The sequence below is a fragment of the Streptomyces thermospinosisporus genome (genome assembly GCF_039526425.1).
Lineage (GTDB): Bacteria > Actinomycetota > Actinomycetes > Streptomycetales > Streptomycetaceae > Streptomyces > Streptomyces thermocarboxydovorans.
Map to the genome: position 1 here is coordinate 85,611 of NZ_BAAAIZ010000004.1, position 41,575 is coordinate 127,185.

Genomic DNA, 41,575 nt, shown 5'->3' on the forward strand with positions numbered 1-41,575 from the left:
CCGGCCGCCGGTTTCGTTCGAAGCAGGCGCAGCCGTGTCTCAGCGGGTCCCGCGCTCCGCCTTGCGCTGCTTGAGCCGGGCCGCCTCCTTGCGAACCTCCGCCTGAGTGGCGCGCTCCCGCTCCAGCCACTCGGGACGCTCCTGCTTCAGCGCCTCGATCTGCTCGGTGGTCAGCGGCTCGGTGATCCCCCCGCGCGCCAGCCCCGAGATGGACACCCCCAGCTTCGCCGCGACCACGGGACGCGGGTGCGGGCCGTTGCGCCGCAGGTCCCGCAGCCACTCGGGCGGGTCGGCCTGCAGCGCGTTCAGCTCGTCCCGCGAGACCATGCCCTCACGGAACTCGGCGGGGGTGGCCTCGAGGTACACACCCAGCTTCTTCGCCGCGGTCGCGGGCTTCATCGTCTGGGTGCTCTGGTGCGACGTCATGGGGTCCAGCGTATCGAGCGTGTGCCCGAGTGCCGGCCACGGCCGGTAACCTGGCCTGGTGACAGGCTCGGAAGTGTCCCCCTCGTTCCGGCTCGTGTACGTCCCCGGCGTGATGCCCGACAAATGGGTGCGCATCTGGAACGAGCGGCTGCCCGGAGTCCCGCTCACCCTCACCCAGGTGCCGCCCGGTGAGGCGGTCGAGCGGCTGCGGGACCGGGACGCGGACGCCGGCCTGGTCCGGATGCCCGTCGACCGGACGGTGTTCAGCGCGATCCCCCTCTACACCGAGCAGACGGTCGTCGTCGTCCCCAGGGACCATCTGGTGACGGCCGTCGACGAGGTGTCCCCGGAGGATTTGGCCGACGACATCGTGCTGCACCCGCTCGACGACGTTCTCGACTGGGACACTCTGCCCGGCAGGCCCGCCCTGGAGCGGCCCGCCACCACCGCCGACGCCGTGGAGCTGGTCGCCGCCGGGATCGGTGTGCTCGTGGTGCCGCTGTCGCTGGCCCGGCTGCACCACCGCAAGGACCTCACCCACCGGCCCCTGACGGACGCCCCCGCGTCCAGCGTGGCGCTGGCCTGGCGGGAGGACGCGCACACCGACCAGGTGGAGGACTTCATCGGCATCGTCCGCGGCCGGACCGTCAACAGCACCCGCGGCCGCAAGCAGCCCGACCGCGCCCCGCAGGAGAAGGAGCGCCGCACCGGCCGGGACCGGGCCGGGAACCGGCGGACGGCGGGCGGTGGCCGCCGGGGAGGCACCGGCGGCGCGGCCAGGAACCCACGGCGGGGCAAGCCCCGCCGCAGGTCCTGACGGGTTCTCGAAGAGGGGACACCTGGGACTGAGCGGCTACTTGACCTCGCCCGACGGCGACGGAGCGGGAGAGGCTGTGTTGAGGTCCTTCAGGTTCTCCGGGATCTCCAGGACCTTCACCGGTGCGCCGGCCGCCGGCGCCGGCGGGGTCACCTGCTCCGCGGGCATCTTGGGCGGGTTGGTCTGCTGGAAGTTGACCTGCTCCTGATTGACCAGGCCGGTCTTCTCCAGGACGGTGATGTGGTCCAGCACCGTGTCGTTGGCCTGGTCGGCCAGCTGCCGGATCAGCGTGTTCCGGGTGGTGGCACGCACCTTGGCGATGACCGGGAAGATCTGGCCGTGCGTCACCCGCATGATGTTCACCGCGACCGAGTCGAACTCCTTGCCGGTGGCGGAGTTCACGGTCTGCACGAACTGCTCCTGCTGCGGGGACGCCTGGTTGGGCAGCGTGATGCCCAGCTCGAGCGAGATCTTGCGGCAGCTCTCGTCCAGCCGGCCGTGCCCGACGACGAGATGCTCGCCCGCCTCCTTCATCTCCTTCGTGGTGCCGCGCTTCATCGCCATCAGGCCCAGGGGGTGCTCCCAGAGGCCCGCAGCCCGCACCTTCACCACGAAGTCACGGTCCGCCTCGGTCAGCGGACCGTAGTTGGTGTTGGCGATGATGCGGTCCTGCTTGGTCGATGTGTTCTGCACGCCCAGCATGGTGGGATAAGCGAGCGCGGCGAGGGTGAGAACCATGGCTCCGCCCACGAACGCGGTTCCTGCCGTGCTGCGCGAGATGCGCATCGTGCCTCCTGGGATAAGAACGGCCCAACAGCAGGAAGTACGCACGGCAGCGGCAAGACAATCAGCGTTCCGGGAAAAATCTTTCGGCCCACCTCCCGGCACCTGCGCCAGTTGACATGCCGTCACTGCGTCCCGGGGCCGTCCTCCCCGCTCAGCGGGCCCACGGACCCGGCATTCCGGGCAAAGAGCCGGCGGCCACGGCGGGGGACGTGCCGAAGATCACATGTGGATCCGTCGCCGGATCACCCGCGATTCCGTCACGCGTCCCGGCCGCGGGTGCCGCGCCCGATCGACTCCACCAGCGGCAGCAGCCGGTGCGGCACCCGCTCGCGCAGCGCCACCTCGGTGCGGGTGCGCACCACGCCGGGCAGGCTGATCAGCTTCTGGATCACGTCCTCCAGATGCCCGTTGTCCCGCGCCACCACCCGGGTCAGCAGATCGCCGCCGCCGGTGATGGAGAACGCCTCGACGATCTCCGGCACCTCCGCCAGCGCGTCGCCGACCTCGTCCAGATGTCCCTGCGTGACCTCGATGTGCACGAAGGCGAGCACCGGATGACCCAGCGCGGCGGGGGAGAGGACCGGCCCGGTGCCGGTGATCACGCCCTCGCGCTCCATGCGGTCCAGGCGGGCCTGCAGCGTGCCGCGCGCCACCCCGAGGATGCGGGCGTACTCCCGCACGCTGGTGCGCGGCTGCTCCAGCAGCAGCCGCAGGATGCGGGTGTCCAGTTCGTCCACGGCCATGGGAGTCCGGCCTCCTCGGTCGGTGTCGGCCGTTGGCACTCCAGCGGCCGCTCTGCGGGCCCTCGTACTGTACCAATGGCACAGTGAGCGGCTGGCGAGTTGAGCCGTTGGTGGCCGAGGTGGTGATATAGAGGGGTCGATGGCGCTGCGGATGTCCGCGGCGCCTTTTTCGTGCCACATTCCGATGGAACTTCCAGGGGGCGGTAGACGGTGCTGAAGAGGGCGTTCATGGCTCCGGACCCGGGTCGCGTGCGGCTGCGCTTCGCGACCCGTGCCGTGCTCGGCATCGGTCTGGCCGTCGTCGTGTGCGGCCTGGCCGGGCACTCGCTCGTGGGAGCCATCACCGGCGGACTGGCCGCCCTGCTCGCCCTGTTCACCGTCACCGACGCCACCGTCCGCGAACAGGCGGTCACCACGGCGCTGCTCCCGGCCGTGGGCCTTCCCGTGCTCGCCCTCGCGGCCGAGCTGCACGACCAGCCGCTCGCCCGGGACCTCGCCTTCCTCACCGTGGTCGGCGCGGGCGTCTACGCCCGCCGCTGGGGCCCGCGCGGGCACAGCCTCGGCGTGTTCGCGTTCATGACGTACTTCGCGGCGCAGTTCCTGGAGGCGACGCCGGGCAGACTGCCCGAGCTGTACACCTCGGTGCTGCTCTCCGTGCTCACCGCCGCGGTGGTGCGCTTCGGGCTGTGGTGCTACGAGCGGCGGATGCCGCCCGCCACCGTGCCGGCGCCGCCGCCCGCCACCGTGCCGGCGCCGCCGGGCGGCACCGGGCTGGCCCGCATCACCACCCGCCAGGCGGTCCAGGCGACCGCCGGAGCGGCCTTCGCCCTCGTCGTCGGCCAGCTGGTCTCCGGCGAGCGCTGGTACTGGGCCGTCGGCGCCACCTGGTGGATCTTCGTCAACACCACCTCGCGCGGCGAGACCCTGGTCCGCGGCTTCCGCCGGTTCATGGGCACGGTCCTCGGCGGCGCGCTCAGCCTGCTGATCGCCGTCCCCGTGCACGGCGACGCGTTGCCGACCGCCGTGATCGTGGCCGCCGCGGTCTTCGGCATCTTCTACACCGCCGCCCTCTCCTACACCTGGATGATGCTCTGGGTGACCGTGCTCGCCGCCATGCTCTACGGCCTCCTGGGCGTGCTGAGCCCGGGCCTGCTGGCGCTGCGCCTGGTGGAGACCGGCGTCGGCGCGCTCGGCGCGGTGCTCGCGGTGGCGTTCGTGCTGCCCGTGACCACGCACAGCGTCACCGACGCCTGGATCCAGCGGGCCCTGCGCTGCGTCCACGCCTGCACGGCCGAGACGGCCGCCCGGCTCGCCGGGACCGAGGGCGCGGACCCCCGGCCGAAGGTCGCCGAGCTGGAGCAGCTGCTGGCCCGGGTCCGGCTCTCCGTCGCCCCGCTGGTGCACCCGCTGAACCCGATGCTCGGCCGCAAGCGGCGGGCCCGCCGGGTGCTGGACCTGCTCGACGACTGCGCCCGCGAGATCCGCGGCCTGGTCGCCGTCGCCGCCGACCCCGAGGCCTCGCACGACGCCCGGCTGGCCGCCGCCTGCTGGCGCGTGGAGGCGGCGGTCGAGGCGCTCACCGAGGGACGCGACGTCGCTCCGGGCACCGCCCCTGCGGCCACCGAACCCGCCCTGGAGCACCTCCACGGCCTGGAGCGTGCCCTCGCCGAGCTCGCCGCGCCCCTGCGCGCCCCGTCCGGCTCGCCGCTGGTCGGCGCCTGATCCGCCGCACCCCGTGCAGCGGCCCGGGCCTGCCCGAGCCGCACCCATCGAGGGTGTCGCCTGATCCGAACTTGGTCCGGACCTGAACTGATCGACTGCTACCGTCGGTCGTCGGGCGGACGCGGCGCGGCCCGGCGCACAGCGGCAGGGGACGAGCGGACAGCGGCAGGGACGAGAGGGGACAGCCGTGACGGACGGCAGGCGACGGGCGTTCATCGGATCCTTCACCGCGGCCGGCGGCCCCGGAATCGTCACCGCGGCGATCTCGCCCGACGACGGCGCGCTGACCGTCCTGGCGTCGCTGAACGGCGTACCGGACCCGTCCTATCTGGCCCTGTCCGCCGACGGCCGCACCCTGTACGCGGTCAGCGAGACGGCCGAGGGCGCCGTCGCCGCGTACCGGGTGGACGGCGACCGGCCCGCACCGCAAGGACCCCCGGTGCCCGTCGACGGGAACGGGCCGACCCACCTCAGCCTGTTCGCCGGGCACGTCCTGACCGCCAACTACGGCTCGGGCAGCGTCACCGCCGTGCCCGTCCTGGCGGACGGCTCGCTCGCCCCGGCGCCGTCCGGGACGCTGCCCCACACCGGCTCCGGACCCCACCCGCAGCGCCAGCAGGGGCCGCACGCCCACCAGGTGCAGCCCGACCCGAGCGGACGCTGGGCCGTGAGCATCGACCTCGGCACGGACTCGGTGCGGGTGTGCACCCTCGACGACGGCGTGCCCGCCGTGCACCGGGAGACCGCCCTGCGCCCCGGCTCGGGCCCGCGCCATCTGGCCTTCCATCCGGACGGCACCCGGGCCTACGTCCTCAACGAGCTCAGCCCCACGCTCCTGGTCTGCGACTGGGACGCCACCGAGGGCCTGCTCAAACCGCTCACCGAGCTGCCGGTGCTGCCCGGCGCCCCGGCCGGGGACGCCTACCCGTCCGGCGTGGCCGTCTCGCCCGACGGCCGCTTCGTGTGGACCGCGACCCGGGGCGCGGACGTCCTGTCCGTGTTCACGGCCGACCGGGACGTGGCGGTCCCGAGGCTGACCGCCACCGTGCCCTGCGGCGGCCACTGGCCCCGCGCGCTCACCGCGCACGGCGGGTTCCTCTACGTCGCCAACGAACGCTCCGGCGACGTGACCTGGTTCGCGACGGATCCGGCCACCGGTGTGCCGCGCCGGCGCGGCGCGATCGAGGTGACGGCGGCGTCCTGCGTGGTGATCGGCTGACCGCCGGCGCCGGCCGACCACGCACACCGGCTGAACTCCGGACACCGAGAGGGGCCCGCTCGTGATGAGCGGGCCCCCTTCTGCTTCGGTGCGGCGCCTGTCCGGCTGCTTCGGTGCGGCGCCTGTCCGGCGGCGGCCGCGTCAGCGGGCCGGCGTCCCCTGCGGCTGCTGCGGGGTGATGCCCAGGGCGGTCGTGTACCTGGCCAGGGCGAGCTTGCCGATCGCCGGGTACGCGCCCAACGGCTCGGAGGCGGAGCACTCCGCCTCCTTCGCGGCCTCGGCGATCAGGCTCTGGTCGATCTCCGGGCCGATCAGGTACGGCGCGAGCGCCAGCTGCTGGGAACCGGCGCCGCGCAGCTGCTCGGCGACGGAGGCGATCGAGCCCTCCTGGTCCAGCGCGGCCGCCATCACCGGCACCGCGAGGCGTGCGGCGAGCAGCATGCCGGTGATCCCGGCCGCCTGCACCGCCTCGTCGCCGCCCACGGACGCCAGGATGATGCCGTCGGCGGCGGTCGCCACCGTGAACAGCCGGGCCCGGTCGGCGCGCGCCAGACCCGCCTCGGAGAGCCGCACGTGCAGCGCCTCGGCGAGCAGCGGGTGCGGGCCGAGCACATCGGTCAGATCGGCGGCGACACGGCTGTCCATCACGGCCTGGCGGACCTGGCGCAGCAGCGCGCTGTCCGGGCCGGCGAGCAGCGGCACGACCACGGCGACGGGGCCGTCCGGCTCCTTCACGTCGTGACCGGCGGCACGCGCCTGCTCGTAGCGGGCGGTGCGCTCCTCTGAGGCCCGCGCGAGGACCGCCTGCAGCGACGGGAACTCCGCGCTCGCGTCGGCCTCGCCGTCGAGGTAGCCGATCCGGGCGTCGAGGCCGGGCAGCTCGGAGCGGGCGATGCTCACGACCTCGTCGGCGAGCGAGCGAATGGCACTACTGGGAGTACCCGGCACGGCGAGGACGAGCGCGGGCGCGCCCTCGGGAGCCACCAGAGGCTCGGGGCGGCGGTGCCGTCCAGGCTGGCGGGGGCGCGGCATTCGTACTGGCAGGCCGGACGCGGGCCCAGTGGGGGTGCTCATGGTGCGGCATGTTAGTGGCTTCTTGGGCTCCCCTGTTCGGGGAGGGTGCAGGTGAGCGGTATCCGTCCGGATATGTCGCTTGCGTTACGTGTCGGTGCGCGGCTCGGGGGTGCTCCGCTCACCCGCCGGGCTCGTCACACACAGCATCGCCGCATCACGGGGAAGAGTGAACGAGCCGGTGGCGAGATCGGTGGCGATCCGCACCGCCCCGTGCAGCGGATCCCCCTCCGCCGGCACCCGCCGCACGCCCGGCACCCGCTTCGCCAGCTCCTCGTCCACCGACGTGACCAGCGGGTCGCCCAGGTTCAGCAGACCTCCGGTGAGCGCGACCAGCGGCTCGGCGGCGTCATTCCGCGGGAGGACGGCCGCGGCCGAGTCCGCGATGTGCCGGGCCGCCGCACGCAGGATGCCCTCGGCGACCGGGTCGTCAGGGGCGCACTCGGCGACCCGCGGCGCGAACGAGGCGAGCACGGCCGGCCGGTCGGTGCGCGGATACAGCCGCCCCGGCAGCCCCGCGACGGGACCGAACATCTCCTCGGCACACGCCAGCAGCGGGGCGGAACCGCCCGTACGGCCGTCGTGGGCGCGCAGCGCGGCCTCCAGGCCCGCCCGGCCGATCCATGCGCCGCCGCCGCAGTCGCCGAGCAGATGGCCCCAGCCGTCGGCCCGGCGCCAGCGGGTCAGATCCGTGCCGATCGCGATCAGCCCCGTACCGGCGGCGATCACCGCACCCGGGCGCGGTCCGAGGGCACCCACGTATGCCGTGACCGCGTCGGCGGCCAGCGCGGTCCGCCGCGTGCCCAGCTCCCGGGCGAGCGCACCCGGCAGCTCGGCGCGCAGTTCGTCGCCCAGGCTCGCCAGCCCGGCCGCCCCGACGACCGCCGTCTCCAGCCGTTCAACCCCGGTCTCGGCGGCCAAGGACCGGGCCAGGGGCAGCAGTTGCTCCAGGAGGTGGCCGGCGTCGATCCCCCGGGCGCCGGTGCGCACCGGTTCGCCGGAGGCGGCACGGGCCAGCGGGCCGCGCCCGGCCGTCCCCACGACGACCCGCAGGCCCGAACCCCCGGAGTCGACGGCGAGGAAGCCGGACCCCGGCTCCGCCCCGGTCCCGGTCATGGCAGGCGCCAGTCCACCGGCTGGCCGCCCTGACGGATCAACAGGTCGTTGGCCCTGCTGAACGGGCGGGAGCCGAAGAAGCCCCGGTCGGCCGACATCGGGGACGGGTGCGCGGACTCCACGGCGGGCAGATCGCCCAGCATCGGGCGGCAGTTGCGCGCGTCGCGGCCCCACAGGATCGAGACCAGCGGCTTGCCGCGCGCCGCCAGCGCCCGGATCGCCTGCTCGGTGACCTCCTCCCAGCCCTTGCCGCGGTGCGCGCCCGGCCGGCGCGGGGCGGTGGTGAGCGCCCTGTTGAGCAGCAGCACGCCCTGCTCGGTCCAGGGCGTGAGATCACCCGTGCTCGGCTGGGGCACGCCCAGGTCGGCGGTCAGCTCCCGGAAGATGTTGACCAGGCTGCCGGGCAGCGGCCGCACATCGGGCGCGACGGAGAACGACAGTCCCACCGCATGCCCCGGCGTCGGGTACGGGTCCTGCCCGACGATCAGAACACGTACCTCGTCGAAGGGCTGCTGGAAGGCGCGCAGGACGTGGTGCCCGGCCGGAAGGTAGGTGCGTCCCGCGGCGATCTCCGCGCGCAGGAACTCACCCATCGCGGCGATGCGTCCGGCCACCGGTTCCAGGGCCTTGGCCCATCCCGCTTCGACAATCTCATGCAAGGGTCGTGGTGCCACGGGCGTCACCCTACTGCCGCAACGGCAGGGGCGATCAACCAGTGGCCACGACCGGCTAAGAGACCTCGTTTCATCCGACCACCGCGGCCCGTACGCAGAGCACGTCCGGCAGATGCCCGGCCAACTGCCGCCAGCTGTCGCCGTCGTCGGCCGACGCGTACACCTCGCCGTTGCGGTTGCCGAAGTACACACCGGCCGGGTCCGCGCCGTCGTGACACATGGCGTCGCGCAGCACCGTGCCGTAGTGGTCCTCCTGCGGCAGGCCGGCGCTGAGCGGCTCCCAGCTGCGGCCCGCATCCGCCGTTCTGAACACCCGGCAGCGCCGCCCGGCGGGCACGCGATCGGAGTCGGCCTGGATGGGGAAGACGTATGCGGTGTCGCCGCGATGCGGATGGGCCACCACCGCGAAGCCGAACGTGGACGGCAGCCCCTCGCCGATGTCCGTCCAGTGCGCGCCCGCGTCGTCGCTGCGGTAGACGCCCCAGTGGTTCTGCAGGTACAGCCGGTCCGGGTCCGCCGCGTCCTGTGCCACCTTGTGCACGCACTGGCCGAACTCCGGGTTGGGGTCCGGCAGGAACACCGCCTGCACCCCCGAGTTGGACGGCGCCCAGCTCGCCCCGCCGTCCTGCGTGCGGAAGACGCCGGCCGTCGAGACCGCCACCGTGATGGCCCGCGGGTCGCGTGCCTCGGTGAGCACGGTGTGCAGGCCCTCACCGCCGCCGCCCGGGATCCACTTCGAACGCGTCGGGTGCTCCCACAGCGGGCGCACCAGCTCGAAGGTCTCCCCGCGGTCCTCCGAGCGGTACAGCGCGGCGGGCTCCGTGCCCGCGTAGACCACGTCCGGTTCGGCGGCGGACGGATGCAGCTGCCAGACCCGCTCCAGCGACGCCCCGGTGTCCTTGGGGAACTTCACCGCGGGCCGGGCCGGTTCGGTCCAGGTGCGGCCCAGGTCGTCGGAGTGGAACACGGACGGGCCCCAGTGCGAGCTGTCTCCGCCGGCCAGCAGCCGCGGGGTCGCGCCGCGGGTGTCGATGGCGACCGAGTAGACGGCCTGGGCGTTGAAGTACGGGCTCTCGTCGAACTCCCAGGTGCCTCCCCGCCGGCGCCCGATGAACAGCCCCTTGCGGGTGCCCACGGCTAGCAGAACCTCGGTCATGCCGATCACCTCCGCGACGTCTCCGTCGACGTCTCGTTTCCGGACACGGGCCAGTCTGCACCCCGCCACTGACAGTCACCTCTGGATCAGCCGGGCCCGCTGGTCAGCCGGGTGCGCCGCGCTGCGGGCCGGATGCGGTCGCGCTCACACCGCTCGCGGTGAGCATCCGGCGACGGCCCGACGTATGGGAGGGCGGCTGCGGGAGAACCCCGCGAGCGGTGAGGAGGGGCCGTCTATGGCGAGGGCGGTGCGGGGACCGGGCCGATGGCTGTGGCGCTGGCGGCGCAACCCGCTGAAGCGGCGGTCGGACCGGATCGAGTCCTGGTTCCTGCTCGCCTCCTGGGCCCTGACCCTGCTGATCGCCGTGGCCGCCGGTGCGGTGGTTGCCCGCTCGGTCGGTCAGGAGCTGGCCCGGGAACGCGCGGAGTGGCGGCGGGTCGAGGCACATCTGACCGAGAGGGCACCGGGGACACCGCGCGACGACCTGCGGGACAACCGGTCCGACCATGTGTGGGCCACGGCCCGCTGGACGTCCGCCGACGGCGCCCCGCACACGGGTCAGATACGGGTGCCGGCCGGGAGCGCGGCCGGCACCCCGGTCACCGTCTGGACGGACCGCGAGGGCCGGCAGGTGACCCGGCCCACCACCGCCTCCGAGGCCAGGTTCCGGGCATCCCTGGTCGGTGTGACGGCTGCCGTGGGCGCCTCACTGATACCGGTCGCGGCCGCCCGCGCGGTACGCAGACGGCTGGAGGAGCGCCGCCTGGAGGAGTGGGGCGCCGCGTGGGCGAGGCTCGGACCGCAGTGGGGCCGCAGCACCAGCTGAGCCCGTGGCGAGCACGGAGGGGAGACCGACGCTCCCGTCGCGTGCGACCCCAGCTCATCCGGTGAGCCCGAGCCGACCGTGCCTACGCCACAGGCGAGTTGTCTCCTTCCAGAGCCTCCCGGCAGCTGCGCAGCAGCAGCTCGTCCTCGTGCAGGTCGTTGCCGGAGTGGCCGCCCGACGTCGCCCGATGGCGGCGGCGGGTGGACAGTTCCGCCCGGAGCAGGTCGTGCAGGGGCTCGGCCGCCGGGCCCAGCTCCGCCGCCAGCGCCGCGATGGGGACGCGGGTGTACTCGTTCTCCCGCCACGCCGCCCGCAGGACGTCCGCCGCCGCGTCCGGTTCCCCGGTGATGCGCCACAGGGCCTGCGCGGCGGCCGTCCGCTCCCACAGGTCGCCGGAGCGGGTCAGCTCGCGCAGCCCCGGCACGCAGGCCCGGGCCGCCGGTCCCATGCGGCCCAGGGCCTCCGCCGCCGCCCGGGGACCGCCGTGCGTCCCGCCGCCGGTCAACTCCCGCAGAAGAACGGGCAGTACGGCATCCGCATCCCCCTCGACGGCCCAGAGCGCGTCCGCCGCAGCCACCCCGCAGGCGCCGTCCAGCAGCCCGCGCAGCACGGGTGCTGCCTCCCGAGCCGGCCGCCCGAGCGCACCCAGGGTCCGGACGGCCGAGGCGAGCAGCGAGTCCCGCAGACGCAGGTCCGCGGGCAGCCCGGTGGCCAGACGCAGCACCGCGGGCAGCGCCTCGGCGTCGCGGAGGGCCGCCAGCGCCCGCAGCAGGGGCGCGGCGCGCTCGTGCAAATCGGGGGTGCCGAGGGGGAGCTGGGCGAGCCGCTCGCGCAGCGCCGGGGCGAGCGGCGCGGCCACCGGGCCCAGATGGGGGATCTGGTAGCCGAGGTCGTCCGGTACCACCCCTCCGGCCAGCACCTCGGCCAGCACCGGCACGGCGCGCGGATCCCCGGTGCGAGCCAGCGCCTTGACCGCCTCGCCCAGGGTCGGGGCCCCGCTGCCCCATCTTCGTATGCGCACCTCCGGGCGGCCGGTCACCAGCTCGTGCAGCGCGTCGGCGGCCGGTGCGGCGAGCTCGTGCAGTTCGGCGAGGACGAACAGCGCGGCGTCGCGCAGCCGGTCGTCCTCGCCGGCGAGCTGGGCGCCGATCAGGGCGATCGGTTCCGAGTAGTCGGCACGCCAGGTGCGGAAGAGGCCCGGCGCCATCCACACCGCGTGGCACCGGTCCACCGGGTCGGGGCAGGACAGCTGGCCCGTCAGCAGCGCCGTGCGGTCGGCGATCCGGTCGTCGAGGGCCGTGTGCAGGGTGCGCAGCAGCTGGGATCCCTCCTCGTCCGAGGGGCGCAGCCGCCGCAGCCGGCCGACGAGCGTGTCGGTGTCGGGGCCGTCCGGTTCGTCGGGGAGGACGGGGCGCAGCCGGGCCCGCTCCCGGAGCAGCCGCAGCACGGTCGGCACCAGCTCCGCCGGCAGCCGCTCCGGCGCGCACCCCGCCAGCTGGCCGAGCGCCGCCAGCCGCAGCCCCGGGCCGTGCGGCGGGGCGCTGTGCGCCGCCAGCAGCTCCACCGCCGCTCCGGCGTGCGCGGGGTGCCGCCGGGCGAACCGGCCGAGGCCCTCGATCAGCGCGAGCAGCACCCTCTCGTCCCGCTCGTCGGCGAGCCGCATCCGCAACAGGCTCAGCACCCGTCCCGGTTGCTCCAGGAACCGGACGGCCGCGCCCGCCGCCGCACGGCGCACCGCGGGGTCCGGGTCCGCCGTGAGCCCTGCGAACACCTCCGCCTTCGCGCGGACGGCCGCCCGCGCCCTGACGCGCAGCCGGTCCGGTTCGACACCGTCCGTTGCGTCACCGCCCGTTGCGTAGTCGTCCGTTGGGCCGTCGTCCGGACCGCCGTCGCCGGCCGGCTCCTCCCCGCCGATGCTCACCAGCAGGTCCACGATGCCCGCCCGGTCCGGCACCTCTTCGCGGACGGCGAGCGCGAAGAGGAACGGGACGCAGGCCAGCGTCGAGTCGTACACGTTTCCCTGGTGGTGCACGGCGCCGTACATGCCGTCGAGCGCGGTCTCCCGCTCGGCGGCGTCCGCGGAGGCGAGCCCCTCGAGGAGGAGAGGCACGTCCTCCGCGCTCCCGTACGCATGCCGCATCGAGGCCCAGTCGACCTCGTCGATCCCCGTGAACACGTTGTCCTCCCCAGGCGAAGTGCCAACTGTTCGCGAGTCTGCACCACGACACTGACAACGATGCGCACCCGAGAGGTGACTGTGCGCAAACCTTGCGGCGGGTGGCTTGATGCGGAGTCAGTTCTCGTCCGGCAGCGCACGCTCCAGGATCGTGTCGAGGCCGGCCGCCGAGGGGAGCGTGCCGAAGGCGTGCCCCCAGTCGCCGCCCAGCCGGGTCGCGCAGAACGCGTCGGCGACGGCGGGCGGGGCGTGCCGGACCAGCAGGGAGCCCTGCAGGGTCAGCGCCATCTGCTCCACCAGTCGGCGGGCCGTCACCTGGGAGGCGTCGCCGAGCTGCTGCTTCAGCCGGGCCACCGCCGCATCGAGCCGGGCGTCCGCGCCCTTTGCCAGGGCGAGTTCGTCGAACAGGGCCTGGGCGGTGGCCGGATCCTTGCCGAGGGCGCGCAGCACGTCCAGCGCGTTCACATTGCCCGAGCCCTCCCAGATCGACAGCAGCGGAGCTTCGCGGTAGTGCCGGGGCATCCCGGAGTCCTCGACATAGCCGTTGCCGCCCAGGCACTCCAGCGCCTCGGCGGTGAACGCCGGGCCCCGCTTGGTCACCCAGTACTTGCCGACGGCGGTGGCGATCCGCCGGAACGCCCGCTCCTTCTCGTCCCCGCGCACCGCACGGTCGGCGGCACCGGCCAGCCGCAGCGTGAGCGTCGTGGCCGCCTCCGACTCCAGCGCCAGATCGGCCAGGACGTTGCGCATCAGCGGCTGGTCCACCAGGCGGGCCCCGAAGGCGCTGCGGTGCCGGGCGTGGTGCCCCGCCTCGACGAGCGTCTTGCGCATCAGCGCCGCCGACATCATCACGCAGTCCAGGCGGGTGCAGTTGACCATCTCGATGATCGTCTTCACCCCCTGGCCCTCCGGTCCGACCAGCCAGGCGACGGTGCCGTCGAACTCGGGCTCGGAGGAGGCGTTGGAGCGGTTGCCCAGCTTGTCCTTCAGCCGCTGGATGCGGAAGGTGTTGCGGGTGCCGTCCGGCAGCACGCGCGGCACGAAGAAGCAGGACAGCCCGCCCGGCGCCTGCGCCAGCACCAGGAACACATCGCACATCGGCGCCGAGGTGAACCACTTGTGGCCGCGCAGCGTGTACACGCCCTCTTCCGCGGTGGGCGTGGCCACGGTGGTGTTGGTGCGGACGTCCGAGCCGCCCTGCTTCTCGGTCATCCCCATGCCGGCCAGCAGGCCGCGCTTCTCGGTGGGCACCCGCAGGCCCGGCTCGTACTCCCGGCTGGTCAGCAGCGGTTCGTACACCTTCGCCAGCTTCGGCTGCCGGCGCAGCGCGGGCACCGCCGCGTACGTCATGGAGGTCGGGCAGCCGTGCCCCGCGTCGGTGTGCCCCCACACCAGCCCGCCCGCGGTGCGCACCACATGGGCGCCGGGCCGCTCGTCCGCCCAGGGCGCCCCGGCCAGCCCCTCGGCCACGGCGGTGCGCATCAGGTGGTGCCAGCTCGGGTGGAACTCCACCTCGTCGATGCGATGCCCGAACCGGTCGTGGGTGCGCAGTTCCGGCTCGTGGCGGTTGGCCTGATCGCTCCACTCCTGCACCTGCTCGCTGCCCGCGACCCGGCCGAGCCGGCGCAGCTCCTCCTCGGCCCAGCCGGCGCCCTCGCGGCGCAGCCCCTCCAGCAGGGCGGCGTCGTCGGAGGCGTCGTAGGGGGCCAGCGGGCCCGCCTGATTGGTGACCTCGTGCGTGGCGTACCCGCCGTGTCCGCCGCCCGGTGCGCCCGGCTCCGGGCGCTGCTCTTCCGCGAAAGTCATGACCATGGGGCGAGTGTTGCACTCCTCCTGCAGCCGCAGCAATAGTGCAACACGCCAGGCCGTCGTACAGTACGGACCCATGCCGATCAACGACCCCGCGCGCTCCGGCGAGCCCCGCCTGCGGCCCCTGTCCGCGCGGTCGATCGTGCTGAGCCTGCTGCTCGGCACCCACCCGCCGGAGCTGCCCGCGCGGGATCTGGCGCGCCTGATGGCGGGCTTCGGCGTCGGCGGCTCCACCCTGCGCGCCGCGCTCAGCCGGATGGTGGCCGCCGGGGACCTGCGGCGCACGGAGGCCGGCTACCGGCTCAGCGACCGGCTGCTGGACCGCCAGCGCCGCCAGGACGAGGCCGTGCGGCCGCGTACCCGCCCCTGGGACGGCGACTGGGAGATGGTCGTGGTCACCGCGACCGGCCGCGGCCCCGCCGAGCGCGCCGAGCTGCGCTCGCGACTCGCGGCCCTGCGTCTCGCGGAACTGCGCGAGGGCGTCTGGCTGCGCCCCGCCAACCTCGACCGCCCGCTGCCCGCCGCGCTCGGCGCCGTCGCCCAGCACTACACCGCCCGTCCCGAGCAGCCCGCCCGCGACCTCGCCGCGAGCCTGTGGCCGCTTCAGGCCTGGTCCGCCGACGCCCGTGCGCTGCTCGCGCACATCGAGCGCCTGGACCGCCCCGCCGAGCGGCTCACCGCCTTCGCGGCCGTGGTCCGCCACCTCCTCGCCGACCCCGTCCTGCCGCCCGCCCTGCTGCCCGCCCACTGGCCGGGCGAGGCGCTGCGGGCCGCCTACACCGACTACCAGCAGGAGCTGGCGGGCCAGGTACACGCCCACGTGACGGGCGGCTCGGCCTGACCCGCGGAGACCGTGAGCGCGCGCCCGGACGGCGCCCGGGTCGTGGCTTTGCTGCGTGACGGGTCCTGTCGCGAGACGGGCGCCGAGGCTTGACCGGTCCGGGTTACGCCACGGGCACCGGCGTTTGACCGCGCGGCCAGAAGGGCCCTGCTGCCGGACGGGCACACGCGCCCGGACGGCGCCCGGGTCGTGGCTTTGCTGCGTGACGGGTCCTGTCGCGAGACGGGCGCCGAGGCTTGACCGGTCCGGTTACGCCACGGGCACCGGCGTTTGACCGCGCGATCAGAAGGGCCCTGCTGCCAGACAGGCGCCGAGCCGTGGCCGGGCCTGCTGTCCCGTCCCGCTACGCCCCGGCCGTCCGCGCCGCCGCGAGCAGGGACTCCCAGTCGGGGAGTTTGACCACGCTCCGGCCCAGGGAGGCGCCCAGGTCCGCCTCGGCGCGTTCGATGGCGCACCAGCCCGCCCAGCCGACGGGCTCGACGCCCTCGGCCCGCAGGTGGGGAAGCGGATCAGAGGGCACTTCCCGCTGCTCCAGCTCGGCGGCGTCCGCGAGCAGGGAGGCCACCGTCTCCTTCGCGCACGGCCGGTTGGTACCGATGACGCCCGTCGGGCCCCGTTTGATCCAGCCCGACACGTACTCGCCGGATGCCGCCGCCTCCCCGCGCAGCACCCGGCCGGCCCGGTGCGGCACGGTGCCGGTCGTGGCGTCGAACGGCAGCCCCTCCAGCGGCACTCCGCGATACCCGACCGAGCGCAGCACCAGCTGCGCCTCGATCTCCTCGAACCGCCCCGTGCCCCGCACGCCCCCTCCGCCGTCCCCGTCCGGCGCCGTCCGTTCGAAGCGCACCGCGCCCACCCGCCCGTTCCGCTCGAGCAGTTCGACCGGCCGGAGGTAGAAGCGCAGCCGGATCCGCCGCCGGGCCTCCGGCGCGGGAGGTGCGTCGGCCCAGCCGCGCAGCACCTCCACATTGCGCCGCTGGGCGTTCGGCAGCCCGGAGGGGTCCAGGAACGCGGGATCCGTCCCGGCCTCCCGCCGGTCCACCAGCACCGCGGTGCCCGGCAGCGTGCCCAGCTCGCGCAGCTCCTTGGTGGTGAACCGGGCCTGGGACGGGCCCCGCCGGCCCACCATGTGGATGTCGGTCACCCGGCTCTTGGCGAGCGACGTCAGCGCGGCCTGCGGCATGTCCGTGGGGGCCAGCTCGGTGACGCCGCGGGCCAGCATCCGGGTGACGTCCACCGCCACATTGCCCACGCCGATCACCACGGCGGACCGCACCCCCTGCACGAACCCGTCGTCCGCGGCGTCCGGATGCGCGCTGTACCAGGAGACGAACTCGGTGGCAGACCAGCTGCCCGGAAGGTCCTCACCGGGGATGCCCAGGTGCCGGTCGGTGGCGGCGCCCACGCAGTACACCACCGCGTGGTACAGCTCCCTCAGCCGGGCGGCCGGCACCCCGCCGGGCCCCACCGCGACTCCGCCGAGGAAGCGCACCCGCTCGTGCTCCAGCACCGAGCGCAGGTTGTTCTGCAGGGACTTGATCTTCTCGTGGTCCGGTGCCACGCCGTAGCGGACCAGGCCGTAGGGGCACGGCAGCCGGTCCAGCACGTCGACCCGCACCTCGGGATCCTGCTGGACGAGGCTCTGGGCGGTGTAGCAACCGCTCGGGCCGGAACCTACGACGGCGACACGCAGCACGGCCGCGCTCCTCACCCTTGAGGGGATCTTCAGGAGATCGCTCCAGCTTCAGGAGATCGCTCCAGCGCATCCGGCGCTGACGCCTCCAGCATCGCACCGACAGCGTTGTGCTGACAGGGTGCCGTGCGCCGTCCGGGAAGCGTGTTCGTTCGCCTGCGCGTGGCCGGGCGGTTACGTTGCGTGTGTGTCCGAGGTGTCTGCTCTTCGACTTGCCGATCGCTCTCCGGGTGAGGGCACGGTGTCCGTGCGCCCCGCCTGGGAGGTGCGGGAGGGAAGCCGCGCGACACGGTGGCTGCAGATCCGGCTCGCCTTCGCCGACGGGGCCGGCGTGGACGCCCTCGCCGTGGTCAGCGAGGGGGACGTCCGGGTGGAGGAGGTACGGGCCCGGCCCGGACTGTCCCTGGAGGATCTGGCGGAGCTCTCCCACTGGATCGAGGCGCCCCTGGCCCGCGCCTGCGGGGCGGGGCCGGGAGCCGGCACCGGGGCGCACCGGGGCCGCCGGATCAGGCCCACCGGCCCCGAGGGCAGACACCTGGTGGCACGCGAGTACCGCGCCGCCCAGCTGGCCGGGGCCGATCCGGTGCTGGCCGTGATGGGCGCCACCGGGTGCAGCCGCCGCGGAGCCCTCCGCCTGATCGGCCGCGCCCGGGACGCGGGCCTGCTGACTCCCCGTCACGCCCGGCGCCGCACCGCCGACCCGGGCCGCTGACGCCGCGTCACTTCTTCATCGCTTCTTCATCACTTCTTCCTCGCGCCCCGGGCCAGGTCGCGCATGCGGTTGATCTCGGCCGTCTGCTGGGCGATCACATCGTCGGCCATCTCCTCGACCTGGATGTTGTTGCCCTGGCCCTTCACCTCCGACGCCATGGTGACCGCCCCCTCGTGATGGGTGATCATCAGTGTGAGGAAGAGCTGGTCGAACGCCTTGCCCTCGGCCGCGCGCAGCTTCTTCAGCTGGGCCTCGGTCGCCATGCCGGGCATCGTCGCGTGGTGGTGCCCGCCCCTGTCGTCCTTCTCCGGCTTGCCGTGCGTCTTCAGCCAGCCCTTCATCGCCTTGATCTCGGGCTGCTGCGCCGCGGCGATGCGCCCCGCCAGCTTCACGATTCCCGGTGACTCGGCGCGGTCCGCGACGAGTTCGGTCATCTCCAGCGCCTGCGCGTGGTGCTCGATCATCATGCGGACGTACGACACGTCCGCGGAGTTGGGGGAGTCGTCCTCGGCGCGCTGCTTGCCGGCCTCCTCGGCCGACAGGGTCCGGTTCGGTTCACCGGGCTCGCCCGGCACGATGACCGAAGGTCCGCTCGCCGCCGCCCGGCCGGCGTCGCCGGAGCCCGACTCGCAGGCGGAGAGCCCGAGTACGGCGAGGGCGGTCAGTCCGGCCGCGACGACAGACCCGCGTGGCACACGGCGACAGAGCACAAGAACCTCCTGTGGCTGGGACACCGCCTGCGTGCCGGAGGCCGCTCCGGCGCCGCCACGTGTGTCGCTGTTCGGCGAACTGCGTTCCAAGCCTGCCCTCTGTTGGTATGTACATGCTCAATGGATACTGCCCCTGCGCAACCCGTTCCGGGTTGAACCAAGCAGGGAGGAAGACAGTGATCCTGTTCGGCAAATCCCGATCCCGGCGCAGACGCCTGCACGTCGCAGTGGCGGCCGGTGCGCTGCTGGCCGGACTGCTGGCGGCGGGCCCGGCCGCGGCGATCCCCGACCCCGGTGACGCCCCGGCCCCCTCGAAGGAGGTCTCGCGCAGCGACCAGGCCGAGGCCCGCAGGGCCATCCAGAACGGTGACATCCCCGGCCAGGACGAGATCGTCCACTCGGACAACATCCGCCACCTGGCCAACGTCCCCAAGGACCTTCTCCCCGGCACCAATTCGGACCTCGCGTTCCAGGGCCGCTACGCCTTCGCGGGCAACTACGACGGCTTCCGCATCTTCGACATCAGCGACCCGAGCAAGCCGAAGACGGTGGCGCAGGTGCTGTGCCCCGGCTCGCAGAACGACATCTCGGTCTCCGGGAACCTGCTCTTCCTTTCCACCGACTCCTCGCGCAGCGACAGCAGTTGCAACAGCACCACCCAGCCGGCGACCGAGAAGTCCTCCTGGGAGGGAATGAAGGTCTTCGACATCAGCGACAAGCGCAACCCGCGCTATGTGGCCGCCGTCGAGACCGCCTGCGGCTCGCACACCCACACCCTGGTGCCCGAGCGCAGGAACGTCTACATCTACGTCTCCTCGTACTCCCCGAACGCCGCCTACCCGGACTGCCGGCCACCGCACGACGGCATCTCCGTGATCAAGGTTCCGCGGCACGCCCCGCACAAGGCCGCGGTCGTCGCCTTCCCGGTGCTGTTCCCCGGTGAGGGCCCGGACGGCGGCGGCAACCCCGGCGCCCCCACCAACCCGGGCGTCTCCAAGACCACCGGCTGCCACGACATCACCGTGCTGCCGTCGAAGGACCTGGCCGCCGGCGCCTGCATGGGTGACGGCATCCTGTTCTCCATCAAGAACCCCGAGCGCCCGAAGGTGATCGACCGCGTCCAGGACAACGTCAACTTCGCGTTCTGGCACTCGGCGACCTTCAACCAGCGCGCGAACAAGGTCGTGTTCACCGACGAGCTGGGCGGTGGCAGCGGCGCCACCTGCAACGCGGAGATCGGCCCGAACCGCGGCGCGGACGGCATCTACGACATCGCCGGCAAGGGCGACAAGCGCAAGCTGGTCTTCCGCAGCTACTTCAAGATCCCGCGCCACCAGGCCGACACCGAGAACTGCGTCGCCCACAACGGCTCGCTGATCCCGGTCCGCGGCAGGGACCTGATGGTCCAGGCCTGGTACCAGGGCGGCATCTCCGTCTGGGACTTCACCAACTCGGCCAAGCCCAAGGAGATCGCCTACTTCGAGCGCGGCCCGCTGACCACCGACCGGCTCGTCACCGCCGGTTCCTGGTCGGCGTACTACTACAACGGCCACATCTACTCGAACGACATGGCCAAGGGCCTGGACGTCCTGAAGATCGACGACCGGCGCACGGACCCGGCGCGACGGATCCATCTGCGCGAGCTCAACGTGCAGACCCAGCCGGACTACTTCGACTGAGCGTCGGCCTCCGGCTCCGCCCCGGGTGCCTCAGGTGCCTCAGGTGCCGGTCCGGGCTTCCGCCGGGGCCTCGGCCCCGCACCGGACCGCGTACCAGGGACCGGCTCCGTGGAGAAGAACCGCGACAGATCGGCCCGCTGCCGCGGGCCGGCGTCACCCGTCCCGCCGGGCACCTCGGTGTCCGGCGGAACACCCATCTCCCAGTCCAGCCGGTAACGCCGGAACAGCTCCCTGCGCAGCACCGGGATCGGCATCGGCGCCCCCGGCATCACGGCCGCGTACACCGCTCCCATCAGCAGCGCGCGCAGCATCGGGTAGTCGTTGTCCACGTCCGAGGAGCCGTGCCGGGCGACCGTGTCGCTCAGCAGCTCCGCGAGCCGCCGCTGCTCCGGGCACGGAACGAAGCCCTCGGCCTGCAGCAGCCCCGCCATGTGCTGGCGCATCAGCACGGGCCGGTCCCGGGCGAGGCCCAGGATCGCGTCGATCGCCCGCGCCATGCGCTCCCGGCCGTCCTCGGTGCGCGGCTCGCGCTCCAGCTCCTCCTCCAGCGTGCGGTGCATCAGCCGGTGCACGGCCGACTGCACCAGCTGGCGCTTGCCCGGGAAGTAGTACGAGACCAGGCCCCGCGCGGATCCCGCACGGTCGGCGATGTCGCCGAGGGTCGTCGCCTCGTAGCCGCGCTCGCTGACCAGCTCCACGGCGGCCTGCAGGAGCCGCTCCTTGGAACGCCGCCGCAACTCTTCATTGACCAAGGCGCTGCGCGGGGACATGCTGGACTCCTGCGTTGACTGGCTGCCAGCCAACTATACTCAACGCGTCCGGTCAGGCCCCTGGTGGGCCTGTTTCGGGCTGCCGTCCGTCTCGGGCGACGCGGGGGATCGTCCGAGACGGACGTCACCCGTTCGGTAGCCTGGGGCTACTTCCCTGCCAGAGGCCGGCCAGGAATCGCTGCGGAGGCGAGGGGAGCGCAGCGGCTCGGCGGGCGTCGTCGTGCACTGTGCGCGGGGCACGTCCGATGGCCGGCCCGGCAGCGGGTTCCCGGCGAACTCGGTGCCGCGCCGGAAGCGGAGGAGCAGGTCGGCCGGGGAATGCGGCCGCCGACGGAAGCGGACGCCGCCATGAGCGGGTCCGGAGCGGTCAGGGCCGGCGGTGCGGCCCGGTCACGGGTGCCGGTGGAGATGGACCCGGATCGCCACGACCACCACCAGGGCGCCGATCAGCCAGCCGCCCAGGACGTCGGTGGCCCAGTGCACGCCGAGCCAGACGCGGGTCAGCCCGACACCGATCACCGACACCGCCGCGACCGCCAGCACCGCACGCCACAGGGCCTGGCCCATGCCCCCGCGGTGCAGCAGCCACAGAAGCAACCCGCACACCACCGTGGCGGTCATGGCGTGGCCCGAGGGGAACGCCGCGTACTGGGCGCTGTCGACCGGGTCGGGCCAGACCGGCCGGGCGCGGCCCACCGCGGCCTTCAGCCCCTGCTGCAGTGCCGTCCCGGCGGCCACGGTCACCACCAGCCACAGCGCCGTCCAGCGGGCCGCGAACCGCCACACCAGGACGGCGGCCGTCACCCCGCACAGGATGCGCATCGTCCACGGATCCCAGACCCAGTCCGTCAGGATCCGGCACGCCTGCGTCAGCCCCGGCTCCTCGACCGCCCAGCGGTGGGTGGTCCGGGAGATGTCACCGTCCAGCCCGGTCAGCGGCCGCCACTCGGAGGCGACCAGCACCAGCAGCAGCGCGGAGCACACGCCCAGCACTCCGGCGGACACGGCGGCGGGGGCGCGCCTGCCGGACGGACGGGGCGGGGACTCGACGTGGGGGGTGCGCATGCGGAGATCCTTGCCGACGGTACGGGCCCGGAGCCCGTTGCTCCGACGCTTTCGAGTCTCGTCTACCCCAGTGCCCGCAATCCCGGGGCGAACGCCACCAGCACCGGGATCACCGGAACCAGGGACGCCGCGGCCGTCAGCCGCAGCCGGCGGGCGGCGGTGAGCCGGTCCGGCGGGGTCAGCAATCGGTTCACCCGGGCCGGGACATGGGCCTGCGTGGCCGGGCAGGGGCCGAACACGCCCCGGTGCTCGTTGAGTTCGACCAGGGCGAGCGCGGTGGTCAGCCGGCCGAAATGGCGGGAGGCCACGTCGTCGGCGGCGAGTTCGACCAGCCGGTGCATCTCGTCGCGGAACGCGGCGAACACCCGCACCTGCGGAAACCCGTCGGCCAGGGCGGAGGAGCAGTGCAGCAGCCAGTCGTGACGGGCCTGCGCGTGCCCCCGCTCATGGGCGAGGACCGCGTCCAGCTGCCGGCCCTTGAGCCGGCGCAACGCGGCCGTGGTGACCACCAGTTGAGGCGGGGTCCCGGGCAGCCACCACGCCTCGGGCCGCTCGCCCTCCAGCACCACCAGACGGTCCGAGCCCGGCTCCTCGCCCGGCAGCAGCGGTACCCGCTCGCGCAGTTCGGCCCGGCGCGCCCGCCGCCGGGCGCGGGCCCGCCCGATCTCCCGGACCAGCATGGCCGCCGTCCACAGGCCCCCGCAGGCGAGCGTGACCGCGGTGGTCGCCGCCCAGGGCCCCGCTGTTCCGAGCGCGTACGCCTCCACCACCGCGCGCGGCGCCGTGGCGAACACCCGCCCGCCGACCGCGTGCCAGGCCGCCGCGGCGCTGAACGTCATCGACAGCGCACAGCACAGCAGCACCGCCGCGACGACGCACTGCCACACCCACAACGCGACCACCGGTTCCCGGTCCGGCCAGTCGGCCCGGGCGAGCAGCCGGGGGCCGAGCACGGCGGTCAGCACGCCCAGCAGCAACAGGAGGGCGGGAAGGATCATGCGTGCAGCCTATGAGCGCCGCACGGTCAAGGGATACGGCCCAAGGGGGCAAAGTGACGTACTCAACGGCCCATGCGCCCGTCCGACGGGCACACGGGCACCCATCCTCCCGGCTCACATCGCGAGCAGCATGGCCACCATCGCCATCGCCATCGACAGCCGGCACGCCCGTGCCAGCTCCGGACGGTCCCCCCAGCCCGTGGCTCCGGTGCCACCGGCCGTCGCTGCCGCGGGGACCAGCCGTGCCCCCGTCGCCAGCACATAGCCCGCGAAGTACAGCAGCAGCACCCCGGTCAGCGGTGGCAGGCCCGAACCGCCGTGCCCGTGCCCCGGCGCGGCGCCCATGACCAGCGACATGTAGACCATGGCGCCCGCCCCCACCAGATGATGCAGATGGTGCGCGCTCGCACGGGCCGCCCACAGCGCGTGCAGCCCCGCCGCGCCGAACACCGCCGCATAGGCGGACCAGCCCCAGTCCGGCGGGGTGAACACCGCGGCCGGGACCGCCATGGCGGCCATCCCGAAACCCATCAGCGCCTCGCCGCCCGCCGCACGGCGCTGCTCCTCCACCTCGCTGCGCATCCGCACCAGACAGTAGGCGCCGGTCGCCGCGCAGAGCGCGACCAGCAGCCAGCCGGTCGACGCCGGTCCGTGCACTCCAGCCTCCCCCTGCCCGTCACGGGACCTCGACGGCACCTCGACGATCGGTCAAGGGATGCCCGCACCCGGCGGTGCGCACGCGAGCGCAAGGGTGTACGCGGGGGCGTGCGGGGGAGTGCACGGCAGCTCAGGACCTGTGCGAGTGGCAGTGGCCTCCGGGCCCTGCAGGCGCCGCCGCGGGTGAAAGGCGGCGGCGCTCGCCGCCCCGGCAGCGGGTCGACCGGGCCGAGCGGTCCGGACGACCGTACGCTCGCGGCGACGGTACGACGCCAGGGCCTGCCCCGGACCCCGGCCCGCGCACGACGACGGAGGACGCACGGCCATGACGGCGCCCGAAGGCACCTCGACCCCCGATGACGCCCCGGCGGATCTCGCGCCTCCCGCCCCGCCGGGCGGCGCGGGAGGCGACACGATGGCCGCGGTGGTGCGCCAGTGGCGGGCCGTGCACCCCCATCTCGACACCGCGCCCATGGAGGTCATCGGCCGCATCAACCGCTGCGCCGCCCTCCTCCAGCAGGCCGAGGACGTCCCGCTGCGCCGGGCCGGACTGACCCGGCCCGAGTTCGACCTGCTCGCCGCGCTGCGGCGCACCGGACAGGAACTCACCCCGAGCGAACTGGCCCGGGAGACCTTCGCCTCGGGCGCGGCGGTGACCAAGCGCCTCAAGCAGCTCACCCAGCGGGGCCTGGTGGAGCGCCGTGGCGACTCCCGTGACCGCCGGGTCACCCACGTCCGACTGACCGACGCCGGACGTGACCTCGTCGACGACGTCCTGCCCGCGCAGCTCGCCCACGAGGCCGCGGTGCTGTCCGGCCTGGACAGCCCGGAGCTGGGCGAACTCGCCGCCCTGCTGGGCACCCTCCTCGCCCAGCTGGAGGGCCGCCTCGGCGCACTGCGCCCCTGAACGCCGGCCGCCCGGCGCCTGTCGTCGCTCAGCGCTCGTGGTCCGCCGCGTACACCCCGAACACCGCCCCCTGCGGATCGCGCAGCACCGCGATGCGCGGGCCGTCGGGGACCGTCGTGGGCTCCATCAGCACGGTGCCCTTGTCCCGGGCGGCCGCCGCCGCGGTCTCGTCCACGTCCTCGGCGGCGAAGTACGGCAGCCAGTGCGAGGGCACCTCGGGCGGGAACTTCTCGTCCATGGCCGTCATGCCGCCGAAGCCGGCGCCGTCGATGCGCCACTGCGGGTAGCGCTGCGCGGGGTCGACGCTCCAGCCGAACACGGTGGTGTAGAAGGCCACCGCCTGCTCCGGTGCGCGGGTGAGCAGCTCCACCCAGCCCAGTGCCCCGGGCGCGTTGAACACCCCGGCGCCCGGGAAGGTGCCCGGCTCCCACAGCTGGAAGACCGCACCGTCCGGGTCGGCGATCACGGCGAAACGGCCCAGGTCGAAGACCTCCATCGGGCCGAGCAGCCGTGTCCCGCCCGCGTGCCGCACCGCCCGCAGACAGGCCTCGGCGTCGGTCACCGCGAACGAGACGTTCCAGGCGACCGGCTGCGAGGGCTTGAACAGCGGTGTCAGCGCGGCGACCGGCGCGTCCCCGAGCCGTGCCACGGTGTAACCGCCCGCCTGCTCACGGGTGTCGGTCTCGGCGAGCCAGCCGAACAGACGGGTGTAGAACGCCTTGGCCCCGTCGACATCGGTGGTCCCCAGCTCGGCCCAGCAGGGTCCGCCGGTCACCGGCGCGGTCAGCTTCATGGCGCTCCTTCCGCGCGACCCCTTCGCGGCAGCCGTCCCTCCGAGCACGCTAGACCCGCCCGTCCCGGTGGGCCATCCGGGTCGGCCCGGGGCACCGAGCGGGCCGGGACCCCGGCTGGTGAGGGCCGCCGTCCGCGCCGTACCCTCCTGTCCGTACCGCATCGCGTGGCGGCCACCGGATCCCTGACTCACCCCTGCCCGGAGGTCTCCCGTGCCCGCACTCGATGTGCGTCCCTTCCGCCGCGCCGACCGCGATCAGCTCACCGACCTGGTCAACACCCATGTGGCGGCCGTCGTCCCCGGCGTCTCCGTCTCCGTCAACACCGTGCTCAGCGATCTGGAACGGCAGCCGGAGGAGTTCATCACCGACCCCTGGGTGAGCGAGCGGGTCACGCTCGTCGCCGAGCAGCGCGGGAGCGTCGTCGCCGGCGCGCATCTGCTGCGCTACCGGCCCGGCGCCGAGGTCGGCGAGTCCTACCGGGACAGCGGCGAGATCAACTGGTTCGTCTGCCATCCGCCGGCCTCCTTCCGGCCGGACGCCCTGGACGCCGCCGAGCTGCTGATGCGGGCCTGCCTGGCCCGGCTGGCCCGCTGGAACGTGCGGCGCGTCCACGCCGACGGCGCCCTGCCCGCACCCGTCGTCTACGGACTGCCCCGCAACTGGCCGCACATCCGCGCGGTGTACGAGGCCGCGGGATTCCGGCACGTCGGTGACACCGAGGTGATCCTGCTGGCGCGGGTGGCGGACCTGCCGCGCTCCGAGCCCGGCGGGGGCGTCACCTTCCGGCGGACGGTGGGGGAGTGCGGCACCCGCTTCACCGCCTGCGGCGACGGGCGCGCCCTCGGCTTCATCGAGATCGACACGGCGCTGGCCCGCCCGGAGCGCCACATCCGCGCCGACGGCCTCGCGGACATCGGCAATCTGCACATCGACCCCGCCGCCCGCGACACCGGACTGGAACGCCGGCTGCTCGCCCACGCCGCCGACTGGCTGCGCCTGTGCGGCGTCGACCGTCTCGCCGCCTACCTGGGGGAGGAGGAGACGGAGAGGTACGGCCTTCTGACCGGGGCCGGCTTCGACGAACTGACCCGCACGGATCGCGGCTGGGAGCTCCGCCCGGCCTGACCGGCCCGTCACATGCCCGGCTTGACCGGCCCGTCGCATGCCCGGCCTGACCGGCTCCCTCAGATCCCCGGCCGGTACCGCAGCGGATGATCGGCCGGGGTCTCCACCAGCACGATCGGGGTGCCGTCCGGGTCCGCGATCCACATCTCGATCAGGCCCCAGGGCTCCTTCACCGGCGGCCGGACGATCTCGACGCCCCTGTCCAGCAGCTCCCGGTGGGCCGCCGCGACGTCCGCGACCTGGAGCCACAGGCGCAGCCCCGGAGGGGGCGCGGACTCCGCGCGGCCCGACAGCTCCAGGAACCCGCCGCCGAGGAAGTAGACCGTGCCGCGCTCCGGCCCGGTGCCGAACTCCCGGTAGACGGCGAGGCCCAGCTGCTCGCCGTAGAAGGTCCGCGAACGCTCCGGGTCCGTGGGCCGGATCAGGACGCGGCTGCCCAGTACGTGCACCATGCCGCCGAGCCTAGGGGACCCTAGGGGGTGTCTCCGAGGCCGAGGGGTGTCTCCGAGGCCGAGGGGGTGTCTCAGAAGAAGGACGCCCGTCAGGGCGCCGGCGCCGCCGGGTTAATCTCGTCCCTGCCGCAGCTGCACAGGAACCGGAGTTGCCCATGGACACCGTCACCGACACCGACACCGCACTCAGATTCCGCGACGCGACCGAGGCCGACGTGGACGAGCTGGTCGCGCTGATCGAGTCGGCGTACCGGGGCGAGTCCAGCCGGGCCGGGTGGACCACCGAGGCGGACATCCTCGAGGGGCAGCGGACCGACCCGGAGGGCGTGCGGGAGGTCATCGAGTCGCCGGACAGCCGGCTGCTGACCGTGGAGCGCGACGGACGGATCATCGCCTGCTGCCAGCTGGAGCACCGCGGGGACCACGCCTACTTCGGCATGTTCGCGGTGAGCCCCGCCCTCCAGGGCGCCGGCCTCGGCAAGACGATCATCGCGGAGGCCGAGCGCCAGGCCCGGGAGACCTGGGGCGTGCGCGAGATGCACATGACGGTGATCTCCGTGCGTGAGGACCTCATCGCCTGGTACGAGCGGCGCGGCTACCGCCGCACCGGCAAGACGTTCCCCTTCCCGTACGGCGACGAGCGCTTCGGCATCCCGCAGCGCGACGACCTGGAGTTCGAGCTGCTGGTCAAGGAGCTCGGCTGACCAGCAGCCCGCCGCTGCTCACCCGCTGAACGCACCGCCGCTCACGCCGTGAAGCGCCCCGTGCGCTTGATCTCCGGGTAGTCGGTGGTGGCGCCGTCCAGCCCCAGGGCGCGGACCAGACGCAGATGGTCCTGCGTGTTCACCGTCCACCCGAAGATCCGCAGGTCGGCCTTCCGGGCCCGCTCCACGATCTCCAGGGTGAGCCGCCGGATGTTCAGGCACAGGGTGGCGGCGCCCACCGCGACCGCCCGGTCCACCACGTCCGTGCCGTAGCGGCTGGCGACCAGCGCGGTGCGCACCCCGGGCACCAGCCGGGCGATCTCGGCGATCGCCTCGTCGTGGAACGAGGACACCTCGACCCGCTCCGCGAGATCGCGCTCGTTCATCACCTCCGCCAGCGCCCTGGCGGCCCGGGTGTCCTTGATCTCGGCCTGCAGGGGTGCCCGGACGGCGTCGAGCACCTCCTCGAACAGCGGGATCCGCTCGCCGCGCCCCGCGTCCAGGGCGCGCAGCTCGGCGAGGGTCTTGTCGGCGATCGGGCCCGCACCGTCCGTCGTGCGGTCCACGTCCGCGTCGTGCATGACGACCAGGGCGCCGTCCTTGCTCAGATGCAGATCGAGTTCGATGACATCGAGGCCGGCCTCCTGGGCGGCGACGAAGGACCGGAGGGTGTTCTCCGGCTCGACACCCATGACTCCGCGGTGACCGATGGTGAGGAAGTTCAAGATCCGACTCGCTTCCGTCGACGGCGGCGGGGGGACCGCGTCCCTGCGGCCCTCCTGGACCGTATCGCCTGTGCCCGCATCGTCCAGAGGCTGAACCGTGTTCGGGCGCGACATCGCCCACACGCGTGCAACGCCGGAAAAAATGCGGCGAGGGCGGGGGTGGTGCAGGATATTTTCCCGAGGCTCCCCTTGCTGGGAGAAACCTCGTATGTATACGGTCGGCGTACGAGAGGTTCTCCAGTGGAGGATGGGACATGACGGAAATTCTTGTGCAGTCGGGTACGGAGGCGAGGGTTCCTTCGGAGGGCAGGGTGATCGAGCACCCGGCGTGGCCCGTGCTCAAGGATGCCGTGGAGCGCATCCGCCCCTGGCAGAACAAGGACGGGTCGATCGACTTCGACGCCGAGGGCGCCCCCGGGCGCGCCGAGGCCGAGCGCGCCGTCAACGAGGTCGCCGAGGCCGTCGAGCAGCTGTCCCCGCTGCTGCCGCACGACCAGGCGTACCACGAGGCCCTGGTCAAGGACCTGCGCCGCTGGGCCGAGGGCGGCTTCGAGGTGCCGGACTTCCTCGACTCCCTGATGGCCTTCCAGCCCGCGCAGAACCGCAAGGACGGCCTGCAGCACCTGGTCGTCTTCCCGATGTACACGCAGAACGGCAACCCGGACCGCAACCTCGAGGCGGTCGTGCTGCGCATGGTCTGGCCCGACTGGCTGGCCGAGCTGGAGCGCACCCGCTACGACAACCCGCTGTTCTGCGGCATCACCTTCGAGGACTTCACCTCCGGCTACGACACCAACTCCGCGGTGCTCTTCCCGGAGACCATCGCCGTGCGCGAGGCGCCGGAGCGCTTCACCTGGGGCGGCATCTTCTGCGACCGCGAGGCCGCCCGCTTCCGCCGGGTCACCTCCGCCGCCGTCGACATCCTGGGCCTGGAGCTGCCCGAGGACGTCGCCGCGATGGTCCACGACCAGAAGCGCTGCGAAGAGGCCTTCGTGCTGTGGGACATGATCCACGACCGCACCCACAGCCACGGCGACCTGCCCTTCGACCCGTTCATGATCAAGCAGCGCCAGCCGTTCTGGATGTACGGCCTGGAGGAGCTGCGCTGCGACCTCACCGCGTTCAAGGAGGCCGTGAAGCTCGCGGCCGAGGGCGTGCCGCAGGCCCGTGACGTGCAGGTCGCGGTGCTGTTCGACCGCATGTTCCGCTTCCCGGTCACCGGCGAGCGGGTCCGCAACTACGACGGCCTGGGCGGCCAGCTGCTCTTCGCCTACCTGCACAAGCACGACGTGGTCCGCTGGACCGACAACAAGCTCTCCATCGACTGGGAGCGCGCTCCGCAGATCACCAACCAGCTGTGCGCGGAGATCGAGAAGCTGTACCGGGACGGCATCGACCGCCCCAAGCTCGTCCACTGGTTCGCGGGCTACGAGCTGGTCTCCACCTACCTCGCCCCGCACCCCGGTTCCAAGTGGGCCAAGGGTCCCGAGGCCCTTGACCTGACGCTGCCCCCGCGCAAACTCGTCGATGACGTGCTTCCGGACGAGTTTCCGCTGAGCATGTTCTATGAGGCACTGTCCAAGAAGCTGAAGAACGTGATCGCCTCCACCAAGGGCATCACGGCGGACAGCGCCGAGCGGGTCGCCGCGTGAGCGATCGCGTTCACACAACTGCTCAGGAGGCGAGACACATGGGGAACGGGGCGCTCGACGGTGCGGTGATCGCGGTGGCCGGCGCGGGAGGACCCGCGGGGCGCGCGGCGCTGCTCAGGCTGGCCGAGGCGGGAGCGACCGTCGTCGCCTCCGACAACGACGCGGAGCGGCTGGCGGAGGCCGTCGACGCGGCGCGCTACGCGCACGGCGGCGCCACCGTCACCGGCGACACGGTCGACCTGCTGGACCTGGACTCCACCCGGGAGTGGGCCGCCCGCACCGAGAAGGAGTTCGGCCGGGTCGACGGCCTGGTCCATCTCGTCGGCGGCTGGCGCGGCAGCGAGACCTTCACCAAGACCAACCTCGACGACTGGGACCTGCTGGAGCTGCTGCTGGTGAAGACCGTGCAGCACACCTCCCTCGCGTTCCACGAGGCGCTGCAGCGCAGCGACCGCGGACGGTACGTGCTGATCAGCGCCGCGGGCGCCACCAAGCCCACCGCGGGCAACGCCTCCTACGCCGCCGCCAAGGCAGCCGCCGAGGCGTGGACGCTGGCACTCGCCGACTACTTCCGCAAGGCCGGGGGCGAGCAGGGGCCGACCTCCGCGGCTGTCATCCTGGTGGTGAAGGCGCTGGTGCACGACGCGATGCGCGCCGAACGCCCCAACGCGAAGTTCGCGGGCTTCACGGACGTCAAGGACCTGGCCGAGGCCATCGCCGGCGTCTGGGACAAGCCCGCCGCGGAAGTGAACGGAAACCGTCTGTGGCTGACCGAGAAGCCGTGAACCCCCCGCGGACCGACGCACGTCGTCATCACGACCCGGACGTCCGCGGTTTCGCCAGTGACAACTACGCCGGAGCCCACCCGGAGGTGCTCGCCGCGCTGGCCCTCGCCAACGGCGGGCACCAGGTCGCGTACGGCGAGGACGCCTACACGGAGAACCTCCAGCAGGTGATCCGCAGTCACTTCGGCCCCACCGCCGAGGCGTTCCCCGTCTTCAACGGCACGGGCGCCAACGTCGTCGCGCTCCAGGCGGTCACCGACCGCTGGGGCGCGGTGATCTGCGCGGACAGCGCCCACATCAACGTGGACGAGGGCGGCGCGCCCGAGCGGGTCGCCGGGATCAAGCTGCTCACCGTGCCGACCCCGGACGGCAAGCTCACCCCCGAGCTGATCGACCGGGAGGCGTACGGCTGGGAGGACGAGCACCGGGCCATGCCGCAGGTGGTGTCCATAGCCCAGGCCACCGAGCTGGGCACCGTCTACACCCCGGACGAGATCCGCGCCATCTGCGAGCACGCCCACGCCCGCGGCATGAAGGTGCACGTCGACGGCTCGCGCCTGGCCAACGCCGCCGCCTCGCTCGACGTGCCGATGCGCACCTTCACCAACGCCGTCGGGGTGGACATCCTCTCCCTGGGCGGCACCAAGAACGGTGCCCTCTTCGGCGAGGCCGTCGTGGTGCTCAACCCGGACGGCATCCGGCACATGAAGCATCTGCGCAAGCTGTCCATGCAGCTGGCCTCCAAGATGCGCTTCGTGTCCGTGCAGCTGGAGGCGCTGCTCGCCCGGGACCTGTGGCTGCGCAACGCCCGGCACGCCAACGACATGGCCCAGCGGCTCGCCGAGGGCGTGCGCGCCGTGCACGGCGTGGAGATCCTCTACCCGGTCCAGGCCAACGCGGTCTTCGCCCGGCTGCCGCACGACGTGAGCGAGCGCCTGCAGAGGAAGTTCCGCTTCTACTTCTGGGACGAGGCCGCGGGCGACGTCCGCTGGATGTGCTCCTTCGACACCACCGAGGAGGACGTCGACACGTTCCTCGCCGCCCTCAAGGAGGAGATGGCGCGCCGCTGACCCGGGCCCCGGGTGTGCATAGGTTTGCGGCCGGTCGGAAATCCATGGCGGTCCGACCGGCCGCGGACCTATGCTCGGGCGGCATGCAGCTGATCCAGCAAGACCCGGACCTCTCCGCGTACTTGGCCGCCAGCGACGTGATCGACCACGGGCATCCGCTGGTCAGGGCGACGGCGGCCCGCCTGGCGGCCGGGGCCGCCGACCCGCATGACTATGCGCGAAGAGCCTTCGAGTACGTATGGGACGCCGTCCCGCACTCCCACGACGCGGACGATCCGCGGGTCACCTGGCGCGCCTCCGACGTCCTGGAGCAGCGCACCGGCATCTGCTACGCCAAGGCCCACGCCCTGACCGCCCTGCTGCGGGCGGAGGGCATCCCGGCCGCGCTCTGCTACCAGTACCTGGGCGTGGTGCACGGCCTGGTCGCGGTGTGGTTCGACGGCGCCTGGCACCGGCAGGACCCACGCGGCAACAAACCGGGCGTCGACGCCCGCTTCTCGCTCCGCGGCGAACGCCTGGCCTTCACGCCCGACACGGCGGCCGGCGAACAGGACCACCCCGTCCTCTACGCGGCACCGCATCCGGCCGTCGTGCAGGCGCTCAGATCCGCGCGGGACCGGTCCCACCTGTGGCAGACGCTCCCCACCACGCTGGAGGAGCAGGGCTGCCTGGAGCAGGGCCGCCCGTGAGCCAGTGGGCCGCCTGTGACTCTGCGACTCAGAGAGCCTCGGCCGCGCGGACCTGCTCCGGGGTGGGGGCCGTGCCGCCGAGGTGGGCCGGCATCCACCAGGTGTCCTCGGGGCCCCTGGGGCGCACCGGGTAGGCCCGCTGAGCCGCCTCCAGCAGTTCCTGGACGCGTTCGCGCAGCTGCCGGGTGATCACACCCGCGTAGGTGTCCTTCGACGCCTCCAGCGCCTCGCCCACGCGAATGGTGATCGGCGTGTGGCTGCGCTTGAAGTTGCGCGGACGGCCCTTGGTCCACAGGCGCTGGGTGCCCCACACCGCCATCGGGATCAGCGGCACGCCGGCCTCCTGCGCCAGGCGCGCCGCACCCGACTTGAAGCTCTTCAGCGTGAACGACTGGGAGATCGTCGCCTCGGGGAAGACGCCCACGATCTCGCCCGACCGCAGCGAGCGCAGCGCGTGCTCGTACGCCGCCTCGCCCTGTGCGCGGTCGACCGGGATGTGCTTCATCCCGCGCATCAGCGGTCCGGAGATCCTGTGCCGGAACACCGACTCCTTCGCCATGAAGCGCACCAGCCGCTTCTGCGGCAGTGCGGCCAGGCCGTTGAAGACGAAGTCCAGGTAGCTGATGTGATTGCTCACCAGCACGGCGCCGCCCGTGCGCGGGATGTACTCCGAACCCCGGAGGTCGATCTTGAGATCCCACACCTTGAACAGGGTGCGGGCGAAACCGATCACGGGGCGGTAGACGAGTTCTGCCATGGGCGGGTGGAACCCTTCCTTCTCTGCTGGGAAGGAGGCACTCTCCCAGTCGAAGTTACGCAGCCGTAGGTTTACGGCTTGTCGCTGATGGTGCCCGAATAACGCGCCGTGAACCAGCCCCGGAGCCCGCGAGCGGCGAGATTCTCGTCACGTCCACCCCCGGCCCACCTCGGTCTTTTGCGATGCCGTTATCCCGCGGGGACCGTCAACCGCCGCATCAGCAGGTACATCTCGCAGCCCAGGCAGTAGCCGAACACCGCGTTGAGGAAGGCCGCCGCGAGCGCTGCCCCGGTCGCGGCGAGGCCCAGCCAGCCGGGCCCGGCGGTGAAGCCGATCAGGGCGGTCACCGCGAAGACCAGTCCGACCGCCTGTGCGAACCGCGGCGGCTGCGGCGCCTCGAACTCCGTGGGCGGTCCGAGCCGCGGCCGCACCGCCTTCCGGAACAGCCAGCCGTACGGCGACCGGCCGACCCCGCCCGCCGCGCCGCAGGCGAACGCCAGCGTCTGCCAGGCCAGCAGCCACACGCTCCCGGTGATCATGACGGTCGCCAGCACCACGGTCGTCACCGCCGCCCCGAAGCGGGGCCCCCTCGCATCGATGTCCATGAATCAAGCATTCCGCACGAGAGCCGGAGGGCGAAGGCGGGAATCTTTGCGGTTGTGTGAATGCTTCAAGCTGGTGTGACCGGACTGGTGGTGTGTGTGCTGGTGCTCGCCGCGGCGAGCACCTTCGGAGTGCTGCAGCGGCGGCGGAGCGGGAGAGTGCGGGTGCGCGCGCGGGACGAGGGCAGTCGGCTGGCGGCCGAGGAGCTGGGCGTCGAGCTCGGTGAACGCGCCACGCTGGTGCAGTTCTCCAGCGCCTTCTGCGCCCCCTGCCGGGCCACCCGGAGGGTGCTGGCGGACGTGGCCGGCATGGTCCCCGGCGTCGCGCACGTCGAGATCGACGCCGAGCAGCACCTCGACCTGGTGCGCCGGCTCGACATCCTCAAGACCCCCACCGTGCTGGTCCTCGACGCCGGCGGCCGGGTGGTGCGACGGGCCACCGGGCAGCCCCGCAAGGCCGATGTGATCGCCGCCCTCGGAGAGGCCGTATGACGCCCCGTGGGCCCGCAGTGAGTCATCTCCCACCTCACAGGGCCGACTTGACGGAGCGTTCCACGCATCGTCAGCCTGACGGCATGTCCTCGGAACTCCTTCGCCCGTCGCGGGTACCCGCTCCCTCACCTCGTCTCCCGCGGAAGGACAGTTCCATGACGGCCCCGCCCGCCCTCGGCAACGCCCGGCCCGCCTCGCCCGATCTGCTGCGCTCCGTGTTCCGGCGGCACGCGGCGGGTGTGGCGGTGATCACGGCGCGCGGTGCCTCGGGGCCGGTCGGCTTCACCGCCACCTCTCTCGCCTCCGTCTCCGCCGACCCTCCGATGCTCTCCTTCGGCATCGGCACCGCGGGCTCGAGCTGGCCGGTGATAGCCACGGCTGACCATGTCGGCGTCCATGTGCTCGCCGAGGACCAGCAGGACCTGGCGGTCACCTTCGCCCGCCCCGGCGCCGACCGCTTCGGACCGGGCACGGCCTGGTGGGACGGCCCCGAGGGGGTGCCGCTGCTGCACGGCGTGCTGGCCTGGACGGTGTGCGAGGTCGTGGCCAGGGTCCCGGCCGGAGATCACCGCATCGTGATCGCCGAGGTGCTGCTCGGCGACCCCGGCGACCCCGCCCGCCCCGGGCGTCCCCTGCTGTATCACCACGGCCGCTATCACGGTCTGCGGGACTGAGCCGCTCGCCTCTCGCGCTGCGTGCGCGTCCAGTTCCGGTTACGCTGCGTTGCAAAGGTCACAGTTCAAAGCGCTTGCTTAGCGGGAACGGACTCGGTGTACTGGCGCGTAACGAACTGGGTGTACTGGCGAGTAACCTAATGTGCGGAGCGCGGGTCGCCCCGACCGGGATCACCCCCTTCAGGTGCCTATGCTGCCTGCAGACAGGCAGCCAGAAATGACGATGCAGTAGGAGAGCCGGCGTGAGCTTGAGGATCGTTGTCACTGTGAAGTACGTGCCCGACGCCACTGGCGACCGGCACTTCGCCGATGACCTGACCGTCGACCGCGACGACGTGGACGGTCTGCTCTCCGAGCTGGACGAGTACGCGGTCGAGCAGGCGCTGCAGATCTCGGAGAACTCCGACGACGACGTGGAGGTCACCGTCCTGACCGTGGGTCCGGAGGACGCCAAGGACGCGCTGCGCAAGGCGCTGTCCATGGGCGCCGACAAGGCGATCCACGTGGAGGACGACGACCTGCACGGCACCGACGCCATCGGCACCTCCCTGGTCCTGGCCAAGGCCATCGAGAAGGCCGGCTACGACCTGGTGATCTCCGGTATGGCCTCCACCGACGGCACCATGGGCGTCGTCCCCGCGCTGCTCGCGGAGCGCCTCGGCGTCCCGCAGGTGACGCTGCTGTCGGAGGTGTCGGTCGAGGACGGCAAGGTCACCGGCCGCCGCGACGGCGACGCCGCCTCCGAGCAGCTCGAGGCCTCCCTGCCGGCGGTCGTGTCGGTCACCGACCAGTCGGGCGAGGCCCGCTACCCGTCCTTCAAGGGCATCATGGCTGCCAAGAAGAAGCCGGTGGAGTCCTGGGACTTGTCCGACCTGGACATCGACGCCGACGAGGTCGGCCTGGAGAACGCCTACACCACGGTCGTGTCGGCCGCGGAGCGTCCGGCCCGCACCGCGGGCACGATCGTCAAGGACGAGGGCGAGGGCGGCAAGCAGCTCGCCGAGTTCCTCGCGGGCCAGAAGTTCATCTGAGCCCGAGTTCGCTGACCGTCCCTCATCTTCGCTACGCAGGAGTGCAATCCCATGGCTGAAGTTCTCGTCTACGTCGACCACGTGGACGGCGCCGTCCGCAAGCCCACGCTGGAGCTGCTGACCCTCGCCCGCCGCATCGGCGACCCGGTCGCCGTCGCCCTCGGCAACGGTGCCGGCGACACCGCCGCCACGCTCGCCGAGCACGGCGCGGTGAAGGTCCTCACCCACGAGGCCTCCGAGTACGCCGACTACCTCGTCGTGCCGAAGGTGGACGCGCTGCAGGCCGCCGTCGAGTCCGTCTCCCCGGCCGCCGTGCTGGTCCCGTCCTCCGCGGAGGGCAAGGAGATCGCCGCCCGTCTGGCGCTGCGCATCGGCTCCGGCATCATCACCGACGCCGTCGACCTGGAGGCCGGCGACGAGGGCCCGGTGGCCACCCAGTCGGTGTTCGCCGCCTCCTACACCACCAAGTCCCGTGTCTCCAAGGGCACCCCGGTCATCACGGTCAAGCCGAACTCGGCCGCCGTGGAGCCGGCCCCGGCCGCGGGCACGGTCGAGGCCCTGTCGGTGACCTTCTCCGACAAGGCGACCGGCACCAAGGTCACCGGCCGCACGCCGCGCGAGTCCACCGGCCGTCCCGAGCTGACCGAGGCCGCGATCGTGGTCTCCGGCGGCCGCGGCGTCAACGGCGCCGAGAACTTCGCGATCATCGAGGCCCTCGCCGACGAGCTCGGCGCGGCCGTCGGTGCCTCGCGTGCCGCCGTCGACGCCGGCTGGTACCCGCACACCAACCAGGTCGGCCAGACCGGCAAGTCGGTCTCGCCGCAGCTGTACATCGCCGCCGGTATCTCGGGCGCGATCCAGCACCGGGCCGGTATGCAGACCTCGAAGACCATCGTGGCCATCAACAAGGACCCCGAGGCCCCGATCTTCGACCTGGTCGACTACGGCGTCGTCGGCGACCTGTTCGACGTCGTGCCGCAGCTCACCGAGGAGGTCAAGGCCCGCAAGGGCTGATCCCCCCCGCAGCCGCAGCAGGCCCCCGCGACCGTCACGGCCGCGGGGGCCTCGCTCATGCCGGGGCCTCGGTCATGCCAGGGTCAGCGTGGCCTGCACCGGCAGATGATCGCTGGGGTACTGCCCGTCCGCGGTGAAGGTGTTGATCGCCGCCCGGTGCACGGTGACGCCGGGAGTGGCCAGGATCCAGTCGATGCGGTCGCCGCCCGGCACCGGCGGCCGGTAGTTGTGGAAGGTGCCGTACAGCTCGCTCCGCTCGGCCGCCGCGTCCCAGGTGTCGACCAGACCGGCGGAGAGCATCGTGTCGTACACCGGGTTGCCGTGGGCGGGCACATTGAAGTCGCCCGTCACCAGCACGGGCAGCGAGCGGTCCATCTTCCGGATGTGCTCGGCGGTGAGGCCGGCGGCCCGCTCGCGTGCATACTGACCGGCGTTGTCCAGGTGGGTGTTGAGCAGGACGAACTCCCGCCCGTCGCCGGTGAGATCGCGGAAGCGGACCCAGGTGACCATGCGGATCGAGGCGTTGCCCCAGGTGTTCGATGCGATCACATACGGCGTGTCGGAGAGCCAGAAGTGCTCGTACTCCAGCGGCTCGAGGCGGCGGGTGTCGTAGAAGACGGCCATGAACTCGTCCCGGCTGCCGCCCGCGCGCCCGGTGCCGATCCAGTCGTAGTCCGGGCCCAGACCGGCCTCGATGTCGTGCAGCTGCCGGTACAGGCCCTCCTGGGTGCCGATGACATGCGGGCGCTCCTGGCGCAGCAGCCGTCGCATCACGGGCCTGCGGGTGGCCCAGCTGTGCGGCTCCGCGTCGCTCGCGTAGCGCAGATTGAACGACATCACCTCCAGGGGGCGGCCGTCCGGGCCCTCCGCCGCGGCGGCGGGCGCGGACGACAGTGCTGTACTGGAGAGCTGAAGGGCGACGGAGGCGGCCAGTGCGGATCTCAGTCCCGTGCGGCGGGTGACTCGCGGGTGGTGTGGCACCAGGCTCTGCCTTTCTGTTCGCGTCGGTCGGGGCCGTGCGCTGCTGGTCCGACGGTGCCAGATGAACGTGAACATGCCGAGAGGGCGGAGTGGATCTCGGAGCAAGACAGTGTTGACCGACGGCAGAGCGGCGGATAACTTCGTTCTGCGGATTATCGATTCCGTATAACGGAAATCAGGAGGGCGAGGAATGGGCCAGGGCCAGCAGGAGCGGGTGGTGACGAGCCTCTCGGGTGCCGTCAGCGAGGAGATCAGCGCCTCCCTCGCGCCGGTCGACGCCGAGCTGGAGCGCCGCTACCCGGGGGATCCCGGCACCCGCCAGCCCGTCCACACCGTCTACGTCCCGGGCGACGCCTTCGCCGCCGGCACCATCCGCTCCTGGGGCGACCAGGCGCTCGCCGCGCTCGACGAACACGCCCCGGACGCCGCCGCCTTCGCCTCCGCCCTCGGACTCGACGAGGCCCTCGCCGAGGACGTCTACGGCCGGGTCCGCGCCAAGCTCGAACGCGAACCCGTCGAGGACCTGCGGGTCGACTTCGAGGACGGCTACGGCAACCGCCCCGACGCCGAGGAGGACGAGACCGCCGCCCGCGCCGCACGGCTGATCGCCGAGGCGTACCGGAACGGCACCGCCGCCCCCTACATGGGCATCCGGATGAAGTGCATGGAGGCCGCCGTACGCGACCGGGGCATCCGCACCCTCGACATCTTCCTCACCGGCCTGATGGAGGCCGGCGGCCTGCCCGCCGGTCTGGTCCTGACCCTGCCCAAGGTCACCTACGCCGAGCAGGTCACCGCCATGGCGCGGCTGCTCGACGCCTTCGAGAAGGCGCACGGCCTGGAGCCGGGCCGGATCGGCTTCGAGATCCAGATCGAGACCAGCCAGGCCATCCTCGCCGCCGACGGCACCGCGACCGTCGCCCGGATGATCCAGGCCGCCGAGGGCCGCGCCACCGGCCTGCACTACGGCACCTTCGACTACAGCGCCTGCCTCGGCGTCTCTGCCGCCCACCAGGCCAGCGACCACCCCGCCGCCGACCATGCCAAGGCCGTCATGCAGGTTGCCGCGGCCGGAACCGGCGTGCGCGTCTCCGACGGCTCCACCAACGTCCTGCCGGTCGGCCCCACGGAGAAGGTCCACGCCGCCTGGCGGCTCCACTACGGCCTCACCCGCCGCGCCCTCGCCCGCGCCTACTACCAGGGCTGGGACATGCACCCCGGCCACCTGCCCACCCGGTACGCGGCCGTCTTCGCCTTCTACCGGGAGGGCTTCGAGCAGGCCGCCGCCCGCCTCGCCCGCTACGCCAGCCGGACCGGCGGCGACGTCATGGACGAGCCCGCCACCGCCAAGGCCCTCAGCGGCTATCTGCTGCGCGGCCTGGACTGCGGCGCGCTGGACGTCGCCGAGGTCGCCCGGCTCTCCGGCCTCGACCGCGCCGGCCTCGAGGGCTTCGCGGCACCCCGGCGCGGCGACCTCACGGCTTCCGCGCAGTAGCTCACCGCTCCCGCGCGGCGGGCGGCCCCGGCACGCTCCCGGCTTGCCTGTGCTTATCGAATCTCGATAGATTCCGATCGTGGTTCGATGGGAGGTCAGACGATGGGGAAACTGACGGTGCTCGCTCTTCGCGCGGTGATCGTGGCGCTGCTGGCCGGCTCGGTGTTCGTCCAGGCGGTGATGGTGCCGCTGCTCGCCAGTGACCTGAAGGGCCTGGACGAGGAGGTGGCCCGGCTGGCCGACCCGGTCCTGGTGATCGTCGTGCTGGGCGTCGTGACGGCCCAGATCGTCCTTGTCTGCGTCTGGCGGCTGGTCACCATGGTGCGCCGCGGCACGGTCTTCTCCCACGCGGCCTTCCGCTACGTCCACATCGTGATCGGCGCCTTCGTGGCCGCCGCGCTCCTGGTGTTCGCGCTCGGCGCGGTCCTGGCGCCGGGCGAGGCCGTCGCCCCCGGAGTCGTCCTCCTGGTGGGCGGAGCCGGGCTCGCGGTCTTCGGGATCGCGCTCGTGGTGCTGGTCCTGCGCATGCTGCTCGCCCAGGCCGTCGCCCGCGAGGTGGAGGCGACGCGGATGAGGGCCGAACTGGCCGAGGTGATCTGATGCCGATCGTCGTCGACATCGACGTGATGCTCGCCCGGCGGAAGATGTCCGTCGGCGAGCTGGCCGAGCGCGTCGGCATCACCCCCGCCAACCTCGCGGTGCTGAAGAACGGCCGCGCCAAGGCGGTGCGCTTCACCACCCTCGCCGCGCTGTGCGAGGCGCTCGACTGCCAGCCCGGAGACCTGCTGCGCTACGAGCCGGAGGACGAGCCCGCGTCCCGGCCGAGGGCCGGTGCGCCGGGGGCTCGGTAGCGGCTCCGTCACAGCCGGGGCGGCCGGGCCCCGCACCCGTCCGGGCCCCTTAGGCTGTACGCCACGCACGATCAGAGGTGTCACAGGAGCGGGGCAGAGCGGTGTCATCGGGGGAGCACGGACGGGCGGACGGGACCGGGCGGCTGCTCGCCGGCCGGTACCGGATCACACAGCAACTCGGCCGCGGCGGCATGGGGGTCGTCTGGAAGGCGGTCGACGAGGTCCTCGGCCGCGAGGTGGCGCTCAAGGAGCTGCGCACCTACACCGACGCGGCCGGACCCGAACTGGCCGACCTGCGGCTGCGGATGCAGCGCGAGGCACGGGCGGCGGCCCGGGTGCGCCACCCCGGGGTGATCGCGGTGCACGACATCGCCGAGGTGGACGGCCGCCCGCTGATCGTCATGGAACTGGTCGACGGGCCTTCCCTGGACGACGTGCTCCGCGAACGCGGCACCCTGGACCCCCGCGAGGCGGCCGGCATCGGCGCCGAGGTCATGGACGCGCTGGCCGCCGCCCACCGCGTCGGGGTGCTGCACCGCGACGTCAAGCCCGGCAACATCCTGCTCGACCGCTCCGGCCGCGTGGTGCTCACCGACTTCGGCATCGCCACCATGGACGACCCCGGCGACGGCTCGGCGACCCACCTCACCCGCAGCGGGGAGATCGTCGGCTCCCTCGACTACCTGGCGCCCGAGCGGGCCCAGGGCGCCGACCCGGGCCCCGCCTCCGACGTCTGGGCCCTGGGCGCCACCCTCTACGCGGCGGTCGAGGGCTCCTCGCCCTTCCGCCGCACCTCGACGTTCTCCACCCTCACCGCGATCGTCAGTGAGCCGCTGCCGGAGCCCCGCCGCGCCGGACCGCTCGCCCCGGTCCTGCGGATGCTGATGGACAAGCGGCCCGAGTCCCGTCCGGGCGCCGACGAGGCCCGGCGGCTGCTGGAGGCCGTCGCGAACGGCACCGCCCCGGACGACGCCGCGACGGCGGCTCTGCGTTCCTCGGGGCCCCCGGCGCCCCCGGCCACCCGCACGGAGACCGAGCGCGTCACGGCCGCCGTCCCGCCGGGCTTCGGCCCGCCGCAGCCGCCCGCCGGCCAGGGCGACGGCCACGGC

43 protein-coding genes are annotated in these 41,575 nt (G+C 73.1%); 22 read left to right on the forward strand and 21 right to left on the reverse strand.

Annotated features, from left to right (window positions below):
• Positions 1–39: 39 nt before the first annotated feature.
• Positions 40–426: a DUF5997 family protein gene (locus ABD207_RS01920; RefSeq protein WP_344009493.1), complete on the reverse strand. Its 387-nt coding sequence runs from the start codon at positions 424–426 to the stop codon at positions 40–42.
• Between the two features lie 58 nt (positions 427–484).
• On the opposite strand from ABD207_RS01920, the gene ABD207_RS01925 reads away from it, so the two are divergent.
• Positions 485–1,243, forward strand: a complete 759-nt coding sequence (locus ABD207_RS01925) for a LysR family substrate-binding domain-containing protein (RefSeq protein ID WP_344009495.1) — start codon at positions 485–487, stop codon at positions 1,241–1,243.
• 36 nt (positions 1,244–1,279) lie between these two features.
• On the opposite strand, the gene ABD207_RS01930 is transcribed toward ABD207_RS01925, so the two are convergent.
• Both ABD207_RS01930 and ABD207_RS01935 read right to left on the reverse strand, forming a co-directional pair.
• A complete protein-coding gene (locus ABD207_RS01930) occupies positions 1,280–2,029 on the reverse strand; it encodes a DUF4142 domain-containing protein (protein ID WP_344009497.1) in 750 nt (249 codons plus the stop codon).
• A 257-nt stretch (positions 2,030–2,286) separates the two neighbouring features.
• Positions 2,287–2,772, reverse strand: coding sequence for an Lrp/AsnC family transcriptional regulator (locus ABD207_RS01935; RefSeq protein ID WP_344009499.1), 486 nt, complete (start codon positions 2,770–2,772; stop codon positions 2,287–2,289).
• Positions 2,773–2,982: 210 nt separating this feature from the next.
• Between ABD207_RS01935 and ABD207_RS01940 the strand changes: the two genes are divergently transcribed.
• Positions 2,983–4,494 (forward strand): FUSC family protein, encoded by a 1,512-nt coding sequence (locus ABD207_RS01940; RefSeq protein WP_344009501.1) that lies wholly within the window; start codon positions 2,983–2,985, stop codon positions 4,492–4,494.
• Positions 4,495–4,681: 187 nt separating this feature from the next.
• Positions 4,682–5,713, forward strand: a complete 1,032-nt coding sequence (locus ABD207_RS01945; protein ID WP_344009503.1) for a lactonase family protein — start codon at positions 4,682–4,684, stop codon at positions 5,711–5,713.
• Between the two features lie 141 nt (positions 5,714–5,854).
• Here the strand turns inward: ABD207_RS01945 and ABD207_RS01950 are convergent, their stop codons facing one another.
• The 4 genes from ABD207_RS01950 to ABD207_RS01965 form a co-directional block, all read right to left on the reverse strand.
• Complete coding sequence (locus ABD207_RS01950; protein WP_344009505.1) at positions 5,855–6,787, reverse strand: sirohydrochlorin chelatase; 933 nt, start codon at positions 6,785–6,787, stop codon at positions 5,855–5,857.
• 84 nt (positions 6,788–6,871) lie between these two features.
• Positions 6,872–7,900 carry an N-acetylglucosamine kinase gene (locus tag ABD207_RS01955; RefSeq protein WP_344009507.1) on the reverse strand — a complete coding sequence of 343 codons (1,029 nt, stop codon included), beginning with the start codon at positions 7,898–7,900 and terminating at the stop codon, positions 6,872–6,874.
• Positions 7,897–8,574 (reverse strand): uracil-DNA glycosylase, encoded by a 678-nt coding sequence (locus ABD207_RS01960; RefSeq protein ID WP_167997826.1) that lies wholly within the window; start codon positions 8,572–8,574, stop codon positions 7,897–7,899. Before ABD207_RS01960 ends, ABD207_RS01955 begins: the two co-directional genes overlap by 4 nt.
• A gap of 70 nt (positions 8,575–8,644) precedes the next feature.
• Positions 8,645–9,799, reverse strand: coding sequence for a WD40/YVTN/BNR-like repeat-containing protein (locus ABD207_RS01965; RefSeq protein WP_344009509.1), 1,155 nt, complete (start codon positions 9,797–9,799; stop codon positions 8,645–8,647).
• Between the two features lie 166 nt (positions 9,800–9,965).
• On the opposite strand from ABD207_RS01965, the gene ABD207_RS01970 reads away from it, so the two are divergent.
• Positions 9,966–10,556, forward strand: coding sequence for an Rv1733c family protein (locus ABD207_RS01970; protein WP_344009511.1), 591 nt, complete (start codon positions 9,966–9,968; stop codon positions 10,554–10,556).
• An 82-nt stretch (positions 10,557–10,638) separates the two neighbouring features.
• Here ABD207_RS01970 and ABD207_RS01975 read toward each other — a convergent pair whose 3' ends face one another.
• Together ABD207_RS01975 and ABD207_RS01980 are read right to left on the reverse strand one after the other, a co-directional pair.
• Positions 10,639–12,732 carry a HEAT repeat domain-containing protein gene (locus ABD207_RS01975; RefSeq protein ID WP_344009513.1) on the reverse strand — a complete coding sequence of 698 codons (2,094 nt, stop codon included), beginning with the start codon at positions 12,730–12,732 and terminating at the stop codon, positions 10,639–10,641.
• A gap of 117 nt (positions 12,733–12,849) precedes the next feature.
• Positions 12,850–14,544, reverse strand: coding sequence for a DNA alkylation response protein (locus tag ABD207_RS01980; protein ID WP_425580607.1), 1,695 nt, complete (start codon positions 14,542–14,544; stop codon positions 12,850–12,852).
• Between the two features lie 73 nt (positions 14,545–14,617).
• Here ABD207_RS01980 and ABD207_RS01985 point away from each other — a divergent pair, with 73 nt between their 5' ends.
• The gene (locus ABD207_RS01985; RefSeq protein WP_344009515.1) at positions 14,618–15,382 is read left to right on the forward strand and encodes a PaaX family transcriptional regulator C-terminal domain-containing protein; all 765 of its coding nucleotides are present in this window, start codon (positions 14,618–14,620) and stop codon (positions 15,380–15,382) included.
• A 343-nt stretch (positions 15,383–15,725) separates the two neighbouring features.
• On the opposite strand, the gene ABD207_RS01990 is transcribed toward ABD207_RS01985, so the two are convergent.
• Entirely contained in the window at positions 15,726–17,078 is a 1,353-nt protein-coding gene (locus ABD207_RS01990; RefSeq protein ID WP_344009517.1) for an FAD-dependent oxidoreductase, read from the reverse strand.
• Between the two features lie 238 nt (positions 17,079–17,316).
• On the opposite strand from ABD207_RS01990, the gene ABD207_RS01995 reads away from it, so the two are divergent.
• Positions 17,317–17,787 (forward strand): DUF6214 family protein, encoded by a 471-nt coding sequence (locus ABD207_RS01995; RefSeq protein ID WP_344009519.1) that lies wholly within the window; start codon positions 17,317–17,319, stop codon positions 17,785–17,787.
• A 29-nt stretch (positions 17,788–17,816) separates the two neighbouring features.
• Here ABD207_RS01995 and ABD207_RS02000 read toward each other — a convergent pair whose 3' ends face one another.
• Entirely contained in the window at positions 17,817–18,497 is a 681-nt protein-coding gene (locus ABD207_RS02000; protein ID WP_344009521.1) for a DUF305 domain-containing protein, read from the reverse strand.
• 176 nt (positions 18,498–18,673) lie between these two features.
• On the opposite strand from ABD207_RS02000, the gene ABD207_RS02005 reads away from it, so the two are divergent.
• Positions 18,674–20,176 carry an LVIVD repeat-containing protein gene (locus ABD207_RS02005; RefSeq protein WP_344009523.1) on the forward strand — a complete coding sequence of 501 codons (1,503 nt, stop codon included), beginning with the start codon at positions 18,674–18,676 and terminating at the stop codon, positions 20,174–20,176.
• On the opposite strand, the gene ABD207_RS02010 is transcribed toward ABD207_RS02005, so the two are convergent.
• The 4 genes from ABD207_RS02010 to ABD207_RS02025 all read right to left on the reverse strand — a co-directional run bounded on the left by ABD207_RS02010 (position 20,164) and on the right by ABD207_RS02025 (position 23,666).
• A complete protein-coding gene (locus tag ABD207_RS02010) occupies positions 20,164–20,946 on the reverse strand; it encodes a TetR/AcrR family transcriptional regulator (protein WP_344009525.1) in 783 nt (260 codons plus the stop codon). The genes ABD207_RS02005 and ABD207_RS02010 overlap by 13 nt on opposite strands.
• Positions 20,947–21,336: 390 nt before the next feature.
• Positions 21,337–22,011 carry a phosphatase PAP2 family protein gene (locus ABD207_RS02015; RefSeq protein WP_344009527.1) on the reverse strand — a complete coding sequence of 225 codons (675 nt, stop codon included), beginning with the start codon at positions 22,009–22,011 and terminating at the stop codon, positions 21,337–21,339.
• A gap of 62 nt (positions 22,012–22,073) precedes the next feature.
• The gene (locus ABD207_RS02020) at positions 22,074–23,009 is read right to left on the reverse strand and encodes a M56 family metallopeptidase (protein ID WP_344009529.1); all 936 of its coding nucleotides are present in this window, start codon (positions 23,007–23,009) and stop codon (positions 22,074–22,076) included.
• Between the two features lie 114 nt (positions 23,010–23,123).
• Entirely contained in the window at positions 23,124–23,666 is a 543-nt protein-coding gene (locus ABD207_RS02025; protein WP_344009531.1) for a DUF5134 domain-containing protein, read from the reverse strand.
• Positions 23,667–24,081: 415 nt separating this feature from the next.
• Between ABD207_RS02025 and ABD207_RS02030 the strand changes: the two genes are divergently transcribed.
• Complete coding sequence (locus tag ABD207_RS02030) at positions 24,082–24,573, forward strand: MarR family winged helix-turn-helix transcriptional regulator (protein WP_344009579.1); 492 nt, start codon at positions 24,082–24,084, stop codon at positions 24,571–24,573.
• 28 nt (positions 24,574–24,601) lie between these two features.
• On the opposite strand, the gene ABD207_RS02035 is transcribed toward ABD207_RS02030, so the two are convergent.
• Positions 24,602–25,366, reverse strand: coding sequence for a VOC family protein (locus tag ABD207_RS02035; RefSeq protein WP_344009533.1), 765 nt, complete (start codon positions 25,364–25,366; stop codon positions 24,602–24,604).
• Positions 25,367–25,577: 211 nt separating this feature from the next.
• Between ABD207_RS02035 and ABD207_RS02040 the strand changes: the two genes are divergently transcribed.
• Entirely contained in the window at positions 25,578–26,492 is a 915-nt protein-coding gene (locus tag ABD207_RS02040) for a GNAT family N-acetyltransferase (RefSeq protein ID WP_344009535.1), read from the forward strand.
• A 59-nt stretch (positions 26,493–26,551) separates the two neighbouring features.
• On the opposite strand, the gene ABD207_RS02045 is transcribed toward ABD207_RS02040, so the two are convergent.
• Entirely contained in the window at positions 26,552–26,944 is a 393-nt protein-coding gene (locus ABD207_RS02045) for a VOC family protein (RefSeq protein WP_344009537.1), read from the reverse strand.
• 155 nt (positions 26,945–27,099) lie between these two features.
• Here ABD207_RS02045 and ABD207_RS02050 point away from each other — a divergent pair, with 155 nt between their 5' ends.
• Entirely contained in the window at positions 27,100–27,648 is a 549-nt protein-coding gene (locus tag ABD207_RS02050; RefSeq protein ID WP_344009539.1) for a GNAT family N-acetyltransferase, read from the forward strand.
• 41 nt (positions 27,649–27,689) lie between these two features.
• Here ABD207_RS02050 and ABD207_RS02055 read toward each other — a convergent pair whose 3' ends face one another.
• Entirely contained in the window at positions 27,690–28,373 is a 684-nt protein-coding gene (locus tag ABD207_RS02055; RefSeq protein ID WP_344009541.1) for a glycerophosphodiester phosphodiesterase, read from the reverse strand.
• 254 nt (positions 28,374–28,627) lie between these two features.
• Between ABD207_RS02055 and ABD207_RS02060 the strand changes: the two genes are divergently transcribed.
• The 4 genes from ABD207_RS02060 (at position 28,628) to ABD207_RS02075 (ending at position 32,569) form a co-directional block, all read left to right on the forward strand.
• A complete protein-coding gene (locus ABD207_RS02060; RefSeq protein ID WP_344009543.1) occupies positions 28,628–30,025 on the forward strand; it encodes a DUF6421 family protein in 1,398 nt (465 codons plus the stop codon).
• Between the two features lie 38 nt (positions 30,026–30,063).
• Positions 30,064–30,810, forward strand: a complete 747-nt coding sequence (locus ABD207_RS02065; protein ID WP_344009545.1) for an SDR family NAD(P)-dependent oxidoreductase — start codon at positions 30,064–30,066, stop codon at positions 30,808–30,810.
• On the forward strand, positions 30,807–31,880 hold the full coding sequence (locus ABD207_RS02070; protein ID WP_344009547.1) for a threonine aldolase family protein: 1,074 nt from the start codon (positions 30,807–30,809) through the stop codon (positions 31,878–31,880). The genes ABD207_RS02065 and ABD207_RS02070 overlap by 4 nt, the downstream gene beginning before the upstream one ends.
• Before the next feature lie 83 nt (positions 31,881–31,963).
• Positions 31,964–32,569, forward strand: a complete 606-nt coding sequence (locus ABD207_RS02075) for a transglutaminase-like domain-containing protein (RefSeq protein ID WP_344009549.1) — start codon at positions 31,964–31,966, stop codon at positions 32,567–32,569.
• Positions 32,570–32,597: 28 nt separating this feature from the next.
• Here the strand turns inward: ABD207_RS02075 and ABD207_RS02080 are convergent, their stop codons facing one another.
• Both ABD207_RS02080 and ABD207_RS02085 read right to left on the reverse strand, forming a co-directional pair.
• Positions 32,598–33,326, reverse strand: a complete 729-nt coding sequence (locus ABD207_RS02080) for a lysophospholipid acyltransferase family protein (RefSeq protein WP_344009551.1) — start codon at positions 33,324–33,326, stop codon at positions 32,598–32,600.
• A gap of 188 nt (positions 33,327–33,514) precedes the next feature.
• Entirely contained in the window at positions 33,515–33,931 is a 417-nt protein-coding gene (locus ABD207_RS02085; RefSeq protein ID WP_344009553.1) for a DUF4395 domain-containing protein, read from the reverse strand.
• Positions 33,932–34,006: 75 nt separating this feature from the next.
• On the opposite strand from ABD207_RS02085, the gene ABD207_RS02090 reads away from it, so the two are divergent.
• From ABD207_RS02090 to ABD207_RS02105, 4 genes are all read left to right on the forward strand, one after another.
• Positions 34,007–34,420, forward strand: coding sequence for a thioredoxin family protein (locus ABD207_RS02090; protein WP_344009555.1), 414 nt, complete (start codon positions 34,007–34,009; stop codon positions 34,418–34,420).
• Positions 34,421–34,575: 155 nt separating this feature from the next.
• Positions 34,576–35,094: a flavin reductase family protein gene (locus ABD207_RS02095; protein ID WP_344009557.1), complete on the forward strand. Its 519-nt coding sequence runs from the start codon at positions 34,576–34,578 to the stop codon at positions 35,092–35,094.
• A 242-nt stretch (positions 35,095–35,336) separates the two neighbouring features.
• Positions 35,337–36,125, forward strand: a complete 789-nt coding sequence (locus ABD207_RS02100; RefSeq protein ID WP_167989952.1) for an electron transfer flavoprotein subunit beta/FixA family protein — start codon at positions 35,337–35,339, stop codon at positions 36,123–36,125.
• Between the two features lie 51 nt (positions 36,126–36,176).
• Positions 36,177–37,139 (forward strand): electron transfer flavoprotein subunit alpha/FixB family protein, encoded by a 963-nt coding sequence (locus ABD207_RS02105; RefSeq protein WP_344009559.1) that lies wholly within the window; start codon positions 36,177–36,179, stop codon positions 37,137–37,139.
• A 72-nt stretch (positions 37,140–37,211) separates the two neighbouring features.
• Here ABD207_RS02105 and ABD207_RS02110 read toward each other — a convergent pair whose 3' ends face one another.
• Positions 37,212–38,120 carry an endonuclease/exonuclease/phosphatase family protein gene (locus ABD207_RS02110; RefSeq protein WP_344009561.1) on the reverse strand — a complete coding sequence of 303 codons (909 nt, stop codon included), beginning with the start codon at positions 38,118–38,120 and terminating at the stop codon, positions 37,212–37,214.
• 190 nt (positions 38,121–38,310) lie between these two features.
• Between ABD207_RS02110 and ABD207_RS02115 the strand changes: the two genes are divergently transcribed.
• The 4 genes from ABD207_RS02115 to ABD207_RS02130 form a co-directional block, all read left to right on the forward strand.
• Complete coding sequence (locus tag ABD207_RS02115; protein WP_344009564.1) at positions 38,311–39,615, forward strand: DUF6986 family protein; 1,305 nt, start codon at positions 38,311–38,313, stop codon at positions 39,613–39,615.
• A gap of 102 nt (positions 39,616–39,717) precedes the next feature.
• Positions 39,718–40,215: a DUF2975 domain-containing protein gene (locus ABD207_RS02120; RefSeq protein WP_344009567.1), complete on the forward strand. Its 498-nt coding sequence runs from the start codon at positions 39,718–39,720 to the stop codon at positions 40,213–40,215.
• Entirely contained in the window at positions 40,215–40,466 is a 252-nt protein-coding gene (locus ABD207_RS02125; RefSeq protein ID WP_344009569.1) for a helix-turn-helix domain-containing protein, read from the forward strand. Before ABD207_RS02120 ends, ABD207_RS02125 begins: the two co-directional genes overlap by 1 nt.
• A 101-nt stretch (positions 40,467–40,567) precedes the next feature.
• Positions 40,568–41,575: serine/threonine-protein kinase (locus tag ABD207_RS02130; protein WP_344009571.1), on the forward strand; the 1,008-nt coding region annotated here is incomplete at its 3' end.

What these genes read in the sequence shown, in the direction of transcription:
- ABD207_RS01920 (WP_344009493.1), bottom strand. Translation starts at nt 426, where the DNA reads ATGACGTCGCACCAGAGCACCCAGACGATGAAGCCCGCGACCGCGGCG.
- ABD207_RS01930 (WP_344009497.1), bottom strand. Translation starts at nt 2,029, where the DNA reads ATGCGCATCTCGCGCAGCACGGCAGGAACCGCGTTCGTGGGCGGAGCC.
- ABD207_RS01935 (WP_344009499.1), bottom strand. Translation starts at nt 2,772, where the DNA reads ATGGCCGTGGACGAACTGGACACCCGCATCCTGCGGCTGCTGCTGGAG.
- ABD207_RS01950 (WP_344009505.1), bottom strand. Translation starts at nt 6,787, where the DNA reads ATGAGCACCCCCACTGGGCCCGCGTCCGGCCTGCCAGTACGAATGCCG.
- ABD207_RS01955 (WP_344009507.1), bottom strand. Translation starts at nt 7,900, where the DNA reads ATGACCGGGACCGGGGCGGAGCCGGGGTCCGGCTTCCTCGCCGTCGAC.
- ABD207_RS01970 (WP_344009511.1), top strand. Translation starts at nt 9,966, where the DNA reads ATGGCGAGGGCGGTGCGGGGACCGGGCCGATGGCTGTGGCGCTGGCGG.
- ABD207_RS01980 (WP_425580607.1), bottom strand. Translation starts at nt 14,544, where the DNA reads ATGGTCATGACTTTCGCGGAAGAGCAGCGCCCGGAGCCGGGCGCACCG.
- ABD207_RS01985 (WP_344009515.1), top strand. Translation starts at nt 14,618, where the DNA reads ATGCCGATCAACGACCCCGCGCGCTCCGGCGAGCCCCGCCTGCGGCCC.
- ABD207_RS02010 (WP_344009525.1), bottom strand. Translation starts at nt 20,946, where the DNA reads ATGTCCCCGCGCAGCGCCTTGGTCAATGAAGAGTTGCGGCGGCGTTCC.
- ABD207_RS02015 (WP_344009527.1), bottom strand. Translation starts at nt 22,011, where the DNA reads ATGCGCACCCCCCACGTCGAGTCCCCGCCCCGTCCGTCCGGCAGGCGC.
- ABD207_RS02020 (WP_344009529.1), bottom strand. Translation starts at nt 23,009, where the DNA reads ATGATCCTTCCCGCCCTCCTGTTGCTGCTGGGCGTGCTGACCGCCGTG.
- ABD207_RS02030 (WP_344009579.1), top strand. Translation starts at nt 24,082, where the DNA reads ATGGCCGCGGTGGTGCGCCAGTGGCGGGCCGTGCACCCCCATCTCGAC.
- ABD207_RS02035 (WP_344009533.1), bottom strand. Translation starts at nt 25,366, where the DNA reads ATGAAGCTGACCGCGCCGGTGACCGGCGGACCCTGCTGGGCCGAGCTG.
- ABD207_RS02045 (WP_344009537.1), bottom strand. Translation starts at nt 26,944, where the DNA reads ATGGTGCACGTACTGGGCAGCCGCGTCCTGATCCGGCCCACGGACCCG.
- ABD207_RS02050 (WP_344009539.1), top strand. Translation starts at nt 27,100, where the DNA reads ATGGACACCGTCACCGACACCGACACCGCACTCAGATTCCGCGACGCG.
- ABD207_RS02060 (WP_344009543.1), top strand. Translation starts at nt 28,628, where the DNA reads ATGACGGAAATTCTTGTGCAGTCGGGTACGGAGGCGAGGGTTCCTTCG.
- ABD207_RS02065 (WP_344009545.1), top strand. Translation starts at nt 30,064, where the DNA reads ATGGGGAACGGGGCGCTCGACGGTGCGGTGATCGCGGTGGCCGGCGCG.
- ABD207_RS02075 (WP_344009549.1), top strand. Translation starts at nt 31,964, where the DNA reads ATGCAGCTGATCCAGCAAGACCCGGACCTCTCCGCGTACTTGGCCGCC.
- ABD207_RS02080 (WP_344009551.1), bottom strand. Translation starts at nt 33,326, where the DNA reads ATGGCAGAACTCGTCTACCGCCCCGTGATCGGTTTCGCCCGCACCCTG.
- ABD207_RS02085 (WP_344009553.1), bottom strand. Translation starts at nt 33,931, where the DNA reads ATGGACATCGATGCGAGGGGGCCCCGCTTCGGGGCGGCGGTGACGACC.
- ABD207_RS02095 (WP_344009557.1), top strand. Translation starts at nt 34,576, where the DNA reads ATGACGGCCCCGCCCGCCCTCGGCAACGCCCGGCCCGCCTCGCCCGAT.
- ABD207_RS02105 (WP_344009559.1), top strand. Translation starts at nt 36,177, where the DNA reads ATGGCTGAAGTTCTCGTCTACGTCGACCACGTGGACGGCGCCGTCCGC.
- ABD207_RS02115 (WP_344009564.1), top strand. Translation starts at nt 38,311, where the DNA reads ATGGGCCAGGGCCAGCAGGAGCGGGTGGTGACGAGCCTCTCGGGTGCC.
- ABD207_RS02120 (WP_344009567.1), top strand. Translation starts at nt 39,718, where the DNA reads ATGGGGAAACTGACGGTGCTCGCTCTTCGCGCGGTGATCGTGGCGCTG.
- ABD207_RS02125 (WP_344009569.1), top strand. Translation starts at nt 40,215, where the DNA reads ATGCCGATCGTCGTCGACATCGACGTGATGCTCGCCCGGCGGAAGATG.